Consider the following 53,202-nt stretch of genomic DNA (forward strand, 5'->3'; position numbering starts at 1 on the left):
TTGGTGACATTCTTGGCAGCTTTGATTGCAACGCCGTTTGCAATAGGAACAGCTGTTTTTATGACTGAGATTTCACCAAAACGTGGTGCTAAAATATTAGGACCAGTTACAGAATTATTGGTTGGAATTCCATCTGTTGTTTACGGATTTATTGGTTTGTCTGTTATTGTTCCGACGTTGCGTTTTCTATTTGGTGGCTCAGGATTTGGTATTTTAGCCGGAGCAATGGTGCTATTCGTTATGATTTTGCCAACGGTTACATCAATGACGGTTGATACCTTAAAATCAGTACCACGTCATTATCGTGAATCAGCGTTAGCATTAGGAGCTACACGTTGGCAGACAATTTACAAGGTAATCTTGCGTTCTGCAACACCAGGAATTTTAACGGCCGTTGTTTTTGGAATGGCTCGTGCCTTTGGTGAGGCTTTGGCTGTACAAATGGTAATTGGTAATGCATCGTTGATGCCGAAAGACTTAACGTCACCTGCTTCAACGTTGACATCAATTTTGACACAAGGTATTGGAAATACTGTTATGGGATCATTAGAAAACAACGTTCTTTGGAGCTTAGCTTTGATTTTGTTGTTGATGTCACTTGTCTTTAATATCATCATTAGAGCAATTGCAAAGAAGGGAGCGATTTAAAATGTTAAACCCAAAACAAAGTGATAAGTTAGCAAGTATTATGTTATATTCCATTGCTGGTTTTGTAATATTAGTACTGGCTGCTTTAGTGGGATATATTTTAGTTCAAGGTGTACCACACTTGTCATGGCACTTTTTAACATCGCCTTCATCAGCATTTACGGCAGGCGGTGGAATCGGTGTTCAATTATTTAACTCCTTTTATCTATTGATTATTACTATGATTATTTCGTTTCCGATTGCATTGGGAGCAGGAATTTATCTACATGAGTATGCTAATCAAAAGAACCAATTTATTCGTTTAACACGTACGGCAATTGAAATTTTGTCATCATTACCGTCAGTTGTTGTTGGATTGTTTGGTTTCTTGTTATTTGTTGTTCAGTTTAAATTAGGCTTTTCAATCCTATCAGGAGCGATTGCTCTAACTTTCTTTAACCTACCATTGTTGACACGTTCTGTTGAAGATTCATTACGTAGTATTCCGGATTTACAACGTGAAGCAGGGGCTGCTTTAGGATTGTCACGTTGGGAAACAGTTGGTCATATTATTTTACCAGCTGCTGTTCCTTCAATCGTAACGGGGGTTGTGTTGTCAGCGGGACGTGTGTTTGGTGAAGCGGCCGCTTTGATTTATACAGCTGGTCAATCAGCACCAGCATTAGATTTTGGTGATTGGAACCCATTTAATACAGCTAGTCCATTAAATATTATGCGTCCAGCCGAGACATTGGCTGTGCATATTTGGAAGGTTAATTCAGAAGGAATCATGCCCGATGCCGCTGCTGTTTCTGCAGGAGCTTCGGCAGTCTTAATTATCGCTGTTTTGTTGTTTAATTTCTTAGCACGCTTTTTGAGTAGCGTTTTGTATAAGCATCTAACGGCAACAAAATAGAAAAGAGGAGGGTCGTGATGACGGCTAATTTACAAGGGTCTTTAAATTTAACGGGTTCACAACCTGATCGTCATATTTATCAAATGGATAATGACAAGCATGAAATTGCATTGTATACCAAAGATTTACAAGTATCGTATGGTAATAATGTGGCTTTAAAGAATGCGGATTTATCATTTGAACGATTTAAAATAACATCATTAATTGGCGCATCGGGATCTGGTAAATCAACATTTTTACGTTCTTTGAATCGTATGAATGATGACGTAGCAACTGTCGACGGCCAGATTATGTATCGTGGTTTGGATATTAATTCGCATGATATTGATGTTTATGAAATGCGTAAACATATTGGGATGGTGTTTCAACGACCTAATCCATTTGCAAAGTCAATTAGTGATAATATAACGTTTGCGCTAAAACAACATGGTTTGCACGATAAGGCCAAATTAGCTGAAATTGTGGAAACTTCATTGAAACAAGCGGCTTTATGGGATGAGGTTAAAGATGATTTGAAAAAATCAGCCTTGTCACTATCAGGTGGTCAGCAACAACGTTTGGTTATTGCGCGTGCTATTGCTATGAAGCCGGATATTTTACTATTGGATGAGCCAGCTTCAGCATTGGATCCAATTTCATCCGCTAAGATTGAAGATACGTTGATGGAACTGAAGAAGCATTACACAATTATTATTGTTACGCATAACATGCAACAAGCAAGTCGTATTTCAGATTATACAGCCTTTTTCCATACGGGAGAGGTAGTCGAGTACGACTTGACAAGAAAGATATTCACGCGACCAAAGGTGCAATTAACGATTGATTATGTAAACGGAAACTTTGGTTAGAGGGGATCAACAGATGACAGAAAAAATTTTAGTTACTGAAAATGTTCATCTTTACTATGGTAAAAAGGAAGCCCTCCATGGTATTGATCTTTCATTTAACAAAAATGATATTACGGCTTTAATTGGGCCTTCAGGTTCGGGAAAGTCGACATATTTACGGGCATTAAATCGAATGCATGATTTAGCAGATAATGTCACGGTCAATGGAACCTTTATGTTCAATGGTCAAGATATTTATGCACCAAATACTGATACAGTTAATTTACGACAAAAAATCGGGATGGTGTTTCAACAACCTAATCCGTTTCCATTTTCAATTTATGATAATGTTGCTTTCGGATTGCGAACGGCCGGAAATAAAGATAAAGGCTTTTTGGATGAAACGGTTGAAAAATCATTGAAGCAAGCAGCCATTTGGGATGAAGTAAAAGATACATTGCATAAATCTGCTTTGTCATTGTCAGGTGGTCAGCAGCAACGTGTTTCAATTGCACGTGCCTTGGCAACTAGCCCTGAAATTTTATTGTTAGATGAGCCAACTGCGGCCCTAGACCCAATGTCAGCAAGTAAGGTAGAAGATACGATGATGCAGTTACGAAATCAGTTAACGATGATTATCGTGACCCACTCAATGGCTCAGGCGTCACGTATTTCAGATAAAACGGCATTCTTTATGGATGGCGATTTGGTCGAATTTGATAATACGAAAAAAATCTTTTTGGATCCAGCAAAACAAGAAACACAAGATTATATCTCTGGACGTTTTGGTTAAATTGATATTTAGGGTATGATAAAGAAAAACGGAAAGGAAATATTGAAATGCGACAATATTTTGATGATGAGCTAGCAGATTTGGATACATCTTTTAAAGAGATGGGGTTATTAGTATCAGAAACGTTGGATGAATCAGTGCAGGCATTTTTAGATCATAATCGTACTCTTGCTCAAGAGATTATTGATCGTGATAGCGCTATTAATCAACGTGAAATTGCAATCGAAAAGAAATCTTTTGAGATGATTGCATTGTACCAACCTGTGACAACTGATTTACGTGAAATTATGACAGTTTTAAAAGCAGTTTCTGTATTAGAGCGAATTGGTGATAATGCTCGTAATATTGCAATTTCAACTATTCACGTTAAAGGAAGTAAGCGTGTCGCTGCAATTGAAAAAACAATCGGCGAGACTGGTTCGAATGTTGCTAAGATGGTTTCACAAGTTTTGGATTACTATGTTAACGATGATGCCGTTGCTGCTGAAACAATTTCAGAAGTGGCTGCAAGTATTTCAGAAGTAACTCGTGATATCCGTGAAATGTCTATTGAAGCCATGGAAGCTGATCCAGAACAAGTTCCGGCAGCTACAGATTACTTAGTAGTTGCGGGTTATCTAAAACGTACCTCTGATTACGTGACGGATATTGCAGAATGGATTATTTATAAGCGAACGGGTAAAATTGTTGAATTAAATCCGGGAACGTCTTCATTCATTTAAAAACTTAATTGAACAGTGAATCCTTAATGAGGGTTCGCTGTTTTTTATTATTTCAGTTAAAATAAATAAAAGACTGAGTATGGATGGAGGAAAGTATGCCAACAGTAACGAAAGTAACACAACAACGCCGGGCAGGACGTTACAACATTTATTTAGACGATGAATATGCGTTTGCTGTTGATGAAAAAGTGTTGATTACGTATAACCTATTTAAAGGGACCGAGCTAGATGAAACTGAAATTGAGACAATTAAGGCAGCCGAATTTAGTCAAAAGGCATATACACAAGCGTTAGTGTATGCAACCGGTCAAATGCGTACCAGTAAACAAATCAGTCGTAAATTAAAAGAACGGGGCTATGAAACCAGTTTAATTAAAGAAGTTGTAAAGCGTTTGAATGACGATCACGTTATTGATGATGAAGCATATGCGCAAACATATGTTGATCAAGCTAAATCGGCAGGAAAATTAGGACCTAGAGGGGTACAGTTTAAGTTACAACAAGCAGGTATTGATCAATTCATTATTGAGGATGCGCTAGTTGCATATGAATTAGATGATCAAATAGCCGCTTTAACAACACGGGTTGCTAGCTTGTTAGAAAAAAATGCGCGCTACTCAAAATTTATGGCTGAACAAAAAACGCAACAAAAACTGTTACAGCAAGGTTTTGATTTAAATTTAATTAAACAGGCAATTCAGGACTATCGATTAAATGAGACAACGGATGAAACATTAGAATGGGATAATTTAGATCGCGATGCATCAATTGCTGCTAATCGTTACGCTGATTATAGTGGTTGGGAATTTAAGCAGAAGGTCAAATCAACATTATATCGTAAGGGGTATGATTTAAATTTAGTTGATAAATGGTTGCGACAACGTGATTAAGTTTGCAGTGTTTTTTGCCGGTTTGCGTGATACAATGTAATAGGAAAAATATTACTGGAAAATACAGAAAGCTCAAGATAATGAAAGATAGTCGACTACCTCGTGAAGGCGACTTTGTGACTATTAAGAGCTACAAGCATGATGGCAGTTTACATCGAACTTGGCGAGATACAATGGTGCTTAAGACGAGTGAAAATGCAATTATTGGGTTGAACGACCATACGTTAGTTACTGAAGATGATGGACGACGTTGGGTAACACGTGAACCGGCAATTGTTTATTTTCATCGTAAATATTGGTTCAATATTGTTGCAATGATTAGAGATAATGGTGTTTCATATTATTGTAACTTAGCGTCACCATTTGTTTTGGACAAGGAAGCGTTAAAATATGTTGATTACGATTTGGATGTGAAAGTCTTTCCAAATGGTGAGAAGCGTTTGTTGGATACAGACGAATACGAATTACATAAAGCGCACTGGCGTTATCCGGCAGATGTTGACTATATTGTGCGTGAACATGTTAAAATCCTTGTTGATTGGATTAATAACCAGCAAGGGCCATTTTCCGATGCATATATTGACTTGTGGTACCGACGTTATTTAGAAATAAAGCGGCGGAATAGTCGACAATAGTCGTCATAAAATAAGCAGAAAAGATTACTGGATAAGTAATCTTTTTTTGTTATTAATAACGTTTAAACCGCGGTTTAGGACTATTGAAACAATTGATAATATTAGTTATACTGAATTGTTAAGTTGTTTAAAATGAAATTAAAATAAAAAAGAAAATAAAAGGACGATAAATTATGGCTTCACTAAAAGAAGAAACGCAAACACGGCGTACATTTGCTATTATTTCTCATCCGGATGCTGGTAAGACGACGATTACAGAGCAACTATTAAAGCTTGGAGGAGTTGTTCGTGAAGCTGGTACAGTCAAGGGTCGCAAAGGAAATTTTGCAAAATCTGACTGGATGGAAATTGAACAAAAACGTGGTATTTCGGTTACATCATCAGTATTACAATTTGATTTTGATGGTAAGCGAATTAATATTTTGGATACCCCAGGACACGAGGATTTCTCGGAAGATACATACCGAACATTGATGGCCGTTGATTCAGTTATTATGGTGGTTGATTCTGCAAAGGGTATTGAACCACAAACTAAAAAGTTATTTGAGATTGTTAGTGAGCGCCACATTCCAATTTTTACGTTCTTTAATAAGCTTGATCGTGATGGTCGTGAACCGTTGGACTTAGTTGACGAATTGGAAAGTACATTAGGTATCAATGCATATCCGATGAACTGGCCAATTGGTTCAGGAAAGATTTTAGCTGGTTTATTTGATCGTTATCACAATAATGTTGAAGTTTACCGTCCAGCTAGCGAAGCAGAACGCTTTTTGCCACTTAATGAAGCCGGCGTTGACCTAGTTAACCCTAACCCAATTCAAGAAGATTCATTGTGGGATGAAACTCGAGATGAAATTGAGATGTTACAGGATGCAGGTAATGCATTTGATGAAGCTGCGGTGATGCGTGGTGAGCTAACACCAGTATTCTTCGGATCAGCCTTGCAGGGATTTGGTATTGAAACATTTTTGCAGACTTATATGCAATTTGCCCCAGCACCAGCTCCTAAGAAGACGATTTCGGGTGATACAGTAGTACCAACTGATGAGCAATTTAGTGGTTTTGTTTTTAAGATTCAAGCTAATATGAACCCTAATCATCGTGATCGCATTGCTTTTTTGCGTATTGTTTCAGGTGAATTTGAACGTGGTATGGATGTAACGTTACAACGTACTAAGAAGAAGATTCGTTTATCAAATGTAACCCAGTTTATGGCTGATACACGTGAAAATGTTGAAAAAGCTTATCCAGGTGATATTATTGGTATTTATGATACTGGTAACTTCCAAATTGGAGATACGATTTACGCTGGTAAACATGAAGTAACATTTGAAGAGTTGCCAACATTTACGCCTGAATTATTTATGCGTGTGCATGCTAAGAATGTTTTGAAGCAAAAGTCGTTCCATAAAGGAGTAACACAGTTAGTACAAGAAGGTACTATTCAGATGTATACTGCTTGGGATTCGGGTGATTATATCATTGGTGCAGTGGGTGCTTTGCAGTTCGAAGTTTTCCAGTTTAGAATGGAAAACGAGTATAATACTGAAGTAACGCTAGAACCAATGGGTTCAAAAATTGCGCGTTGGATTGATGCAGAACAACTTGATCCACGAATGGCATCATCACGTAACTTGTTAGTACGTGACCGTCATGAAAATCCAGTATTTTTGTTTGAGAACCAATTTGCTGAACGCTGGTTTGCTAATAAGTATCCAGATGTAAAATTGGAAGCGAAATTATAAGGTAAATATTGCTAGTCATTTATTTTGTAGCCCATATTATGAGACTAGTTACAACGCTTATGGTTATACCGACCAACAAGTCGGTGTAATTGTAAGTGTTTTTTTATGGAGAAATTACTCTTAACAGGTTAGTGGAGGAAGTGTATAATCGGTGAATTGTAGGCATGATTTGATTATGTTAAAATTAACTAACTATTATAAAGGAGTGTTTTTTGATGGACAAACAATCAATGGATCCACATGTCCAGGCAGGACTGTATGGGACACCCCAAGTTAATCCCGATGAGCAAAATCATTATTTGGGAAACTTTCGTGAACGTGTATACGCGTTACAGACGCGTGAACATGTTGGTGAAAGTCAATATATGCAAGCATGGGAAAAACAATTCTCAAAATATCCAGAAGCAACTTTATATTTAAATGGTCATTTAGATCGTGACACGCTTGATAAGTTTATTAAGTTGGCATCACGATATAAATTACGATTCACACTGAAAACAGACGAAGTCTATAATCATTCGGATGTTATGGTAGTGTTGGCTGCAAAATTTGCTGTACATCAAGATATAGTAGATATTAATGAATTGATTAGTCAACAAACACAGTCAACCCAAAAGCCAGAATCAGAGACAAAAAAGCCATGGTATAAAAAGTTGTTTTAAGTAATTGAAGGGAGGTCTTGCGAAATGCAGCAACCATTAGCTTATCGCATGCGTCCACGCACAATTTCAGAAGTTGTTGGTCAACAACATTTAGTCGGTGAAGGTAAGATTATTAATCGCATGGTAACAGCTAAAATGTTATCATCGATGATTTTATATGGACCACCTGGAACGGGTAAAACTAGTATCGCTAGTGCGATTGCCGGATCAACGAAGTATGCTTTTCGTATACTAAATGCAGCAACTGATAGTAAAAAAGATTTGCAGATGGTCGCTGATGAAGCGAAGATGTCAGGAACGGTCATTTTGTTATTAGATGAAATTCATCGCTTAGATAAAACAAAACAAGATTTTTTATTGCCACATTTGGAAAGCGGTAATATCGTTCTAATTGGTGCAACCACTGAAAATCCTTATTTATCAATATTACCCGCTATTCGTTCACGAACACAAATTTTTGAAGTTAAGCCATTATCAGAAGATGACATGCAAATTGCAATTGACCGAGCTCTAACAGATAAAGAGCGTGGTTTGGGTGATTTTAAAGTCACTTTGGATGATGATGCACGTAAACAGTTAGTATACGCAACGAATGGTGATTTACGTTCGGCGTTAAATGGTCTTGAACTAGCGGTTAGATCAACTAAGCCTAGTGATGATGGAGCTGTGCATATTACGCTAGCAATTGTTGAGGAAACTATCCAGCGTAAGGCAGTTACTGCTGATAAAGATGGTGATGGTCATTATAATGTCATTTCAGCCCTTCAAAAATCAATTCGTGGTAGCGATACAGATGCTGCATTACATTACTTAGCACGTTTAATTGAGGCGGGAGACCTGCCAATCATTGCGCGACGATTACAAGTTATCGCCTATGAAGATATTGGCTTAGCAAATCCAGCGGTGGTGCAGAGAGCTGTTATGGCTGTTCAAACTGCACAACAATTAGGTTTTCCGGAAGCGCGAATTCCGTTAGCCAACGCAGTCATTGAATTGGCGCTGTCACCAAAATCAAATTCTGCAATATCAGCGGTTGATGAGGCGATTGCGCGTGTAAGAAAGGGTGGTACTGGTGATGTACCGGATCATCTAAAAGATGCACACTATTCAGGTGCAAAGAAGTTAGGACACGGGGTTGATTATGTTTATCCACACGGTCATCCTGGTGATTGGGTACCACAGCAGTACTTACCTGATAAATTAGTTGGTGCTTCGTATTTTAAGCCAACTGGTAATTCGAAGGTTGAACAAGCATACAAAGAGCAATATGCTAAATTACGTCAAGCACAACAAAATGGTTTGAAAAAACGTTAAAAGGTATCCTAATATGTCAAGTCTTTAATTTTACTCATTTATTAGTATAATAAAAGAATAGATGGATTCCTTGGGCGTACGCGTAATTCTACATTTCTGTAGTTGCTTTACAACCAATTAGCTCGGGGATGTCGGGATGCCGCTATAACATGCTGTTTCACTCAGTAGTTGTAAAAGCGGACTTATTCACCCACTTACCTTTAATCGGAGCCAACTCAGTTGAATTTACTAACGGCGCCAAGCAAGTGTCCATTATTATTAATTATCGTTGTGATAATTAATAATGTTAGTCGTCCATGTTCGATATTCTATCGAGGGTGGGCGATTTTTTATAAATGCTAGAAAAAAGGAACTTAATTATGATTATCAGTTTATATCTTTTATTTGCTATTGTTATTGGTGGTTTAGGTGTCTATTTATTAATGCATAAAAAAGGATTTTTAGGGATACCGGCAAAGGCAGCGAAGCAACCTGCCCAGTGGTTTGGCTGGATATTTAGTATTGATGCCGTACTCTTAATTATTAGTGCTGTTATGACCAAAGGTGCCCCATTACCAGGTGGATTATTTGTTATTTTAGGTACTTTAATGACAACTGTATTGTCCATTGTGGTGGTTCGTCTTTTATTTAAATAAATTAATATATATTGTTTTTAAAGTTTTGCATGCAAATTTGTGAAAAAATATATAAAATACGTTATAATAAAGGTGTAGTAAAAAGTGCATATATCGTCGAATAGACAGGGGGAACTGTTATGGCTGATGTAAAAGTAAATTATAAGAACATTTTGGTACCAGTGGATGGATCGAAGGAGGCCGAGGCAGCACTAGAGCGTGCGATTAAGGTTACTCGTCAAAATGGTCCTGATGCAAAGTTGCAAATTCTACATGTTATTGACACACGTTCATTCCAAAGTGTGACTGATTTTAGGACAACTATGGTTGAACAAGTTGCTGACACTGCTAAGAAGACTTTGGAAAAGTATTTAGAGCAAGCTAAGTCAGCTGGAATTGAAAACGTTGATTACGCAATCGAATATGGTTCACCAAAGAGTGTCATTGCACAACAAGCACCAAGTAAGTATGGTAGTGACTTGATTATGATTGGGGCAACTGGTTTGAACGCAATTGAGCGTTTGTTGATTGGTTCTGTTACTGAGTATGTAACTCGTGTTTCTAAGGTCGACACTTTGATTGTTCGTTCATAAAAGATTTATAGATAAATTAAGCTGAAAGAGATTTGATATACTTATCAGGTCTCTTTTTTGGTAGACGTGTAATTATTTTAAGTTACTGTTATTTTCTGTTACAATAATCTTAATATCGACAGTTAAAGAATGGAGATTGCAATATGAGTGAGTCAAAACTAAATTTGGTAGCATCGACATTAGCAAATAGTTTGGGGACGACTGTAATTGGTCACGTGACCACAGCTGATGTTGTGATTACCATGAAGTATGCGAGTGGGAAATTTGAGACGGTTACTTCTGATGAATCAGGAAGTTTCTTAGCCAAGGTGCCAACAAATAATGGTGGTGAAGTAACTATTGAAGCCGAATCACCAGATCATACAAAAAAGGAATCATTAACATTAGTGATTGAACAACCAGCACCGGTTATCACCGCTGTTATTTCAACACAAAATGGACAACGTCTGTTGGAAGGTCAAGTTAACCAAGCTGACGTGTCTGTTTCAGTACATTTTGTTGGGGATGAACATGTGATTTCATTGCCAGTTGATAAAAACTTAGAGTTTGAATTGGTGTTACCTGATGAAATCGTGCCAAGCCAAATAGAAGTGCATGCCACTAGCAATGAGACGGGTAAGACAGGAAGAACAATTGTTGGTTTAGGTGTCACTTCAAAAACATTGGCTATGCCTGCTTTAACGGATGAAATGATTGCTGAGTATATCCGTAAAGAAGAAGTTAAGCAACCTGAACAACCGGCACAATTGAAGCGTACTAGTACTAATGAAACGAAGTTAAGTGAAACTAAGGAAATGACAACCACACCAGTTTTAGAAAATGAAACGGTTGTTGATACAGCTGCAGGTAACAGTCAGGCTGAGGCAGTAACGTCAGTAGATACTGACAAAGCTGATTTAGTAACTAAAGCAGATAAGACTGAAAGTGTTGATCCTGTACCAGAGCTGCCGGAATCACGCACAAAGCGTCGTAAGCGTAGTGGTATTCGCGGATTCTTCGCACGCCTCTTTGGCTGTAAAGGATAATGTTACAAAAATAGTAGCAGTTTTAACAAAACAGTAGTATTGTTAATCTAACTGTGACATGGTATCAAAAAAGTAGTAATAATTTGTGATAAAATATTATGGTTTAAGGAATGGAAAGGTAAATCATAATGCACAAACGACAAGTTACAATGATCATAGGAATTATGGTAGTTGCAGCAGTGGTTGCAATTTTTGCAATCGTTTTTAATAGTTCTTCACATCAAAATAAAGAGGCAGTAGCCGCTGCTTCTTCGGAACATGTGGAAAGTACTGTGAAAAAAGATAAGACGAATAAGTCTAATAAAAAAGCCGCTAAGTCAACGACAGATATGAACAAGATATCGAGCACTACCAAAGATGAGCAAGCTTTGGATATCAAGGCGTTATTGAAAAATCAAATTGACGCACCTAAGATTGCTTCTGTAAAACAAGATAATAAAACGATTCAGGTTGTTTTTGAAGACGATGGTACTAAAACACTTGATGAATTTATGGCAGCTTACGCTAAGGCGACGATTGCAATTGTTAAGGCAGCTGCTAAGAATGGTAGTGAGTCCGTTACAACCGCTCGTCAAGTAAAACTTGAAGATGGGTTAGAGTACGCAGTTGCTGCTAAATGGGACAAAGATCAATTAGCAAATGGGGCAAAACTTGCTGATGATGCAGCAATAAAAGATGTGCTGCTTAGTGCCGATCATTATGCTATCGGTGGTTCAGCTTGGGATGCTTTAACGCAACGCCAAAAGAATGATTATAAAAATCATCAACAAGGTGGACTAGGTAAAACTACTGATGATGCATTTAATAAGTGGGTACAATCCGGCATTGTTAAAAATTAACAATAAAAAGCAATAATTATCGATTATAAAAAGGGACCGTTAATCCAACCACTTACATGGTAGATTAACGGTCCCTTAGTTTTTGGAATGATTTTTATTGAAATAAATAATCAAATAAACAGCGTGTTATAAATTGATAGGTACATCAATGTTGCACCAAGAAGAACGAATAGATGCCAGTAAACATGATTTAATGGTAGCTTTGGCATGAGATACAACAGTGAACCAACGGTGTAAGTAATACCACCAGCCAGTAGTAGATAAAATGCTACTGGTGATAAAGTCGCATATAATGCTGGTAGTGCTAGGATAATAAACCAGCCCATTAAGACATAGATGATTACGGAAATCCAAGGCCAACGGCCAACGCAAAAGGTATCATAAATAAATCCCAAAATGGTGCATAATAGAATGGTACCCCAAATTGGCCAACCGATTTTTGGCTCTAAAAATAGCCAGGTATAAGGTGTATAGCTACCAAGAATGACAAGGTAGATACCATAGTGATCTAGGAATTGTAATATTTTACCGGCTTTGGTAAATATTAAAGCGTGAAATAGGGTTGAAGCTAGTAAAAAGCTAATAATTGATAACGCATAGATTGATAGAGCGATAATTGCGAAACTAGAAAAACCGTGCTTTATGCTATTGACAATTAAGATAGTGGCCCCGATAATGGCAGCGACAACGCCAAGACCATGGGTGACGGCGTTTAAAGTTTCGTACGTAATTAAATAGCGGCGATTTTCATTAGTTAGAGTAGGCATAGAAACCTCCTAAATGTTGATTTAAATAATAGTTTTAATAGGTTATGATTATAATAACTAATTAATCTAGTTTTGTAAACTAGATTAATTAGTTAAAGAAATAAAAAGAGGGTAATATGGTTTTAGGAACATTGATAAAGGGCATGATGATTGGCTTTGCCTTCGTCGCCCCAATTGGTATGCAAAATTTATATGTATTTAATAATGCATTAACGAATTCATTTAAACGTTCGTTAATTTACGTGCTGTTTGTGTGGATTGCTGATTCATTATTTTCATTAGCAGCTTTTTTTGGTATGGGTGCTATTATTAGTTCAGTGACTTGGTTAAGATTATTAGTTATGTTAGTTGGTGGAGGCTTGGTCATTTGGATCGGTTGGGGCATTTTGCGAAGTGCTAATAATGTACAATTAAATACAACCGGAAATAACTTACCAGTTAAACAAGCATTTATTACAGCTTTTATTGTCTCTTGGGCAAATCCACAAGCCTTAATTGATGGAAGTTTATTGCTAGGTGCATTACGAGGAACGTTAGAGCAGGTACAGGTCTGGCCATTTATTATTGGTGTGATTACGGCAACTTTTATTTGGTTTAATACCATTACAATTGTGATGAACATTTTGAAGGAACGCTTGCCTAAAAAGGTTTTGGTCTGGGTTAACATTTTGTCAGGAATCATCGTGTTGGGATATGGTACTTATCTCTTAATTCAAGCCATTATAGAATTGGTGCCATAACTGGTTGTATATGCAACTAAGTCTTGATTTTTAGCAATTAACATTGTAAAATTGCTTTCATAGCAATGTACTAGAGAGTACGAGTAGCATTATTATCAGCGACAAAATCATTTTGGTGGAAGATTTTGATTAAATCTACTTGGAAGGTAACTAGTGGGCTTTACCAGTGAAATTAAGTAGTTGGTAACGTTTTGGCGCGTTAAGTCAGAATGAGATAGAGAAATAAACTCTAATTCAGGTGGTACCGCGATAATGTCGCCCTGATCATACAGATAATTGTATGGTTGGGGCTTTTTTATTGTCTAAAAGCTGATAAAGAGTAGTAAAAAATAAGGAGTTAAGGTTATGCGAGAAATTGATATGCCTGGTAAGTACAACCCAACTGCCGTTGAAGCAGGTCGTTATGATAAATGGGTGCAAGAAAAGCGTTTTAAGCCATCAGAAAATAAAAAGGCACGTCCTTATTCAATCGTAATTCCACCACCAAACGTTACTGGTAAGTTACATTTGGGACACGCTTGGGATACGACTTTGCAAGATATGTTAATTCGTCAAAAGCGAATGCAAGGATTTGATACTTTGTGGTTGCCTGGTATGGACCATGCTGGTATTGCAACGCAAGCTAAGGTTGAACAACGTTTGGCAGAAGAAGGCGTTTCACGCTATGACCTAGGTCGTGAAAAGTTTGTTGATCAGGTCTGGGACTGGAAAAATGAATATGCTGCCACAATTAAAGCACAATGGGGTAAACTAGGACTTTCACTAGATTATGATCGTGAACGCTTTACATTGGATGACGGTTTGTCACAAGCAGTTCGTAAGGTTTTCGTGACTTTATATGAAAAAGGCTTGATTTACCGTGGTGAATACATCATTAATTGGGATCCTAAAGCACGTACAGCTTTGTCTGATATCGAGGTTATTCACCAAGATGATGAAGGAGCTTTCTATCACGTACAATACCCATTTGTAGATGATGATGTAACTTATGAAGGTAAGCACTATATTGAAATCGCAACGACACGTCCTGAAACGATGTTTGGGGATGTTGCTGTTGCTGTGCACCCTTCAGATGAGCGTTATAAAGCATTAGTTGGTAAAAAGGTTTTGGTACCATTGGTAAATCGTGAAGTACCAATTATTGCTGATGAATATGTTGATCCTGAATTTGGTTCTGGAATGGTTAAAATTACACCAGCCCATGATCCTAATGATTTTGGTGTCGGTAATCGTCATGACTTGGAACGTATCAATACGATGAATGAAGATGCATCGATGAATGAGCGTGCGGGCAAGTACGTGGGTATGGACCGTTTTGATGCACGTAAAGCAATCGTTGCTGATCTTGAAGCTGGTGGCTGGATGTTGTCGGTTGAACCAATTGTGCACGCCGTTGGTCACTCAGAACGTACAGGTGTACAGGTTGAGTCTCGCTTATCAACACAATGGTTCGTTAAGATGAAGCCATTGGCTGAACAAGCTCTTGATATGCAAAAGTCAGATGATCGTGTTGACTTTTACCCACCACGTTTTGAAGGTACTTTCACACGTTGGATGGATGATATTCATGATTGGGTTATTTCACGTCAATTATGGTGGGGACACCAAATTCCAGCATGGTATCACAAAGAAACGGGTGAAATGTATGTTGGTATGGAAGCACCTGAAGATATTGAAAACTGGACGCAAGATGAAGATGTGCTAGATACATGGTTCTCATCAGCTTTGTGGCCATTTTCAACGATGGGTTGGCCAGATACAGATGCAGAAGACTTTAAGCGTTACTTCCCAACTAATACGTTGGTAACAGGTTATGACATTATCTTCTTCTGGGTTGCACGTATGATGTTCCAATCTAAAGAATTTACGGGTCGTCGTCCATTTAAGAATGTCTTGATTCATGGTTTGATTCGTGACGAACAAGGACGTAAGATGTCAAAGTCATTGGGTAACGGTATTGACCCAATGGACGTTATTGAAAAGTATGGTGCAGATGCATTGCGCTGGTTCTTAGCAACTGGTTCAACACCTGGACAAGATGTGCGTTTCTCTTATACAAAGATGGATTCAGCATGGAATTTTATTAACAAAATTTGGAATGCATCACGTTACGTTTTGATGAATTTGGCAGATGATACTAAGGCTGAATTACCAGCAGATAAAGATAGTTTCTCATTAGCTGATAAGTGGATTTTGTCACGCTTGAATGAGACCATCGCTACTGTAACGAAGAACTTTGACAAGTTTGAATTTGGTGAAGCCGGTCGTGCACTTTATAATTTCATTTGGAATGATTTTGCTGACTGGTACATTGAGATGACTAAGGAAACTTTGAATGGTGATGATGAAGCTGCACAAAAAACAGTGCAAGCAATTTTGGCCTATGTATTAGATAACACACTACGCCTATTGCACCCAATCATGCCATTTGTGACTGAAGCTATTTGGCAAGAGATGCCACATGAAGGAGAGTCAATTGTTACAGCTGCTTATCCAACGGTTAATGCAGACTTGAATGATGAGCAAGCTGAAGTTGATTTCAACAGTCTAGTAGACTTGATTAAAGCAGTTCGAACTATTCGTACGGAAGCTAATGCACCAATGTCAACGACGATTGATGTTTTGATTAAGACAAGTGATGAGAACTTACAACGTATCTTTAAAGAAAATATTGATTACATTAACCGTTTTGTAAAGCCAAAGGATTTGCAAATTGCTGCTGATATTCAAGCGCCTGATTTGGCAATGACACAAATTATTTCTGGAGCTGAAATCTATGTGCCACTTGCTGAATTGATTGATTTGGATGATGAAATTGCGCGTTTGCAAGATGAAATTAAGAAATTCCAGGGTGAAGTAAAACGTGCTAATGGTAAATTAGGTAATGAAAAGTTTGTTAACAACGCACCTGAAGCAGTCGTTGCTGCAGAGCGTGAGAAGTTGGCAGATTGGGAAAACAAACTACAAGCAACTCAAAATCGTTTAGCACAATTACAGGATGCACAAGCATAGTAAAAAATCACTTGCGATAATGATTATTTACGTGTACAATTAAATGTATTGTGAATCACGAATTTAAGCTGTTCGTCGTTACAATTTAGTAAATTACACAAACAGGAGCGCCGTCTACTTTGTAGAAGGCGCTTTTGTTTTTTATAGGATAAAATGAGGGTAGACATGACAGAGATAACTACAGCAGCTCAAGCAATTGCGTATATTCATGGTCGTCATAAGTGGACAAAAACGCCAACTTTTAATCGTTTAAATAAAATTTTGGATTTATTAGGGCATCCAGAACAAAAATCAAAGTATGTTCACATTACTGGTACAAATGGTAAGGGTTCAACTAGTAAAATGGTGGCGCAATTGCTTAGAAAAAGTGGGTTACGCGTTGGTTTGTTTACATCACCCTATATTTTAAAATTTAATGAACGTATTCAAGATGATAATGGCAATATTTCAGATGCTGATTTGGTAGCGATAATGCAAGAGTTAGCACCTATCGTGGATAAATTAGATAACATCTTACCAAGTGGGTTAACTGAATTCGAAACGTTAACAGTGTTGATGTTTCTGTACTTTGCTAAGCATCCAGTTGATGTTGTTGTTTTGGAAGTTGGTGTTGGTGGTACTTGGGATTCAACTACCATTATTCCTGATAAAATTGTTTCAGTGATAACAACTGTGGGTCTTGATCATATGCAGGTGTTGGGGAATACGTTGGCGAAAATTGCCACACAGAAAGCTGGTATTATTCAAAAGCAACGACCAGTTGTAGTCGGACGTTTACCACAGTCGGCTAATGAAGTGATCGATGTTGTTGCAAATGCGATGGGATCATCTATTTATCGCTTAGGTGAGCAATTTGAAGTAACTTCTCTGCAGAATAACCATGCATGGGGTGAAATTTTCGCAGTGACTGGGTCGATTAATTATGCAAGTGTTTTTGTTGATTTAATGGGACAATATCAAATTGATAATGCAGCCGTTGCGCTACAAACTGCGCAAATTGTATGTGATTATTTTGGGATAACGTTAACCAACGATGCCGTTAACGCAGCATTAAAGACAGTTACCTGGCCTGTGCGTTTCGAAAAAGTTAGTGAACAACCATTGATTGTTTTAGATGGCGCACACAATGAACCTGGCGTGCAAGCATTAGTCGAAACGATTCGGGCGCATTTTAGTACGCGAACAGTTCATATCTTGTTTGGGGCGTTACAAGATAAAAATTATGCAAAAATGTTACAATTATTAGCGGACTTACCAAATGCTGATTTGCATGCTGTAGGTTTTCAAGGTCCCAATAATCGACAACCACTTAATCCCGCACAAGCTGCTCAACAAGTTAAAACACATGTTGTATCAGTTCATGAAGATTGGCAGAGCGGTTTGGCAGAAGTAAAATCACAAATGCAATCTAATGATTTAATTTTGCTAACTGGGTCATTATATTTTGTTTCTGAAGTGCGACAAAATTTGGTGTTATCAGATTAAAAGTGGGGGATTTGTTGTACTTTATAAAGTATATAAAAATAATAGTAATAAGACGGCTGAATAATTCAGTTAAAATGGAGTAATAAAAGATGATTATTTTGCAAGCAAGTAATGTTGCACGTCGTTTTAACGGTGTGACGTTCTTTGATAATATTTCAATGCAGATTCAAAGTAAGGCTCGTGTTGGTTTGGTGGGCCGTAATGGAGCGGGAAAATCAACGTTGTTGAAAATGTTGATTGGTGAGACGACACCGGATGAGGGTGAAGTTTCGATGAAAAAAGGCATTCGGATGGCTTATCTAGCTCAAAATTCCGGCTTGGATTCTGATTTATCAGTTTACAATGAGATGTTAACAGCGTTTGATGATGTTATTGCGTTGGAAAAGCGGTTACGCCAAATGGAAAACCAAATCGCAACTACGACTGACTATACGAGTGATGCATATACTGAATTATTGGCAGCTTATGACCAAGCACAGCATGATTTTGATGAAAAAAATGGTTATGGTTATGATGCGACAATTCGTTCAGTTTTGCATGGGTTTGGGTTTGATGAATCATTTTATGATCAAAAAATTGCGGCACTATCAGGTGGCCAACGTACGCGTTTGGCAATCGCAAAGCAGTTATTAGAGACACCAGATTTGTTAATCTTAGATGAGCCTACTAATCATTTGGATATGCAAACTTTGGCTTGGCTAGAACAATATTTGAAAAATTACCAGGGTGCGTTGTTAATTGTTTCCCACGATCGTTATTTCTTAGATCGTGTTGTGACGGAAGTATATGATATGCATTCAGGTCAGTTGGACCACTATAAGGGAAATTATAGTGAATTCATGAAACAAAAGGCTGCTAAAGTGATGCAAGAACAAAAAGCCTACGACAAGCAGCAAGAAGAGATTGCGAAATTAGAAGATTTCGTTAAAAGAAATATTGTGCGTGCATCAACAACAAAACGTGCGCAATCAAGACGTAAGCAATTAGAGCGCATGACACGTATTGAGGCACCAAAAAATGAATCAGGTGTAGCTAGAATTCAGTTTAAAGCTGATGAAGATTCCGGTAATGAAGTATTACGTGTTAATGATGTTAAATTAGGTTATGACGTGACCCATGTATTGGCTGAAAACGTTAATATTGATGTTGATAAACAACATGCGGTTGCTTTGGTTGGACCAAATGGAATTGGAAAGTCAACTTTGATAAAAACAATTTTAGGTAAACTACCACTGTTAGCTGGACAGGTGAAATTGGGTGCTAATGTGACGGTAGGTTACTATGATCAAGAGCAACAAACGTTAGATAATAAACGTTCTGTGATTGATACAATTTGGGATGAGCATCCGACAATGCCGGAAAAAGATGTTCGTTCAATTTTGGGGTCATTTATGTTTTCTGGTGAGGCTGTTGAAAAATTAGTTTCAGCACTCTCAGGTGGTGAACGCGCACGACTACTATTAACGAAGTTAGCATTAGAACATGCCAATTTTTTGATTTTGGATGAGCCTACTAATCACTTGGATATTGATTCGCGTGAAGTTTTGGAAACGGCCTTAAATGAATATAATGGTACGATTTTCTTTGTATCACATGATCGTTACTTTATTAATGAAGTGGCAACTGAGGTGGTTGAATTATCACCTAATGGCACACGCTTTTTTGATGGTGATTATGACTATTATCTTGAGAAAACAGCGGATGAAGTGGATGAACCAAAGACAAACATTGCAGAAACCACATCAGAGACGGTTAGCGCTAAGACATTATCAAGAGCTGAGCAAAAAGAATTGCAACGTGAACAACGCCGTTTAGAACGAGCTGTTGCTGCATTAGAAACACAAATGACAACGATTTCTGATGAACGTGATGAGGTTAATGAGGCATTGAATGATCCTCAGAATGGTACTGATTTACAAAAGTTAAATGAATTATCAGAAAAAGTTGCTGAGTTGGATAGTCAATTACAAGAAATTGAAGATCAATGGACTGAAGCTAGCATGGCGTTGGAAGAGTTTTTAGACGAAAATTAAATATTTGATTAAATAGTGTTAGTCAGTTATTGCGGAGAACTACCGTAATGACTGACTTTTTTATTTATCTAATTGAAATATATTAACTAAATAAATGTATTTAGAGGAGTTGCAAAAAAAGTAGAGTGTGTTATTATTAATAGTGTCGATTAGCACTTAAATATATAGAGTGCTAAAATAAATAAAAAATATAACCTGTGGAGGTCAGATAACATGTTGAAACCATTAGGAGATCGTGTTGTATTGCAAGTATCAGAAGCACCTGAGCAATCAGTTGGGGGAATTTTATTAGCTTCTAATGCACAAGAAAAGTCAGTTACAGGAAAAGTTGTTGCTGTTTCTACGCAAACGGTTGGTGATTTAACAGCACCCGTTGCAGTTAAAGAAGGTGATCAAGTCATCTTTGATAAGTATGCAGGCGCAGAAATTAGTATCGATGGGGTCGATTATTTAGTTGTTCACGAAAAAGATATCGTGGCGGTTTTGTAATTTAAATAATTAATACTTAATAGAATATAGAGGGTAACAAATTATGGCAAAAGATATTGAATTTTCAGAAGATGCACGTGCAAAAATGCAAGCAGGTGTTGATAAGCTTGCCGATACAGTAAAGACAACTATTGGTCCTAAGGGACGTAATGTTGTTATTGAGCAAAGTTACGGTGCACCAACTATTACAAATGACGGTGTAACCATTGCTAAGGCTGTTGAATTGTCAGATCATTTTGAAGATATGGGTGCTAAATTAGTTGCTGAAGTTGCTTCAAAGACTAATGACATCGCAGGTGATGGTACAACCACTGCGACTGTTCTAGCACAATCAATCATTAATGAAGGTATGAAGAACGTTACAGCTGGTGCAAATCCAGTTGGTGTTCGTCATGGAATTGAGTTGGCAACGGAAGCTGCTGTTAAGGCATTACATGATATGTCAAAGACAGTTTCTACCAAGGAAGAGATTACACAAATCGCTTCAATTTCAGCTGCTAATCCAGAAGTTGGTAAGTTGATTGCTGAAGCTATGGAAAAGGTCGGTAACGATGGTGTTATTACCATTGAAGAGTCAAAGGGTATCGAAACAACTTTGGATGTTGTTGAAGGAATGCAATTTGACCGTGGTTACATGTCACAATACATGGTAACCGATAATGATAAGATGGAAGCTTCATTGGATAATCCTTACATCTTAATTACGGATAAGAAGATTAGCAATATTCAAGAGATTCTACCTGTGCTACAAAGTGTTGTAGAACAAGGACGTGCCTTGTTGATTATTGCTGATGATATTACTGGTGAAGCCTTGCCAACACTTGTTTTGAACAAGATGCGTGGTACATTTAACGTTGTTGCTGTTAAGGCTCCTGGCTTTGGTGATCGTCGTAAGGCACAACTAGAAGACATCGCTGTTTTGACAGGTGGTACTGTTATTACTGACGAACTTGGTTTGAGTTTGAAGGATATGACAATTGATCAACTTGGACAGTCTGCTAAGGTTACTGTAACGAAGGATAACACAACAATTGTTGAAGGAAACGGCGACTCAGCAGCAATCAAGGAACGTGTTGACTTGATTAAGGGTCAAATTGCAGAGACAACGTCTGACTTTGATCGTGAAAAGTTACAAGAGCGTCTAGCTAAATTAGCTGGTGGTGTTGCTGTTATTAACGTTGGTGCTGCTACTGAAACTGAGCTAAAAGAGCGTAAGTACCGTATTGAAGATGCTTTGAACGCAACTCGTGCCGCTGTTGAAGAAGGATTTGTTTCAGGTGGTGGAACTGCCCTTGTTAACGTAATTCCAGCCGTTGCAGCATTGAGCGAAGAAGGCGATGTTCAAACTGGTATCAACATTGTTAAGCGCGCATTAGAAGAACCAGTACGCCAAATTGCAGAAAATGCTGGGGTTGAAGGTTCTGTTATCGTTAACCAATTAAAGAATGAAGAAGTTGGTGTCGGATATAATGCAGCTACTGGTGAATGGACTGATATGATTCAAGCTGGTATTGTGGATCCAACTAAGGTAACACGTTCAGCTTTGCAAAATGCAGCTTCCGTCTCAGCTTTGTTGTTGACAACTGAAGCAGTTATCGCTGATCAAAAGGATGATTCAGCTGCCCAAATGCCTGCCCAAGGTGGTATGCCTGGTATGATGTAGTCATCATGAAAAAGTAACAAAAAGTCGTTGTGACATCTTCTTTTGTCACAACGACTTTTTTGCGTGAACAGACTTTTTATTAATGTAACAAAAAAGAAAAATAAAAAGATAGACAATTGAGAAATTGAGCACTACAATGAGTCCTTGTATAAAGAGTAATATTAAAATAATTTATACAATTAACTTTATTTAGGAGCAGGAAGATGTGGCCTTTATTGAAGCGGTTTTTAATTGGTAAACCGTTAAAAACTTTGGATGAAGATGCCCGGCACCTTAGCCGGACAAAGGCGTTGGCTTTGTTATCATCAGATGCTTTGTCATCTGTTGCGTATGGAACAGAGCAAATTATCACAGTGTTAATGGTTGCAGGAGGTGCTGCCACTTTATGGTTACAGTTACCAATTGTTGGTTTGGTTTTAATTTTGTTGGCGGCAATTACGTTGTCGTATCGGCAAATTATTCACGAGTATCCTGCTGGTGGTGGTGCGTACCTTGTTACTTCCACAAATTGGGGTCGCAATGCTGGTTTAGTTGCAGGTGGATCCTTACTAGTTGACTATATGTTGACGGTTGCAGTATCTGTTGCTTCTGGAACAGAAGCTATCATTTCTGCCATACCGGCATTACATCCTTATAATGTTGCCATCGGCATTGTTATTATTTTAGCGTTAACAGGTCTTAATTTACGTGGTATACGTGAATCGGCAGGCGTTTTGATGGTGCCAGTTTATTTATTTATTTTGATAATGGTTATTATGATTGTTTGGGGATTTGTTAATATTTTGACAGGAAATGTCCAATATCAACCAACAACAAATAGTCATCTTGCAACTGGTAGTGTTTCATTGTTGTTGTTCTTAAAAGCTTTTTCTAGTGGATCATCGTCATTGACGGGTGTGGAGGCAATTTCAAATGCAGTGCCTAATTTTAAAGAACCTAAAGCAAAAAATGCAGCAACAACATTGTTAATAATGGCATTAATCTTAATGTTCTTACTAGTTGGTGTAACTGGGTTATCATTTGCTTATGGTATCAAACCTGCAGCTAACTTAACGGTATTGGCACAAATTGGTCAGCAAGTATTTGGTCATGGTATTTTGTTCTATGTCCTACAAATTGCAACCGCAGCAATTTTAGCCGTTGCAGCTAATACAGGATTTTCTGCATTCCCACAATTGGCTTTTAACTTAGCAAAAGATAAGTTTATGCCGCATAGCTATATGGATAAAGGTGACCGTTTGGGATTTTCTAAAGGTATTATCTCATTAGCGTTTGGCGCCATTGTATTGTTAGCTATTTTCCAAGGATCAACGGCAGCCTTGATTCCGTTATATGCGGTATGTGTGTTTGTACCGTTTACCTTATCGCAATCGGGGATGATTATTCATTGGTGGCGTGAACGTGGTAGCTTTTGGTATGGTAAGGCGATTATTAATTTAGTAGGTGCCTTATTATCAGCACTTTTGGTGGTTATCTTGTTTGTACTGCATTTTTCATCTGTATGGCCATATTTGATTATTATGCCAATCGTGTTACGTATGTTCTGGGTTATTAATCGTCATTATCGTTTAGTTGCTAAACAATTGAAAATATTGTCACAAGAACCAATCCGGCGGAGTCGTTATGATGGTGCTACGGTCATTGTACTTGTTTCTAATTTGACACGTGCTACTGCAGATGCCGTTGACTATGCGAAGTCAATTGGTGATAAGGTATTAGCAATGCACGTTTCGTTTGATTCAAATCCACAAAAAGAGCATCGTTTAGGTGTCGAATTTAAACGTGAATTCCCAGATGTTCGATATGTCGATATTCATTCTTCATATCGTTCTATCACGAAGCCGGCAGTGCGCTTTGTTGATGAAATTGCTAAGGCAACGACAGCTCGTAATCATTCTTTGACAATTTTAATTCCGCAGTTTGTGCCACATCATGGATGGCAAAATGCATTACACAATCAAAATAGTAATAAAATTAGAGTTGCATTGGCATCGCGTGATGTGACCGTTTCAACCTATTACTTCCATTTGAAAGAGTAGTATAGAGTAAATAGGTGTTAATAAAAAAATTATAAAATAAAGGCGTTTGCTGCTGATATAGCAGTAGACGCTTTTTTATTGTTCTGAAAAGATTTGAAATTAGTTAGCCTTTATAGTCATTAGTGTGTTTTTTATTTTTAACGGTTGTGGTAACCTAAATTAGACAATAATAAAGAAAGGCGTCAAAGAATGGAATATATGATTGACGATGTTCGTGAAGAATTAAAGAGTCTTCGTGATCAAGTCTATGATGGCAAATTATTAAATTCATTAGGTAGTCAAGTTGGTCGGTTGATTGATCAATTTGATTATGACGAGCCAACGAAGGTTATACAATTGCCTGATGAACAAGCGCAAGATATTAAACAGCGTATTTTAGAATGGCAACAAACGATGTACGCTGGTCAGTCTGTTAAAGTTAGCAATCAAGATGTTTTGGATTTGTTAAGCAGTTTGCGTCAAACTGATCCGACGTTACGTGATAAAGGCGCTTTCTTTTTTATTAGTGATGGTCTGCAAAATGGTGTTTTTGATACAAACCAATTATTTTTGATGGTGCGATGCTTATTACAAGATAATGTTTTATTTAGCCATATTGATGAATTAGACAATGATGGTGTATTTTACCGTTCGTTTGCAGTATTTGTACTGTCTATGTTACGGTACGCCAATCGTAAGGGTTCTAAGAAGTTTATCAGTGATGAAGTTAATCAAGATTTATTGCTTAACTTTGCGACATACATGGCGTTAGAACGTGATACACGTGGCTTTGTTGGTGATAAAGGATGGGCACATGCTTTCATGCACATTGGTAATTTAATGTCAGAATTTACGCATGATAATAATGTGCAGCGTGCTGATAAAATATTTTTGTTAACCATTTTGATTGAAAAATTAAAGCGCTTAGACACACCGCTGATTATGGGTGAAAATCGCCGTATAATTGGGGTCATTACGGATTTAGTTAATAAGAATGAATTATATGCAAAATACTTTTTACAACAATTAAAACAATGGCGGCAAGAGATGACACGTCAAATACAACCGGAGTCGGAAGGTGCTTGGCATCGTTTGTATAATCAGCAAAGATTTTTACAAGGATTAATGATGCGTGAAAACCTACCAAAGGAAATTTTGGATTATTTAAATGAGTCACGGAACTTTTTACTATAAAAGTCCCATAAATAGGAATTGTATGTTATACTTAGGTTTCTAGATAAAATCAGTTTGACAGTCAAGGGGAGAACCAATATGTCAGAAAAATTAAATATCGCAATGTTGTTTGGTGGAAACTCATCTGAGCACGACGTTTCAAAACGATCAGCACATAACATCTATGATGCTATGGACAAAGAGAAGTATGACGTTACTGTATTTTTGATTTCAAAAGACGGTATCATGATTAACTCAAAGGATTCATGGCGTGTCTTTGAAGGGGAAGATGAGGATACAATCGTTGCAGCAGCTAAGGAAAAGATGGATATGTCTAATCCGTTAGCACCAGTTGCGGCTTTGGGTGAAATGAGCAAGATTGATTTCTTCTACCCAGTTGTTCACGGTAATTTGGGTGAAGATGGTACTTTGCAAGCTTTGTTCCGTTTGTTAAAGAAGCCTTACTTGGGACCTGGTATCGCAGCATCAGCTATGTCATTTGATAAAGATTTGACGAAGCGTATTCTAAATCAAGCTGGTGTACGTAATACGGATTATGTTTTGGTAACTGATCAAAATTACAAGGACTACACTTTTGATGAATTAACAACTAAGCTAAATTCAGATGTTTTGTTTGTTAAGGCTGCTAGTCAAGGATCATCAGTTGGTGTTTCACGTGTTACAAATGCTGATGAATATGTAGCTGCATTGAAGGATTCATTCCAATATGATTATAAGATCTTAGTCGAAGGTGGTTTGGATAAGCCACGTGAGGTCTTTATTTCAATCTTAGGTAATGAAAATCCACGGGCCTCACGTTTGGGTGGAATTATTTTGCCAGAAGATGATGTCTGGTATGATTACAATAATAAATTCGTTGACGCATCAGGTATGGTCTTTGAATTACCTGCAAAAATTGATGATGCATTAGCTGAAGAAATTACCGATATGGCTTTGCGTGCTTACAAGGCATTGGGACTTGTTGGATTAACGCGTATGGACTTCATGATTGATAATAATGGTGTTCCTTATTTGGGTGAGCCAAATACCTTGCCTGGATTTACTAATATTTCATTGTACCCACAAATGTGGGAAGTTTCGGGAATTAGTTATACAAAATTGATTGATGAATTAATTCAATATGGTATGGCAGAATTTGACCGTCAAAACAAACTATCATATGATTTCGTATCACTTGGCGAAGAACATGTTGGTGAAAAGCAATACAATGCTGAAGTAGCAAAATAATAAAGTGAAATAAACCACGTCTCTATTGGAGATGTGGTTTATTTATTGTTATAAAGGTAAATTGTAAGCGCATAAGCTGAGAGGAGAGTTCTTTATAAAATAACAAATTTAGCGTATACTTTAGGATAAGATTAACAGTGGAAAAGGATAGAAAATGACGAACTCATTTACCCCAACGTGGATGATTGACGCAATTTATTGCGTGACCCCCGAACAATTGCAACAGCACAACATTAAGGCTGTTTTAACAGATTTAGATAATACTTTGGTAGCCTGGAATAATCCAGATGGTACTCGTGAATTACATGATTGGTTACTACAAATGAAACAAGCACAGATCCCCGTGTTGATTGTTTCAAATAATTCAGCAACCCGTATTGCACGAGTTGCAAACCCACTACAACTAGACTTTGTATCACGAGCTTTAAAGCCCATGACACGTGGACTAAAAGAGGCAGCAAAAACCTTACAACTTGACCCTAGTCAAATTGTAATGGTTGGTGATCAATTATTAACTGACGTATGGGCGGCGAATAACGCCGGTATGCGTAGTATTTTGGTGAAACCTTTAATTGAAACGGATCAATGGAATACCAAGATTAATCGTTTCTTTGAAAAAGGTGTTAAAAAGGATATGTTAAAAAACAATCCACAATTACAATGGAGGAAGCAACTTGATTAGTGAAGAGACAGTACGTCAATATATTGATGAAGGATTACGTTGTATTGGCTGTGGTGCTTTAATTCAAACTGAAAATAAAAATGAGATTGGTTATACGCCGATGTCAGCACTTTTAAAAAGTTTTGAAAATGATGAGGTCTTTTGTCAACGGTGCTTCCGTTTACGCCACTATAATGAAATTCAACCAGTTAACTTGACTGATGATGATTTTCGTCATTTGCTAGAGCAGATTGCGGATACAGATTCATTGGTTGTTTATGTTATGGATGTATTTGATTTTTCAGGGTCATTGATTCCTGGTTTACACCGATTCGTTGGTAATAATGATGTACTATTGGTTGGTAATAAGGTGGATGTGTTACCACGTTCATTAAAGCGCAGCAAGATTAAAGATTGGATGCGTCAACAAGCTAATATTGCAGGACTACGACCAGTAGATGTTGCACTAACTTCAGGTAAAAATGGTGAAGATATTGAAAAGATGCTTGATTTAATTGCAAAGTATCGTAAGAACCGTTCTGTCTATGTTGTAGGTGTAACAAACGTTGGTAAGTCAACCTTAATCAATCAAATTATTAAGGCTGTAACTGGTGACCGTAAGGATGTTATCACGACGTCACGTTTCCCAGGTACAACATTGGATCGTATTGAAATTCCTTTGGATGATAACAGTAACATTATTGATACTCCCGGTATCATTCATCAAGACCAAATGGCGCATTATTTAAGTGCCAAGGACTTGAAATATGTTTCACCACAAAAAGAAATTAAGCCTAAGACGTTCCAGTTGAATGAAGGTCAAACTTTATTTATGGGTGCTTTAGCGCGCTTTGATTATATTCAAGGTCCACGTACAGGAATCACAGCATACTTTGAAAATAATTTGTTGATTCATCGTACAAAATTAGCAAATGCTGATGCTTTTTATGAGAAGCATGCGGGTGATTTATTAGCACCACCAGCAGCAGAAAACTTGGACATGTTGCCACCATTGCAACGTTATGAGTTTAAAACAACAGAAAAAACGGATATTGTGATTGATGGGTTGGGATGGTTAACTGTGCCAGCAAATACTATCGTCGCAGGCTGGGCACCAAAGGGTGTTTCAGTATTAACAAGAAGGGCAATGATTTAAACTATGATATCACTACGAGGAAAACAAAAACGCTATTTACGAGCATCAGCACACGATATGCGACCATTATTTAGTGTTGGTAAGCAAGGATTAACACAAAATTGGTTAGATCAATTAAATGATGCAATCAATAAGCGTGAGTTGTTTAAGGTTAATATTTTAGCTAATTCAGATGTTGATACAGATGAATTAAAAGCATTTATTGAGGAAAATTCAGATATTCAAGTTGTACAAACAATTGGACATACTTTAGTATTATTTGGCGAGTCTGATGAAAAAGAAAATCGTCATTATTCAGTAACAGTACAAAAGATTTAAAGAATAAGCAATGGGAGATGGCTTATGGTAGCAACATTTCAACAATTTGTTACGCAGCTTCAGTTAGAACCGGAAACTGCTGAAAAAAAGCAAAAAATAGGAATTATTGGTGGTACATTTAATCCACCGCATATTGGTCATCTCATCATCGCTGAACAAGTTGCCGATAAATTAGGCCTTGATAAGGTATTTTTTATGCCTAACGCAAAACCACCACATGTTGATGTCAAAGAGGCGATTGACCCAATTGATCGTGCCCGGATGGTTCAGGCAGCGATTATGGGTAACAGTCGGTTTGATGTTGAGCTACTAGAGGTTCAACGTGGTGGTAAAAGTTATACTTATAACACGATGTTGCAGTTGAAACTTGAACACCCTAACTATGAATATTATTTTATAATTGGTGGGGATGAAGTTGCCTACCTAAAGACATGGTATCGGATTAATGACTTACTAAATTTGGTTAAATTTGTTGGCGTTAATCGACCTGGTCAACCAAAGGCATCAGCATATCCAGTAATTTGGGTTGATGTACCTGATTTGATGATTAGTTCGACTGATATTCGTAAACGAATCAGTCACCATCAAAGTGTTCGATACCTAGTCCCCGATTTGGTGGCAGCATATATTGTAGAAAACGGGTTATATTTAAATGAAAAATAAACTAATTTATACAGAAAATATTTTTGATGGTTCTCGTGAAGATTTAATTAATAAAGTCTCACAGGCTCTATCACAAAAACGCTTTGAGCACGTTTTACGTGTTGAAGACATGGCGTTGCAATTAGCCGATAAATGGCATGTTGATGCAGAATTGGCATCGATCGCAGCTTTAACACACGATTATGCTAAAGAACGGTCTGATAAAGATTTTTTGCGTAAAATTGAAGAAAAACAATTAGATTCCGATTTGATTAATTGGGGTAATAATATTTGGCATGGTGTTGTAGGTGCTGAAATGGTAAAGGATGAATTGGGAATCATGCATGAAGATATTTTAAATGCTATTCGTCAACATACCACAGGTGCTACGACAATGACCAAACTTAGTCAGATATTATATATGGCTGATTATATTGAAGCTGGACGTGATTTCCCTGGGGTAGAAGAAGTGCGAGCTTTGGCTTTTGAAGATTTAGCAGCTAGTGTGGGTTGGCAAACGGCTCATACACTGTCATTCTTATTATCTAAAGAAGTTCGTGTCTATCCAGGAACACTATTAACTTATAATACATGGAGTGTTGATAAATAATGACTAATGTTAATGATATGTTGGAAGTAGCAGTAAAGGCTGCCGATGGTAAGCGAGCTGAAGATTTAGTAGCTTTAGATATTCATGAAATGAGTATTATTACAGATAGCTACTTAATTTTGAGTGCACCAACTGAACGTCAAGTTGTGGCGATTACTGATGAAATTATTGATAAGATGGCTGAGGCAGGCTTCCAACTAGTTCGCCAAGAAGGACGTAGTGAAGGACAATGGGTTTTGTTGGACTTTGGTGATTTGATTGTACACGTATTTAAAACAGAAACACGTGACTTTTATCGTCTTGAGAAGAACTGGCAAGCTGCACCAGAAATAGCAATTGATCAATGGACTATTAAGGAAGATTTCTAATGAATTATCAAACATTTGCAAAGCTATATGATGATTTATTTGATGAGGAAGCTTATCAAGATTGGTTATCTTATGCACAAAAAAATATAACCGATAAAGACGGTAAATTATTGGAACTAGCAGGTGGCGCTGGACGTTTGGCCATTTTACTTAAGCAAAATGGTTTTAAAGACGTGACAGTTTTTGATTTATCTCCAGAAATGTTAACACTTGCTGCACAACATGCCGAAGAGGCTAATCTTGAATTACCTTTAATTGAAGGTGATATGCGTGAATGGTCTGATTTAAAGCAAAAATATGCAACAATCACATCATTTGCAGATTCGTTTAACTATTTAGCAAATACTAGAGAAATGTTGGATGCTTTTAAACAAGTCGCTAAACATTTAGAAACGAATGGTCAATTCTTATTTGATGTTATTTCACCATGGCAAACAGATGTTTATTATCCAGGTTATATGTTTAATTGGCACGATGATGAGACGGCATTTATGTGGTCATCATATGGTGTTGAAGGTATGACGCATACTGTTGAACATGAGTTAACTTTCTTTGTTTACAATGAAGAAATCGATGGTTATCAACAATTGCAAGAAATCCATACTGAGCGTACTTATGATTTAGAGACCTATACGCGTTTGTTACAAAAAGCAGGGTTTAAAGATATTAAGGTATCAGCTGATTTTGGTCGTAGTGAAGTAACGCCAGAAACTGATCGCTGGTTCTTTAGTGCAACTAAAGCTTAAGAGGGAAGATAGCTATGAGAGCAGTTGGGATTGTCGCTGAGTATAATCCATTTCATAATGGACATGCTTATCAAATTGCACAAGCAAAAAAAATTACTAATGCTGATGCAGCAGTTGTTGTGATGTCAGGAAACTTTGTGCAACGTGGTTTACCAGCTGTTTTTGATAAGTGGCAACGAACTCGATTAGCATTAGTCGGTGGCGCCGATTTAGTATATGAATTACCATTTGCGTTTGCTGTTCAACCTGCTCATTTATTTGCACGTGGTGCTGTTGAATTATTGGTTTCAGCTGGTGTGACGAATATTGCTTTTGGTGCAGAACATGCGCAACTTGATTTTTTAGCGTTAGCCAGAACGGCACGGCAAACATTAAATCGAAATGAAGCATTTAAAAATGATTATACACAGACATATGCAACCGTTTTTAACGATGTTTTAGCTGATGTAACTGGAAAAAGATTATCAACACCAAATGATTTATTAGGCTTTGCATATGCAATGGCCGTATTAGATTTAGGCTATGATGACAAAGTGCGGCTATTTCCTATCCAACGTAAAGGGGCTAGTTATCATCAAACGGGTATTACAGATACACATATTGCGAGTGCAACGGCATTACGTGTATTAATGGAAAAAAAGGCTACATTAAGTGAATTTGCAAACTACGTGTCAGAACCGGCTGCACAATTGTTAACGGCGGGTGATCAAACTAAAAGTTGGGATGAAGCCTGGTATCCGTTTTTGCAGTATAAAGTATTAACGACACCAGTATCACAGTTAGAACAAATCTATCAATTAAATGATGGTTTAGCTTATCGTTTGAATGAGCAGATTACACGGTATACGCGTGTTGATTATGAAACCTTTATGACGATGTTTAAAAGTAAACGGTATACATGGGCTCGTTTACAACGGACAAATTTATATACGCTACTAAATGTTAGACATGATGAGATGATGCAAGCGTTACAGCATCCTTATTTACGGGTATTGGGTGCAACTAGACAAGGCAGACTTTTCATTAAACAAACTCGTGATCAGGTAGAATTACCTGTTATTAATCGGGTAACACATGATATGGTAACAGATATCTTAAAGTTAGATTATCGTGCAGGAAAGTTATATGAATTGATGGCAAAGCAACCAATGCAACAAGCGATGGATACGGGACGGATACCAGTATTTTATGAATAAGGAAGGATTAGATATGAAGTGGCAATTTTCAGAATTACAGACTTATAAAGATGAACCATTACAATTTAGTGAAACGGTAACTCTTGACGATAAGTTATTGAGCCAATTTAGTGATGTTATTAAAGAAATCACACCAATCAAAGTTGTAGGATTTGCACAGGCTGATGATGATGATATCTTAGTTCATGCACATGTAACTGGCGAGTTAGTAACACCTTCAACAAGATCATTACAACCAGTTACGTTGCCAATTGATTTGGATATTGATGAAATATATATCAAGGATAAGCAACATGAAGAACGTTATAGTGATGAACAATCTGTGATTTTGATTGAGGATGGCACAATTAATTTTGATGAAGCTTTGTTAGAGTACATTGTTTTGTCAGTTCCTTTACAAGTGTTAACTGACGATGAGGCAACAAATGATACGATGCCTGCTGGAAAAGATTGGTCTGTTATTTCTGAGGAAACATACGAAAATCTAAAACAGGAAAATGAGCAACAAAACACACCATTAGCAGGACTAGCTGATTTATTTAAAGACTAGAGTAGTTGAGTTGGCCATGATTTGTTGGTAAGTATATTGATAGAAACAAGACCAGAGCAAATCACGTTCTGGTCTTGTTTATTAAAGAAAGGAATATTGAAATGGCTAAACCCAAAACGACGCCGATGATGGCACAATACAATGAAATTAAAGCGCACTACCCTGATGCATTTTTATTTTATCGTCTGGGTGATTTTTATGAGTTGTTTAATGATGATGCAGTTGTGGGTTCACAATTATTGGAATTAACGTTAACGCAGCGTAATAAAAATTCAGCCAACCCAATTCCAATGGCAGGTGTACCACATCATGCTGCGCAAAATTATATTGATATCCTTGTCGATAAGGGTTATAAGGTTGCGGTAGTTGAGCAAGTGGAAAACCCAGCAGAAGCTGAAGGTATGGTCAAACGTGAGGTTGTTCAGTTGGTAACGCCTGGGACACGAATGAAAACATCAGCTGATGCGGCTAAGGAAAATAATTATTTGGTTGGCTTAGCGGTAGCACCACTGGATTGTTACGGATTAGCATATACTGATTTGTCTACTGGTGAAATTAAAGCAACTAGTTTGCACGGATTAAATAGTGTTTTAAATGAGATTAGTCGTTTGGAGACTAAAGAAGTTGTTACTAGTGATGAACTACCGAATGATTTACAAGCTAGTTTAACGAACTTAGGTATTCTAGTTTCAATTGCAGAGAAACAAAGCGAATCACATGCCGAAATTACATATCTGTCTCAACAAATACATGATGAGGCACCAAAAAGTGCTGTTGATACGTTGTTGAATTATTTATTTGATACGCAAAAGCGTTCGCTAGATCATTTACAACAAGCGACAGCATATGAAGTAGCACAATACTTAAAGATGGATCGTCATTCACGCGCTAACTTGGAGTTGACTGTTAATTTACGTACGCAACAACGTTCTGGAACGTTGCTTTGGTTGTTAGATGAAACTAAAACTGCCATGGGTGGACGTATGTTAAAGCAATGGCTTGAGCAACCATTGTTAGATGCTGATATTTTAAACCAGCGCTATGATAAGATTGGTGAATTGGTTAAGGAATTTTTTGGGCGTTCAGCACTGCAAGAATCATTGCAATCTGTTTATGATTTGGAACGTTTAGCTGGTCGAATTGCCTATGGGACAGCTAATGGACGTGATTTATTACAATTGCGCCGGTCATTACAACAAGTGCCTGAAATTTTAAGTATTTTAGATGATCTTGATCCAGCTATATTTGGTGATTTAAGAACTAATTTAGATCCTGTTTCAGATATTGAAACATTAATTGGTGAGGCAATTACAGACGAGCCACCAATTTCTGTGACGGATGGTGGCGTTATTCGAACTGGTTATGATGAACAATTAGATCAGTACCGTGATATTATGACGAATGGAAAAACATGGTTAGCTGAATTGGAAGCACATGAACGTGAAGTCACCGGTATTAATTCATTAAAAATTGGTTTTAATAAGGTATTTGGCTACTATATTGAAGTTACTAAGGCTAATATTCCTAAATTAGATGCCGACCGTTATACACGTAAGCAAACTTTGGTGAATGCTGAACGTTTTATTACACCTGAGTTAAAGGAACGTGAACAAATGATTTTGGAAGCTGAGAGCAAATCAAGTGAGCTAGAGTATCAATTATTTGCAACAGTTCGACAAACGATTAAAGAAAATATTCAGCGTATTCAAACTTTAGCAGCCCATTTGGCACAACTGGATGTTTTACAAGCATTGGCAACGGTTTCTGAACGATATCATTTTGTGCGGCCAACACTAACTGATAAAGCTGTGATTGATATTCAAGATGGTCGTCATCCAGTTGTGGAAAAGGTATTGGGACATCAAGAATATGTTGCTAACAATGTTGTTATGCAACCAGAAGATACCATCTTGTTAATTACTGGACCAAATATGTCTGGTAAGTCAACATATATGCGACAGTTAGCTTTGATAGTTGTGATGGCACAAATCGGTTCATTTGTACCGGCAACGGCTGCAACATTACCAATTTTTGATCAAATCTTTACGCGAATTGGTGCTGCTGATGATTTGATTTCTGGAAATTCAACGTTCATGGTTGAAATGGCAGAAGCAAATACGGCCTTACAAAATGCTACCAAGCACTCATTAATTTTGTTTGATGAGTTAGGACGTGGGACTGCGACGTATGATGGAATGGCACTAGCACAGGCTATTATTGAGTATGTGCATGAACATACTCATGCGAAGACGCTATTTTCAACACACTATCATGAATTAACGGCCTTGGCTGATGAGCTACCTGAATTGCAAAATGTGCATGTAGGTGCTAACGAACAAAATGGCGAACTTATTTTTTCACATAAAGTTTTGCCAGGACCGGCTGATCAAAGTTATGGAATCAATGTTGCTAAGTTAGCTGGTTTGCCAGAGACTTTAATTGAGCGTGCAACGCATATTTTAAACAACTTGGAAGCACAGGATGTATCATTGAAGACAGCACCAATGACAGAAACAATTTTGGCTGATCAGCCAAAACCATTGCCATCCGATGAAGAAACAAAAGAAGAAGTAGTAAAACCAATTGCGCATAAAGCGCCTGCTGAAGATGTAAAACCAGAAGATGATGGACAATTAGATTTGTTTGCCTTACCAGAAGCACTTGATTCACAAACCCAACAGGTTGTTGAAGAAATGAAACATCTTAATGTTGCAACAATGACCCCATTAGAGGCTTTAATGAAATTGAATGAGTGGCAACAGAATATGCAATAAGAGAGGGACGTAGATGACTGAAATTCATGAATTATCAGATATTTTAGCGAACCAGATTGCAGCTGGTGAAGTAATTGAACGACCAGGCTCAGTTGTTAAAGAGCTAGTTGAAAATGCGCTAGATGCACAAGCAACACAAATTGATATTTTGGTAGAAGAAGCGGGAATTAAATCGATTCGCGTTATTGATGATGGTGTCGGTATTGATGCTGACCAAGTGAAACGTGCTTTCTTACGACATGCAACGTCAAAAATTAGTTCGCGACAGGATTTGTTTCGGGTTCATTCACTAGGATTTCGTGGTGAGGCGTTGCCATCGATTGCCTCAGTTGCGGATGTTGTCTTACAAACGGCTGTTGCTAATGCTAAAGAAGGATCAAAAATTCATTATCGTGGTGGTGAATTAATTACTGAAACTGGCACGAACGCGCGTCAGGGAACTGACATTTTAGTGACAGATTTATTTTTTAATACACCAGCACGCTTAAAATATTTAAAGTCACAAGCAACTGAATTATCACAAATTGTTGATGTAATAAATCGTTTGGCCATGAGTTATACAAACGTTGCTTTTCATTTAGTACATAATGGTAAGGAATTGCTACAAACAGTTGGTAATGGTAATTTACAGCAAGTAATGGCTAGCGTTTACGGTTTACAACAGGCAAAAAAGATGTTGGCAGTTAATGCTAGTGACAATGATTTTACGATAGATGGCTATATTTCGTTACCAGAGCTAACGCGTTCAAATCGTTCATACATTTCAATTTTAATTAATGGACGCTTTGTTAAAAACTATAATTTAAGTAAAGCAATCGTTAAAGGTTATGGTTCGAAATTAATGGTTGGCCGTTTTCCAATTGCTGTTTTGCAAATTAAAATGGATCCACTATTAGTCGATGTTAATGTACATCCCCAAAAACATGAAGTTCGTCTGTCAAAAGAAAGTCAGTTAATGACCTTGATTGAAGAAATGATTGTTAAACGCTTTACAAATCAAAATTTGATTCCTGATGCGTATGATAATTATATGCAAGGTAAAATGGGACAAACTGAACCTGAAGATGACGATGCACAATTTATGGCGCAACTACAAGAAATATCGCAGACTACTAATAAATCTGTGAGTGAAGTATCTGAGGATGATGATGCAGGTACGACGACAATTGATAAAACAACGTCTGAACCTTTGGCAATGCAAACAACGCAGTCAAGTCAGCATCAAAATACAATTCAACCAGTTGTTATTACGGATGTTGCCGATTTACAAACGAAACCCGTGCAAGATTTTGTTACGAAGTATCGCTTGGAAGATCCAGTCATGCCATTTACGGAATTAGCATCGCCAGTAGCAGCAGATGAAATTCAGTTAGATTGGCGTGATGAATCTGACATAACGACAGAGTCCGAACAACAAGGCTTTCCAGAGTTACAATATATTGGTCAAATGCATGGTACATTTTTATTTGCACAAGCAGAAGATGGTTTTTATATCGTTGACCAACATGCGGCTCAAGAAAAAATAAAATATGAATATTACCGTGAAGAAATCGGTAAGGTGGGGTTAGCAGGGCAACGTTTGTTAGTCCCAATTGTACTAACTTATCCTAAGGTAGATATTTTAAAGATTCAGGCGCATGAAGAAGAGTTAGAAAATGTTGGTTTACATTTGGAGCCTTTTGGTGATGATGCAGTAATTGTACGTGAGCACCCTGCTTGGTTTGAAAAGGGGCAGGAAGAGTCAACGATTCGTGAGATGGTCGATTGGTTACTGCGTGATGGTAGTATAACAACGAAGGCATTTCGTGAAAAAACAGCCATTATGATGTCATGTAAACGTTCAATTAAAGCAAATTGGTCATTAAATGACTATGAGGCACGGGGATTGTTAACGCAGCTATCACAAGCAGCAAATCCTTATAATTGTCCACACGGTCGGCCGGTATTGGTGTCATTTACCAATACAGATATGGAAAAAATGTTTAAACGAATCCAGGATTCACATGAATCTTGGGTTGAGTATGATAACCATCCATTTTAATAAATAAGGGGAAATAAGAGTATGCAAGCCAGAGTATTTTTTGCGACAATTACTGGTAATAATGAAGATGTAGCCGATGTTATTGTGGCTGCGTTCAAGGCAGCTAATGTCGATGTTATTAAAGAAGATATACAGTTGATTGATCCGCAGGATATTAATAAAGATGAAACCGATATTGTCGTTGTTGTACCATATACATTCGATAATGGTTCATTGCCAGATGAAGCGCTAGATTTTTATGAGGATCTAGCAGATACTGATTTAAGCGGCATGGTGTATGGTGTATCAGGGTCTGGTGATGATTTTTATGGTGATGATTTTGCAGTTGCCATTGATAAGTTTGAACAGCAATTTGAAAAGACAGGTGCAATTAAAGGGGCATCAGGTGTTAAAGTTAACTTAAGTCCTGATCAAGCTGCAACGAAAGCACTACAAGATTTTACACAATCATTGATTGAGACGGCAAAGAGTCAAGACAAATAAAAAGTTTTTAATTTTAAAGTTTTCAGGTATAATAATAGACGAATATAAAAACGTTGAAGAAAACACGTCGTTTAATAAATTATGTTTACAGAGAGTCAGCGGTGATGGAAGTTGGCAGCATGAATTAAACGGTACTATTTCGGAGTGTGCTGCGATTTAAGTGGCAACGTTTCCCGCGTTAAGGGACTTTGAGTGTAACAGATAATGTTATAAATTCGGGTGGTACCGCGTTCAAGCGCCCCGTTATCGGCTAAGTGTCGATAACGGGGCGCTTTTTGTTTTAAGGCGCGTTAACAAGCAACAAGTAAAAAAGGAGTAATAATTATGGCAGATGTACAACTAACATTACCAGATGGTGCCCAAAAGAATTACCCAATGGGTACGACACCAATGGAAGTTGCTAAAGGTATTGCAACTTCTTTGGCTAAAAAGTCTGTTTCAGGTAAATTAAACGGACATTATGTTGGTATGAATGATGCGATTAATGAAAGTGGTCAATTTGAGCTAATCACTAAGGATGATGAAGAAGGATTACGTTTGCTACGTCATTCTGTCTCACATTTGTTGGCTCAAGCATTGAACCGTTTGTATCCTGATCAAATTCATTATGGAGTTGGTCCAGCTATCGATAATGGTTTCTATTACGATACTGATAAGGTTGAAGGAAATCAAATTTCAGTTGACCAATTCCCTGAAATTGAAAAAATGATGAAGCGCATTGTTAAGGAAAACTTGCCAATCGTTTCACGTGAAATTACGCGTGATGAAGCGCTAGATATGTTTAAGGATGATCCTTATAAAATTGAATTGATTAATGATTTGCCAGATGACGAACCAATTTCAATTGCTGTTCAAGGTGAGCATATTGAATTGGATCGTGGTGGTTTAGTACCTGCAACTGGCTGGATTAAGCACTTTAAGTTGACTTCAGTTGCTGGTGCATATTGGCGTGGTAAGTCATCTAACCCAATGTTGCAACGTATTTACGGAACAGCATTTTGGAATGCAGAAGACTTGGATGCTGAGATGACACGTCGTGCAGAGGCTAAGGAACGTGACCACCGTAAGATTGGTGCTGACCAAGATCTATTCTTTACGTCACAAGAGGTTGGAGCCGGATTAGCTGTTTGGATGCCAAATGGTGCTGCAATTCGTCGTACACTAGAACGTTACATTGTTGATCGTGAAGTGCAAGACGGTTACCAACACGTTTATACACCAGTTTTGTCAAACTTAAACTTGTATAAGCAATCTGGTCACTGGGATCATTATCGTGATGATATGTTCCCACCAATGGACATGGGGGATGGCGAATTCCTAGAATTGCGTCCAATGAATTGTCCTTCACATATTATGGTCTTTAAGCACCATCAACGTTCATACCGTGATCTACCATTCCGTATTGCAGAACTAGGTATGATGCACCGTTATGAAAAGTCAGGTGCCTTAACAGGTTTGTCACGTGTGCGTGAAATGACATTAAATGACGGTCACACATTCGTTATGCTTGATCAAATTGAAGATGAGTTCAAGAAAATCTTGCAGTTGATGGTTGATGTTTATAAAGACTTTGATATTACTGATTACCGTTTCCGTTTGTCATATCGTGATCCACAAAATACTGAAAAGTACTTTGATGATGATGAAATGTGGGAAAAGGCTCAAAGCATGTTGAAGACAGCTATGGATGACATGGGCTTGGAGTACTTTGAGGCCGAAGGTGAAGCAGCCTTCTATGGTCCAAAGCTTGATGTACAAATCAAGACAGCCTTGGGTGGTGAAGAAACACTATCAACTATCCAATTGGACTTCTTGTTGCCAGAACGCTTTGACGTAAATTATGTTGGTTCTGATGGTGAACTACACCGCCCTGTTATGATTCACCGTGGTATTATTTCTACTATGGAGCGCTTTACAGCTTACCTAACTGAAATGTACAAGGGTGCTTTCCCAACATGGTTGGCACCACATCAAGTACGTATTATTCCAGTTAACCGTGAAGCCCATGGTGAATTTGCCCAAGCTTTGGCTGACCGTTTGGTTAAGCAAGGTGTTCGTGCTGAATACGATGGTCGTAACGAGAAACTTGGTTACTTAATCCGTAATGCACAATCTTTGAAGATTCCATACACATTGGTAATTGGAGACGAAGAAGTATCAAATGATACTGTTACAATTCGTCGTTTCGGTTCACGTGATACTGCAACTGAGTCAGTTGATCAATTTGAAAAGGATTTGCTGGCTGATATTGCAAACCATTCGCGTGCTTTAGATACACTAGAAAAAGCCGTTAAAGGTGAATAGTTAAATTAATGAAGAGAGCGAGACAAAAGTCGTTTTGAAGCCGGTGTGTAACGTGATTGCCGCAATTTTTGGCCGTAGCAACGCGAAGGACAAGGATTGCGGCAATTGCGTTACATTGAGGCTTCAGACTTTTGGAACGCGTTTATGTTATAAAACTTACAGGCTTATAATTAATGCATTTTGAGATAAAAGGTTGGAACAATTTTTTGTTCCAACTTTTTTTATTGCAAAAAAGAAAGGGGTGGTATATAATTGGTCTATACCAAAAACGAATAAAGGGGATACAGTCATGAAGATTATTGAAGTGCAAGATGAACAAGCAGGTGGAAAAGTAGGATTTGATATCTTTAAAGAAGCGTTGGCAAATGATGCCCAGGTATTTGGCTTAGCAACTGGGTCTACACCAATATCAATCTATAATGAATTGACTGCAAGTGATCTTGATTTTTCAGATAAGATTTCAATTAATCTTGATGAATACCAAGGATTAGCTGGAACACATGATCAAAGTTATCGTTACTTTATGGATGAGCATTTATTTAATCAAAAGCCATTTAAAGAATCATATGTTCCTAATGGTTTGGCCGAAGATATGGATGCTGAAACAACTCGTTATGATCGCTTAATTGCTGATCACCCACTTGACTTACAATTACTTGGTTTGGGTCAAAATGGACATATTGGTTTTAATGAACCGGGTACACCATTTGATATTCAAACGCATGTCGTTGATTTAACGCCTTCAACGATTGCTGCTAATGCTCGTTTTTTTGCTAGCGAGGATGATGTACCACGTCGTGCAATTTCAATGGGAATTGGTAGCATTATGAAGTCAAAGAAGATTTTGTTAGTTGCCTATGGTGAAAATAAGGCACAAGCAATTGCAGCTATGGTTGAGGGTCCTGTAACAACTGACGTACCTGCTAGTGTGCTACAAAACCATGATGACGTTACTATCATTGTTGATCGCAGTGCTGCATCTAAAATTAAAAATCGTGATCTTATTACAACGATTGCCTAAATAAATAAAAAACAACTGACAAATTTTATTGTTAGTTGTTTTTTTGTTATCGATGTTATCTAGTGTAAACTATGTTTGGTGTGCTAAACTTATATATAAAGTTAAAGAAGAGGGGATAACCCATGGACATGACAGGAAATGATTTCATTGAGATTTTAACCAATGAAACCTATAAAACAAAAACTTTTGAAGCAGCTGATCAAGCAACAATCAATTTAGATGAATTGTTTACAGATGTAGAAAAAGAAGCAGCGGCTAGTGAAGTTTTTAGTGACGCTTTGGTAATTAATGAAGAAGAACCAATTATCTTTCGTATTGAAGCAAGCTTAATTAATTTGCCATTACGCTATACAAATGCAATTCGTAAAATTGTGGTAAATGATGAAGCAAAAGAAATGTCACTTTATATGATTGTTGAACATCCATTAGTTACAAAATCACATTTACTAATTAAAAAGGCGTCTTCAGTACAGTCATTTTTAGATGATCCAACTTCCGTTGAAGAAAAAATAACATCATTTTTTAATGAACAGTTGGCACAAATTAATGCTAATAAAATTGCAGCTGCTGAAGAAGAACGAGCAGCTGCAGAGCAAGCCGCAACAACAGAAAATCAATAATTGTTGTTATAAAGGGGTGAGGTTATGAAACATAATGTTATCGCAGCACATAAGGTGATTGGGACAATTATTGGTATTATTGTTTTTATTGTCCTATTTAAATATTTGGCAATTCAAATTGGGGATACATCGGATAATGTAACATTGGCCCATGCGTGGTTATCATTAATAACGGCGATTTTTGGACCTATTTCAGGTGCTATAACTGCGTTCGTCGGTCATGCAACGAGTGATACCTTGACTAATAATGGTACTGCTTGGTGGACTTGGGTAATTGCTGATGGCCTATTTGGTTTGTTTATTGGTTTAGTAACCAAGCGTTTGGGAATCTTTATTGGTAAACTGACAACTAGAAAATTAGTTTTATTCAATGTTTGGCAACTAATTGCAAATATTGTTGTTTGGCTAATCGTTGCGCCATTAGGTGATTATTGGGTATATAACTTATCACTAGGTACGGCGTTTAAGGAAGGCTTGATATTAGTAATCGTTAACTTCTTAATGATTGCGATTGTTGGCACAATTTTGATGAAACTTTATCAGCATTTTTTTGTTGAATAGCATTTGTATTTATGCAATGCTTGATAAAAGTAAAATGCTAATTATAAAAAGCGGATGAATCGTTTAGTTAAAGCGATTTATTCGCTTTTTGTATACTAATGGACATGGTGAAGAACACTATTTTATGTTAAAATTTATGCAATAAGAATGAATAAAAGCGAGGTTAAAATGGCCAAAATTATTGATGGTAAAGCAATTGCTAAAAAATTGCGTGCAGTTGTTGCGACACAAGCTGCAGTGTTAAAAGAACAGGATGTTATACCGGGACTAGCGGTTATTTTAGTAGGTGATGATCCGGCTAGTGAGATTTATGTACGTAATAAAGAACGTGCTGCTGCTAAGGTTGGTGTGAATGCTAAGACATTTAAGTATCCCAATGATGCGACTGAAGCAGAAGTCTTAGCACAGGTTGAAGCGTTGAATCAAGATGAAACAATTGATGCGATTCTTGTTCAAAGTCCTGTACCATCACAAATTAACGAACAAAAAGTACAAGAAGCTATTTTACCAGCTAAGGATGTTGATGGTTTTCATCCGGAAAATAGTGGTCGTTTATTTGCGGGTCAAAAAGGATACTATCCAATTGCCAACACACCACGTGGTATTATGACGATGTTACGCCATGAAGAAATTGATTTAGTTGGTAAGCATGTTGTTGTGCTGGGTCGTTCAATCTTAGTTGGTCGTCCCATGTTTGCCTTATTGCAAGCAGCCAATGCTAGTGTCACACTCTTGCACCGTTACACGCCGGCTGATTTACGACGTCAATTGTTGGCGACCGCAGACGTAGTGGTGGTTGCAACGGGTGTACCTAATTTGATTATGGGTGCTGATTTAAAGCCAGGTGCAACAGTGATTGATGTGGGAATGAATCGTTTACCAGGTAATAAGTTAGTTGGTGATGTTAATTTTGAAACTGCTACCAAAGTTGCTGGTGCAATTACACCAGTACCTGGTGGAGTTGGACCAATGACAATTGCCACGTTATTAGAGACCACCGTGGAATTAGCAGCAAACCATCATCAAATAGAATTGGAGCAAGGATGGCAGAATATTTAACAGTTTCAGCATTAACAGCCTATTTAAAGCGAAAATTTGTTGCGGATCCATATTTAAAAAAAGTTTATGTGACAGGGGAAATTTCTAATTTTCGGCAACGTCCTGGACACCAATACTTCAAAATTAAGGATGATCAAGCTGTTTTATCAGTGACTATGTTTAAATCAGCATTTAGCCGATTAAAGTTTAACTTGGAACCGGGGATGAAGGTTAATATTGTCGGCCATATTGATTTGTATGCACCAAATGGGTCATATAGTTTAATCATTGAATCATTAGAACCAGATGGTGTTGGTGCACTATATCAAGCTTATGAACAATTGAAAAATAAGTTAGAAAAAGAAGGCCTATTTAATGTTCGTCAGGCACCTATTCCACGATTTCCTAAGAAAATTGCCGTCATTACATCACCTAGTGGGGCCGTTATTCAGGATATTATGACAACAGTTAAGCGTCGTTATCCGATTGCACAAATTGTTTTGTATCCGGCAGTTGTGCAAGGAAGTGGTGCAGTACCATCTTTAAGTAAACAAATTGATGCAGTTAATCAAGCAGACGATTATGATGTATTGATTATTGGTCGTGGTGGTGGTTCGATTGAAGATTTGTGGGCTTTTAATGATGAAGAGCTAGTACGCCAGTTATTAACTGTTAAAATTCCGATTATTAGTTCGGTAGGTCATGAAACAGATACGACGATTGCAGATTTTGTGGCTGATAAGCGAGCCGCAACGCCGACTGCAGCAGCAGAATTAGCAACGCCTGTGCCATTAGCTGATCTTTGGTTATCGATTCAACAAGATCAGCAAAAGTTGGTAATGATTTTGCAACGTGAAATTGCACAAAGAAAAACTTATTTGGATCGGTTACAGAAAAGTTATGTTTTAACAAATCCAGAACGTTTGTACGAAGGTTATTTACAACGCTTAGATGTTGCACAGGATAAGTTAGTTCGCGCAATGAAATTAAAAATTGAACGGCCTAATCAACAGTTACAAAATTTAGTACCACGTTTAAATCAGAGTATGAATTATGAAATGACACAAGCAAAACAACATTTTCAGCATGTAATTGCTAGTTTACAGTTGGTAAGTCCATTAGCAATCTTAAGTCGTGGTTACAGTGTGACGAGAAAGGATGCTACAGTCATTCATCAGTTAGATCAGGTAGCTGTTAAAGATGAAATTACGGTGCAATTATCTGACGGTGAGATTGTTGCCCAGGTAACAGGAAAGAAAGAGAAATAACATGGCAGATAAAACATTTGAAGAAAATCTTGCAACACTAGAAACCATTGTTAATCAATTAGAAAAAGGTGATGTCCCACTAGAAGAGGCATTAAAACAATTTGAAACAGGTGTTAAGATTAGTCAAGAATTACAAAAGACCTTGCAAGATGCAGAAACCAGTCTGGCTAAAATTGTTAATGCTGACGGCAGCATGAGTGATTTTAGTAAAGGAGAATAAGACAAATGCATTGGCGAGAATATTCAAAAATAATGGTGCCACAAATTGAGCAAACCCTTGCAACAGAATTAGCAAATAGCTCGTTTGTACCACAATTGCGAGATGCAATGACTTACGCAGTAATGGCTGGTGGTAAACGCTTGCGACCAATGTTAACTTTGGCTGTTTTGACAACGTATCAATTACCTACTGATCAGTATCTTAAACCAGCTAGTGCTTTAGAGTTAATTCATACGTACAGTTTAATTCATGACGACTTGCCCGCGATGGATGATGATGATTTACGTCGTGGCAAGCCAACTACTCATAAGGCTTTTGGTGAAGATATTGCCATTTTGGCTGGGGATGGGTTACAGCCGTTAGCGTTTGAGTGGTTAACGGATGATAATGATATTATGTCAGCGACTCAAAAAGTACAGTTAGTTACAGCTCTAGCAAAAGCTTCTGGTGCAGTAGGTATGGTGGCTGGCCAGGTACTTGATATTGCTGGTATGCATAGTGAATCTGTTACGTTAAACGAAACGCAAACAATTCATTATCATAAAACGGGGGCTTTAATTGCCTACGCTTTGCAAGCAGGCGCTATTATGGCTGGTGCTACCAAGGTGGTACAAGAGAGCTTATACGATTTCGGTATGGCATATGGATTAGCTTTCCAAATTAAAGATGATTTAGATGATTATGTTGCTGGTAAAGTTGAAGCACAAGCATATCCAACTATTTTGGGCGTAACAGCTACAAAGGATATGCTACAAAAACAAGTTAACATTGCTCAAGAATCTTTGGATAAGTTTCATGAATTAACACAATTAGATACAAAATTATTGGCCTCATTTTTAGACTATTTTACAGATAAAACGGAGTAAATATGGCAGTAGAGAAAGAACGAGTTGATGTTTTAGCTGTCCAACAAGGACTATTTACATCACGAGAACAAGCTAAGCGTGCTATTATGGCAGGCGAAATTTTAGGTGCTAACGAAGAACGGATGGATAAAGCAGGTGAAAAGATTCCTGTCACAACTGAATTACATTTGAAAGGCGCACCGATGCCATACGTATCACGTGGTGGGTTTAAATTGGAAAAGGCCTTACAAGTATTTAATATTGATGTTGAGAATAAGACAATTTTAGACATTGGTTCATCAACGGGTGGTTTTACAGATGTGTCACTTCAAAACGGTGCTAAATTAGTTTATGCACTCGATGTTGGTACTAACCAATTAGTTTGGTCATTACGTTCAGATGATCGAGTGGTTGTCATGGAAAATACTAATTTCCGTTATTCACAGCCAGAAGACTTTCAAGATGGTCAACCACAAGTTGCAACGATTGATGTGTCATTTATTTCGCTTAATTTAATTTTGCCACCATTATCAAAGATTTTAACGCCAGGTGGATCAGTAGCAACATTGATTAAGCCGCAGTTTGAGGCGGGACGTGAAGCTGTGGGAAAGCACGGCATTGTTAAAGATGCGGCAACCCATAGCCAGGTAATCAATAAAGTGGCTGATTATGCACACGATGCAGGTTTTAGTATGGTCGGATTAGATTATTCACCAATCAAGGGTGGTTCAGGAAATATTGAATTCTTGGCTCATTTGGTCTTAGATGGTGGTGATAGTACGATGACTTTGGCTGAACGTGAAGCAGTGGTAGCGTCAGCACATGATCAATTAAATGCTCATCGTGAAGGTAAAGAAGATGAGAAGAACTAAAAAGGAACGCCAATTAGCGATTCGAGAATTAATAACTAAGCAAACCCTGCAACGTCAAGAAGATGTTGTTAATGAATTAAATAAAATAGGGTGGAATGTTACGCAAGCAACCATTTCACGTGATATTGCTGAGATGCAGTTGGTTAAGGTACCGTTGGAAACAGGAGGCTTTGCGTATGCAGTAGTAGCACAAGCTGATGCATTAGCTCACATTAAACGAATTATCCAAGAGCCAACTACTAATATTCGTACACAAGATAATTTTGTGATGATCTCAGTGGCGCCAGGTACTGGTCCAGCGTTAAAGTTAGCTTTGCAAGAGGCAAGCTTTGATGAATTATTTGGGATGCTTGGGGATGATGCGGATGTTTTAATGATTTTAAAAAAGGAATTGAATGCCCGGGACTTTGTAGCACAAAAATTCCAATAAGTTGGTTCTATTTTAGGAGGCGACATGTTACAAGAATTATCAATTCAAAATTTTGCAATTATTTCAAAATTAAATATTAGCTTTGAACCTGGTATGACTGTTCTCACTGGAGAGACGGGTGCTGGTAAATCAATCATTATTGATGCGGTTGGATTATTAACAGGTGGCCGTGGATCGCAAGATTATATCCGTGAGGGGGCTGATAAAGCAGTTTTGCAGGGGTTGATCGATGTTGAACCCAATGACGCTTTGAAAGAAGTATTGGATACGCTGGGAATACCACTTGAAGACAACCAACTATTAATCCATCGTGAATTACATCGTAATGGACGTAATGTTATTCGTGTCAATAATATATTGGTGAATGCAACGGCGTTAAAATCTCTTGGGCGCCATCTGGTCGATATTCATGGGCAAAATGAACATCAAGCGTTGATGCAACCAGAACAACATTTGCGATTGCTAGATGAATTTGCACAAACAAAGTTACAACCAGTATTAGCAGAATATCAAATGGCTTTTAAAAAGTATCAGCAGTTGAATGAAGCTTATCATAAACGTCAAGCAGATGAACAAGCTTGGGCACAGCGTTTAGATATGTTGACTTTTCAGAGTAATGAACTAAATGAAGCTAACTTGGTTGCTGGTGAAGAAGAAGAACTGGAAACAGAATATCAAGAATTATCAAATTTTCAAGATGTTTTAACAGCATTGTCAAAAGCATATGAAGCACTAGAAGGTGAATGGGCCAATAATGGCTTAGAGACCGTGGGGATGGCAGTTAGTGAATTAGAAGATATTGAGGAATTAGCACCACGATATACGAAATTGACTGAAGCCGTGCGTGGAGCTTATTACGAATTACAAGAAGCAGCATCAGAAATTTTAAATGTTCGTGATAATTTGGCGTTTGATGAAGAACGGCTACGATACGTCGATGATCGTTTGAATTTAATTCGATCGTTAGAGAAAAAGTATGGTGCTACAGTTAATGACGTATTAAAACATCAGCAACAAGTTGATAGTGAACTATTACAAATGGGTGGTGGTGAAGAAAATGCGGCTGCTCTAGCTGATCAGTTGCAAGACGCGAAGCAAGTTGCCCATACATTAGCAGAGCAATTACATACTATTCGTACCAATGCAGCCACTGATTTAACTGAACAAATTCATGAGCAGTTAAAAGATTTATATATGGATAAGGCCGTCTTCTCTGTTAAATTTATTGAACAGAAACTAGGCCCTACTGGTGAAGATAATATTGAATTTTATATTCAAACTAATCTGGGCGAGAGTGCAAAGCCCTTGGCTAAGATTGCCTCGGGTGGTGAATTATCACGAATGATGTTAGCGATGAAAACAATATTCTCACGTGAGCAAGGTATCACATCAATTATTTTTGATGAGGTAGATACAGGTGTTTCTGGTCGTGTTGCGCAAGCAATTGCTGAAAAAATCGCAGTCATTGGGCGTTATTCACAGGTTTTGACGATTACTCATTTGCCGCAAGTTGCTGCGATTGCTGATCATCATTTCTTTATTGAAAAACAAGTGGTTGGTAAACGAACGGAAACTTCAGTTCGTCAATTAGATGATTCACAGCGAATTGATGAACTGGCACGTATGCTATCAGGAAATGAATTGACAGCGGCAGCTAAAGAAAATGCCCGTGATTTATTAAAAAGAGCACATATAAGTAAAAATTCAAGTGAATAAAGTTGTTTAGATGATAAAAAGCGAGTAAAATAGTTACTTAAACAACTAGATGAAAAAGTTAGGAGTATGTGTACCATGAAGCGTGGCGTATTAATCGTACTGTCTGGGCCTTCCGGAGTAGGTAAAGGAACAGTACGAAAAGCCTTATTTGAGGAACCAGATATTGATTTTCAATATTCTATTTCAATGACAACTAGACAACCTAGAAGTGGTGAAGTAAACGGTGAAGATTACTTTTTTGTTACTCGTGATGAATTTGAAACAGAGATTGCAAATGGTGATATGCTGGAATATGCTGAGTATGTAGGAAATTACTATGGTACTCCTAAAAAGTTTATCGACCAGACATTAGCTGCCGGACGTGATGTTCTGTTAGAAATTGATGTTCAAGGTGCATTGCAGGTTAAGGAAAAGATGCCTGAAGGAGCATACATCTTTTTGACGCCACCGGATTTAGCGGCATTAAAAGAACGGTTAATTGGCCGTGGTACTGAAGCAATGGATGTCATTGATCGTCGTGTATCAGCAGCAACTGCTGAAATTCGAATGATGGCCAATTATGATTATGCGGTCGTAAACGATGAAGTAGCATTAGCAGTTAACCGGATAAAAGATATTATTAAAGTTGAGCGACTACGTGTTAATCGCGTGTTGCCTGAGTATATTAAGATGATTGAGGAGTTGGAAGCATGATTTTATACCCATCTGTTGACAAGTTGTTAGAAAAAGTTGATTCACGTTACAAATTAATTGCCTTGGGCGCAAAGCGTGCTCATGAATTAGAACAAGGTGAGTTACCTACTTTGGAGAAGTTTGATTCAGTAAAGCCTATTGGTCAAGCTTTTGAAGAAATTGAAGCTGGTAACGTTGTTATCGATCAAACGAAATAAACATTATACAAAAAGAGGATGGTTTTAAACCATCCTCTTTTTGTTTTTATTTATCCATTTGTTTTTGTTTCTTGTTAATCATCATCTGACGAAGAGCACTAATAATCGCTGGTAAAGCAGATACCAATAAGATACCAATTAATACTAGCGAGAAGTGTTCACTAACGAATTCATTACCACCAAAGTAAAAGCCTGCTTCAACTGCAATAACGACCCACAATGTTACGGCAATCATTTCCAAAGCAACGAAATTTCGGTAGCGAAAGCCGGAAACGGCAGCTGTAAATGGTACTAAGGTACGAATGATAGGTAAAAACCGACCTAATATAACAGCCATTTTACCGTGTTTAACGAAAAAATCGTTTGCTTCTTGAAGATGCTTCTCTTTAATAAATCGACCTAATATTGGATGACGAACTAATTTTAATCCAACTGTACGACCTAAGAAGAAGTTAAGTGAATCACCAGAAACAGCAGCAATCCAAAATAACAGCATCAATACCCAATGGTTAAGAGAGTTACCTGATAACGCAGCGATTGAACCAGCGGCGAATAGTAATGAATCTCCTGGTAAAAATGGTAGAACGACGGCACCTGTTTCAATGAAAATAACTGCAAATAAAGCGGCGTATGACCAACCACCCCAGGCATTAACTAAATTGTTTAAATGAACATCTAGGTGGAGAAATATGTCGATGATTTGAATCATTATATGTTTAAACTCCTGTAACTACTTGATTAATTAAATTGACTTAAGTACAAGTTTATCACTTTTTTAAGTCACTGTATGTTATATGTTATAATAACCACAGTGTATTTAATAGAACTTAAGAGGTAGAAAATGATGACATATCCACAACTAAATATTAATGAAGTAACTGGACCAGTTGCTACGTTAGAAACAACAATGGGTGATATTAAGGTGCAATTGTTTCCAGAGCAAGCACCCAAAACAGTTGAAAACTTCGTTGGTCTTATAAAGCAAGGTTATTATGATGGTATTATTTTCCATCGTGTGATTAGTGAGTTTATGATTCAAGGGGGCGATCCAACTGGTACTGGTATGGGTGGAGAGTCAATCTGGGGTAAGCCATTTGCTGATGAGTTTTCAGATGAAGTATTTAATCTACGTGGTGCCCTATCAATGGCTAACGCTGGTCCTAATACAAACGGTTCACAATTCTTTATTGTACAGGCTCATAAAGTGCCTGCACGTATGTTGCATTCATTAGCTGGTATGGTTCCTGATGAAATTGTTTCTGCATATGGTGAAAATGGTGGAACACCTTGGTTGGATAAACATCACACTGTTTTCGGTCAAGTTATTGAAGGAATGGATGTCGTTGATAAGATGGCTATTCAAAAGGTTGATTATGCGGATAAGCCTGAAACAGAAATTAAGATTTTAAAAGCAATGGTTAGTGAATAAGTAATTAACTAAGCTGTTTTAAACCGAGAATTGTTCTCGGATACATATTAACTACTATATAGGAGATGAAATAATGGTGTTTCACATCGGGGATGTTGTTGAGGGGATGGTAACAGGTGTTCAACCATATGGTGCTTTTGTACAGCTAGATGATCATCATCAAGGATTGATTCATATATCTGAATGTCGTTCTGCGTTTATACGCGAAATTGGTAACGAGTTGGTTGTGGGTCAAAAAGTAACGGTAATGATTTTAGATATCGATATCTATAGTGGAAAAATCTCATTATCAAGAAGAACGGTATTAGATGGCTATGATGAGCCTGCAATAGATAAAGATAAGTTGAATCAGGATTATAAATTTACACAGCATCACTATTGGACCAATCAACATTTAGCTATTGGCTTTGACACAATTGCTAAATCTGGACCCAAAATGATTGATGAAGCATTAAAAAGATTGCATCAATAAAGGAATGAGGAGAGAATAATGTCACTAATTGCGGGTACAATTATATTTACACGAGATGACCAATCATACTTTTTAGTTACCGATGAACTACCTACACCTAAGTTTTATACTGTAAAGATGCACAAGCATGATGGTGATACTGCGTTGGGCTCAATAGTCAATGGTATGAAAGATGAGCTAGGTATTGAATTTGAAAACTTGAAATTTGGTGAACTAGCCGCCTGGCATTTACAAGGATTGGAAACAAGTGAAGATCTTGTTTCTTTGTATACATTTGAACCCATTGATTCAAGTTTGTTGAATTTGGAACGCTTAAGCCTATTAGGACTACAGTTTATTAATGCACGTGATATGCAAGGATTGCTAAAGAATGTCGATATGACAGGCGTTATTCAATTAGATTAATGTTTTTTTCAAAAAAAGCTTGCATTTACTTTGTAAATTCGGTATTATTAAAAAGTTGAGTTTTCAGGAAAGATTACATTCTTCATTTAAATTCAATAATAATCAATTCAAAATAAATGTTGACAATCATCATTTAGTGAGATATGATTATTAAGTTGCGTTAAGGACTAACAAGTTTTGAAATTTGGTTGAGGAATAAAATTCCTTGACAAATTAAAATGAACATGTTACAATTTAAAGGCAAATGTTGGGCATGTGCTTAACGAGATAGTTCTTTGAAAACTGAATATCGTTTCGATAGAACAAATGTGTAGGGTCTTCAAGCATTAAGCTTGAAACAAAAACATTTGCGAAGTCAATTCGCTAATAAATTCGTTTAACTTCCGTTAAACAATTAAAGTAACAAAAATTGAGTTATACTCAAACTTTTAAAATGAGAGTTTGATCCTGGCTCAGGATGAACGCTGGCGGCGTGCCTAATACATGCAAGTCGAACGCTTTGTGCTTAATTGAGATGACGAGCTTGCTCTGATTTGATTTTTTGATTTCAAAGAGTGGCGAACGGGTGAGTAACACGTGGGTAACCTACCTCTTAGCAGGGGATAACATTTGGAAACAAGTGCTAATACCGTATAACATCAACAACCGCATGGTTGTTGATTGAAAGATGGTTCTGCTATCACTAAGAGATGGACCCGCGGTGCATTAGCTAGTTGGTAAGGTAATGGCTTACCAA

General features: G+C 37.5%; 53 protein-coding genes, 1 rRNA gene and 2 other annotated features (1 of these 56 cut by a window edge). Of the genes, 52 read left to right on the forward strand and 2 right to left on the reverse strand.

Features of this window, described 5'->3' with window-relative positions; translation table 11 throughout:
- The 14 genes from pstC to GA0061074_RS05330 all read left to right on the forward strand — a co-directional run.
- A protein-coding gene (gene pstC, locus GA0061074_RS05265) for a phosphate ABC transporter permease subunit PstC (protein ID WP_092462563.1) crosses the window boundary here: on the forward strand, nt 1-648 show its 3' portion. The gene continues 270 nt to the left of window position 1, outside the view; 648 of the gene's 918 nt are visible here — the last part of the coding sequence; the start codon falls outside the window, past its left edge; it ends in the stop codon at nt 646-648.
- Nucleotide 649: 1 nt separating this feature from the next.
- Nucleotides 650-1,543 carry a phosphate ABC transporter permease PstA gene (gene pstA / locus GA0061074_RS05270; protein WP_092462565.1) on the forward strand — a complete coding sequence of 298 codons (894 nt, stop codon included), beginning with the start codon at nt 650-652 and terminating at the stop codon, nt 1,541-1,543.
- A gap of 83 nt (nt 1,544-1,626) precedes the next feature.
- The gene (gene pstB, locus GA0061074_RS05275; RefSeq protein ID WP_371851054.1) at nt 1,627-2,391 is read left to right on the forward strand and encodes a phosphate ABC transporter ATP-binding protein PstB; all 765 of its coding nucleotides are present in this window, start codon (nt 1,627-1,629) and stop codon (nt 2,389-2,391) included.
- A 13-nt stretch (nt 2,392-2,404) separates the two neighbouring features.
- Nucleotides 2,405-3,163 carry a phosphate ABC transporter ATP-binding protein PstB gene (gene pstB, locus GA0061074_RS05280; RefSeq protein ID WP_092462569.1) on the forward strand — a complete coding sequence of 253 codons (759 nt, stop codon included), beginning with the start codon at nt 2,405-2,407 and terminating at the stop codon, nt 3,161-3,163.
- A 47-nt stretch (nt 3,164-3,210) separates the two neighbouring features.
- Nucleotides 3,211-3,885 (forward strand): phosphate signaling complex protein PhoU, encoded by a 675-nt coding sequence (gene phoU / locus GA0061074_RS05285; protein ID WP_092462572.1) that lies wholly within the window; start codon nt 3,211-3,213, stop codon nt 3,883-3,885.
- Between the two features lie 95 nt (nt 3,886-3,980).
- On the forward strand, nt 3,981-4,775 hold the full coding sequence (locus tag GA0061074_RS05290) for a RecX family transcriptional regulator (protein WP_240005867.1): 795 nt from the start codon (nt 3,981-3,983) through the stop codon (nt 4,773-4,775).
- A gap of 80 nt (nt 4,776-4,855) precedes the next feature.
- Nucleotides 4,856-5,410 carry a nucleoside tri-diphosphate phosphatase gene (gene ntdP, locus GA0061074_RS05295; RefSeq protein ID WP_092462577.1) on the forward strand — a complete coding sequence of 185 codons (555 nt, stop codon included), beginning with the start codon at nt 4,856-4,858 and terminating at the stop codon, nt 5,408-5,410.
- A 173-nt stretch (nt 5,411-5,583) separates the two neighbouring features.
- Nucleotides 5,584-7,155, forward strand: coding sequence for a peptide chain release factor 3 (locus GA0061074_RS05300; protein WP_092462580.1), 1,572 nt, complete (start codon nt 5,584-5,586; stop codon nt 7,153-7,155).
- A gap of 215 nt (nt 7,156-7,370) precedes the next feature.
- On the forward strand, nt 7,371-7,817 hold the full coding sequence (locus tag GA0061074_RS05305; RefSeq protein ID WP_240005866.1) for a YueI family protein: 447 nt from the start codon (nt 7,371-7,373) through the stop codon (nt 7,815-7,817).
- Nucleotides 7,818-7,841: 24 nt separating this feature from the next.
- On the forward strand, nt 7,842-9,131 hold the full coding sequence (locus GA0061074_RS05310; RefSeq protein WP_092462582.1) for a replication-associated recombination protein A: 1,290 nt from the start codon (nt 7,842-7,844) through the stop codon (nt 9,129-9,131).
- A gap of 359 nt (nt 9,132-9,490) precedes the next feature.
- The gene (locus GA0061074_RS05315) at nt 9,491-9,766 is read left to right on the forward strand and encodes a hypothetical protein (RefSeq protein ID WP_092462584.1); all 276 of its coding nucleotides are present in this window, start codon (nt 9,491-9,493) and stop codon (nt 9,764-9,766) included.
- Nucleotides 9,767-9,885: 119 nt separating this feature from the next.
- Nucleotides 9,886-10,338 (forward strand): universal stress protein, encoded by a 453-nt coding sequence (locus GA0061074_RS05320; RefSeq protein WP_092462586.1) that lies wholly within the window; start codon nt 9,886-9,888, stop codon nt 10,336-10,338.
- Between the two features lie 143 nt (nt 10,339-10,481).
- Nucleotides 10,482-11,363, forward strand: coding sequence for a hypothetical protein (locus tag GA0061074_RS05325; RefSeq protein WP_092462588.1), 882 nt, complete (start codon nt 10,482-10,484; stop codon nt 11,361-11,363).
- 128 nt (nt 11,364-11,491) lie between these two features.
- A complete protein-coding gene (locus GA0061074_RS05330) occupies nt 11,492-12,202 on the forward strand; it encodes a hypothetical protein (protein WP_092462590.1) in 711 nt (236 codons plus the stop codon).
- Nucleotides 12,203-12,312: 110 nt separating this feature from the next.
- On the opposite strand, the gene trhA is transcribed toward GA0061074_RS05330, so the two are convergent.
- Nucleotides 12,313-12,969, reverse strand: coding sequence for a PAQR family membrane homeostasis protein TrhA (gene trhA, locus GA0061074_RS05335; RefSeq protein ID WP_092462592.1), 657 nt, complete (start codon nt 12,967-12,969; stop codon nt 12,313-12,315).
- Between the two features lie 116 nt (nt 12,970-13,085).
- Between trhA and GA0061074_RS05340 the strand changes: the two genes are divergently transcribed.
- The 34 genes from GA0061074_RS05340 to rpoZ all read left to right on the forward strand — a co-directional run bounded on the left by GA0061074_RS05340 (nt 13,086) and on the right by rpoZ (nt 50,160).
- Complete coding sequence (locus GA0061074_RS05340) at nt 13,086-13,709, forward strand: LysE/ArgO family amino acid transporter (protein WP_092462594.1); 624 nt, start codon at nt 13,086-13,088, stop codon at nt 13,707-13,709.
- Between the two features lie 56 nt (nt 13,710-13,765).
- Nucleotides 13,766-13,975: a binding site (T-box leader), on the forward strand.
- 79 nt (nt 13,976-14,054) lie between these two features.
- The gene (locus tag GA0061074_RS05345; RefSeq protein WP_092462596.1) at nt 14,055-16,721 is read left to right on the forward strand and encodes a valine--tRNA ligase; all 2,667 of its coding nucleotides are present in this window, start codon (nt 14,055-14,057) and stop codon (nt 16,719-16,721) included.
- A 165-nt stretch (nt 16,722-16,886) separates the two neighbouring features.
- A complete protein-coding gene (locus GA0061074_RS05350; RefSeq protein WP_092462598.1) occupies nt 16,887-18,206 on the forward strand; it encodes a bifunctional folylpolyglutamate synthase/dihydrofolate synthase in 1,320 nt (439 codons plus the stop codon).
- 89 nt (nt 18,207-18,295) lie between these two features.
- On the forward strand, nt 18,296-20,239 hold the full coding sequence (locus GA0061074_RS05355; protein ID WP_092462600.1) for an ABC-F family ATP-binding cassette domain-containing protein: 1,944 nt from the start codon (nt 18,296-18,298) through the stop codon (nt 20,237-20,239).
- A gap of 213 nt (nt 20,240-20,452) precedes the next feature.
- Nucleotides 20,453-20,728, forward strand: coding sequence for a co-chaperone GroES (locus GA0061074_RS05360; RefSeq protein ID WP_042491596.1), 276 nt, complete (start codon nt 20,453-20,455; stop codon nt 20,726-20,728).
- 43 nt (nt 20,729-20,771) lie between these two features.
- Nucleotides 20,772-22,391: a chaperonin GroEL gene (groL, locus tag GA0061074_RS05365; RefSeq protein WP_092462602.1), complete on the forward strand. Its 1,620-nt coding sequence runs from the start codon at nt 20,772-20,774 to the stop codon at nt 22,389-22,391.
- Between the two features lie 203 nt (nt 22,392-22,594).
- Nucleotides 22,595-24,430, forward strand: a complete 1,836-nt coding sequence (locus GA0061074_RS05370) for an APC family permease (RefSeq protein ID WP_092462604.1) — start codon at nt 22,595-22,597, stop codon at nt 24,428-24,430.
- Nucleotides 24,431-24,619: 189 nt separating this feature from the next.
- Nucleotides 24,620-25,603: a DUF2785 domain-containing protein gene (locus GA0061074_RS05375; protein ID WP_092462606.1), complete on the forward strand. Its 984-nt coding sequence runs from the start codon at nt 24,620-24,622 to the stop codon at nt 25,601-25,603.
- Nucleotides 25,604-25,681: 78 nt separating this feature from the next.
- Nucleotides 25,682-26,830 carry a D-alanine--D-alanine ligase family protein gene (locus GA0061074_RS05380; protein WP_092462608.1) on the forward strand — a complete coding sequence of 383 codons (1,149 nt, stop codon included), beginning with the start codon at nt 25,682-25,684 and terminating at the stop codon, nt 26,828-26,830.
- 154 nt (nt 26,831-26,984) lie between these two features.
- Nucleotides 26,985-27,512 (forward strand): YqeG family HAD IIIA-type phosphatase, encoded by a 528-nt coding sequence (locus tag GA0061074_RS05385; protein ID WP_092462610.1) that lies wholly within the window; start codon nt 26,985-26,987, stop codon nt 27,510-27,512.
- On the forward strand, nt 27,505-28,647 hold the full coding sequence (gene yqeH, locus GA0061074_RS05390) for a ribosome biogenesis GTPase YqeH (RefSeq protein ID WP_092462612.1): 1,143 nt from the start codon (nt 27,505-27,507) through the stop codon (nt 28,645-28,647). Before GA0061074_RS05385 ends, yqeH begins: the two co-directional genes overlap by 8 nt.
- A 3-nt stretch (nt 28,648-28,650) precedes the next feature.
- Nucleotides 28,651-28,965 (forward strand): ribosome assembly RNA-binding protein YhbY, encoded by a 315-nt coding sequence (gene yhbY / locus GA0061074_RS05395; protein WP_092462614.1) that lies wholly within the window; start codon nt 28,651-28,653, stop codon nt 28,963-28,965.
- A gap of 24 nt (nt 28,966-28,989) precedes the next feature.
- The gene (locus GA0061074_RS05400) at nt 28,990-29,628 is read left to right on the forward strand and encodes a nicotinate-nucleotide adenylyltransferase (RefSeq protein ID WP_092462616.1); all 639 of its coding nucleotides are present in this window, start codon (nt 28,990-28,992) and stop codon (nt 29,626-29,628) included.
- Nucleotides 29,618-30,217, forward strand: a complete 600-nt coding sequence (gene yqeK, locus GA0061074_RS05405) for a bis(5'-nucleosyl)-tetraphosphatase (symmetrical) YqeK (RefSeq protein ID WP_092462618.1) — start codon at nt 29,618-29,620, stop codon at nt 30,215-30,217. Before GA0061074_RS05400 ends, yqeK begins: the two co-directional genes overlap by 11 nt.
- Nucleotides 30,217-30,585 carry a ribosome silencing factor gene (gene rsfS, locus GA0061074_RS05410; protein WP_092462620.1) on the forward strand — a complete coding sequence of 123 codons (369 nt, stop codon included), beginning with the start codon at nt 30,217-30,219 and terminating at the stop codon, nt 30,583-30,585. Before yqeK ends, rsfS begins: the two co-directional genes overlap by 1 nt.
- Nucleotides 30,585-31,331 carry a class I SAM-dependent DNA methyltransferase gene (locus GA0061074_RS05415; RefSeq protein WP_092462622.1) on the forward strand — a complete coding sequence of 249 codons (747 nt, stop codon included), beginning with the start codon at nt 30,585-30,587 and terminating at the stop codon, nt 31,329-31,331. The genes rsfS and GA0061074_RS05415 overlap by 1 nt, the downstream gene beginning before the upstream one ends.
- A 14-nt stretch (nt 31,332-31,345) precedes the next feature.
- The gene (locus GA0061074_RS05420; protein WP_092462624.1) at nt 31,346-32,527 is read left to right on the forward strand and encodes a nucleotidyltransferase; all 1,182 of its coding nucleotides are present in this window, start codon (nt 31,346-31,348) and stop codon (nt 32,525-32,527) included.
- A gap of 13 nt (nt 32,528-32,540) precedes the next feature.
- Nucleotides 32,541-33,077 carry a YceD family protein gene (locus GA0061074_RS05425; RefSeq protein WP_092462626.1) on the forward strand — a complete coding sequence of 179 codons (537 nt, stop codon included), beginning with the start codon at nt 32,541-32,543 and terminating at the stop codon, nt 33,075-33,077.
- Between the two features lie 101 nt (nt 33,078-33,178).
- A complete protein-coding gene (gene mutS / locus GA0061074_RS05430) occupies nt 33,179-35,851 on the forward strand; it encodes a DNA mismatch repair protein MutS (protein ID WP_092462628.1) in 2,673 nt (890 codons plus the stop codon).
- Nucleotides 35,852-35,864: 13 nt separating this feature from the next.
- Complete coding sequence (gene mutL, locus GA0061074_RS05435; protein ID WP_092462630.1) at nt 35,865-37,892, forward strand: DNA mismatch repair endonuclease MutL; 2,028 nt, start codon at nt 35,865-35,867, stop codon at nt 37,890-37,892.
- Between the two features lie 21 nt (nt 37,893-37,913).
- Nucleotides 37,914-38,375 carry a flavodoxin domain-containing protein gene (locus GA0061074_RS05440; RefSeq protein WP_092462632.1) on the forward strand — a complete coding sequence of 154 codons (462 nt, stop codon included), beginning with the start codon at nt 37,914-37,916 and terminating at the stop codon, nt 38,373-38,375.
- 44 nt (nt 38,376-38,419) lie between these two features.
- Nucleotides 38,420-38,621, forward strand: a binding site (T-box leader).
- A gap of 78 nt (nt 38,622-38,699) precedes the next feature.
- Nucleotides 38,700-40,679 (forward strand): threonine--tRNA ligase, encoded by a 1,980-nt coding sequence (gene thrS, locus GA0061074_RS05445; protein WP_092462635.1) that lies wholly within the window; start codon nt 38,700-38,702, stop codon nt 40,677-40,679.
- A gap of 289 nt (nt 40,680-40,968) precedes the next feature.
- Nucleotides 40,969-41,700, forward strand: coding sequence for a glucosamine-6-phosphate deaminase (locus tag GA0061074_RS05450; RefSeq protein ID WP_092462637.1), 732 nt, complete (start codon nt 40,969-40,971; stop codon nt 41,698-41,700).
- A gap of 122 nt (nt 41,701-41,822) precedes the next feature.
- Nucleotides 41,823-42,320, forward strand: coding sequence for a hypothetical protein (locus GA0061074_RS05455; RefSeq protein ID WP_092462639.1), 498 nt, complete (start codon nt 41,823-41,825; stop codon nt 42,318-42,320).
- Nucleotides 42,321-42,344: 24 nt separating this feature from the next.
- Nucleotides 42,345-42,881, forward strand: a complete 537-nt coding sequence (locus GA0061074_RS05460) for an ECF-type riboflavin transporter substrate-binding protein (RefSeq protein ID WP_092462641.1) — start codon at nt 42,345-42,347, stop codon at nt 42,879-42,881.
- A gap of 168 nt (nt 42,882-43,049) precedes the next feature.
- Nucleotides 43,050-43,940 (forward strand): bifunctional 5,10-methylenetetrahydrofolate dehydrogenase/5,10-methenyltetrahydrofolate cyclohydrolase, encoded by an 891-nt coding sequence (locus GA0061074_RS05465; protein ID WP_092462643.1) that lies wholly within the window; start codon nt 43,050-43,052, stop codon nt 43,938-43,940.
- Nucleotides 43,925-45,187: an exodeoxyribonuclease VII large subunit gene (gene xseA, locus GA0061074_RS05470; protein ID WP_092462645.1), complete on the forward strand. Its 1,263-nt coding sequence runs from the start codon at nt 43,925-43,927 to the stop codon at nt 45,185-45,187. Before GA0061074_RS05465 ends, xseA begins: the two co-directional genes overlap by 16 nt.
- A 1-nt stretch (nt 45,188) precedes the next feature.
- A complete protein-coding gene (locus GA0061074_RS05475; RefSeq protein ID WP_092462647.1) occupies nt 45,189-45,407 on the forward strand; it encodes an exodeoxyribonuclease VII small subunit in 219 nt (72 codons plus the stop codon).
- 5 nt (nt 45,408-45,412) lie between these two features.
- A complete protein-coding gene (locus GA0061074_RS05480) occupies nt 45,413-46,273 on the forward strand; it encodes a polyprenyl synthetase family protein (protein ID WP_092462649.1) in 861 nt (286 codons plus the stop codon).
- Nucleotides 46,274-46,275: 2 nt separating this feature from the next.
- Nucleotides 46,276-47,124 carry a TlyA family RNA methyltransferase gene (locus GA0061074_RS05485; protein WP_092462651.1) on the forward strand — a complete coding sequence of 283 codons (849 nt, stop codon included), beginning with the start codon at nt 46,276-46,278 and terminating at the stop codon, nt 47,122-47,124.
- Entirely contained in the window at nt 47,111-47,554 is a 444-nt protein-coding gene (locus GA0061074_RS05490; RefSeq protein ID WP_092462653.1) for an arginine repressor, read from the forward strand. The genes GA0061074_RS05485 and GA0061074_RS05490 overlap by 14 nt, the downstream gene beginning before the upstream one ends.
- Before the next feature lie 24 nt (nt 47,555-47,578).
- Nucleotides 47,579-49,270: a DNA repair protein RecN gene (recN, locus tag GA0061074_RS05495; RefSeq protein ID WP_092462655.1), complete on the forward strand. Its 1,692-nt coding sequence runs from the start codon at nt 47,579-47,581 to the stop codon at nt 49,268-49,270.
- A gap of 75 nt (nt 49,271-49,345) precedes the next feature.
- Nucleotides 49,346-49,963: a guanylate kinase gene (gene gmk / locus GA0061074_RS05500; RefSeq protein ID WP_092462657.1), complete on the forward strand. Its 618-nt coding sequence runs from the start codon at nt 49,346-49,348 to the stop codon at nt 49,961-49,963.
- Complete coding sequence (gene rpoZ / locus GA0061074_RS05505; protein WP_092462659.1) at nt 49,960-50,160, forward strand: DNA-directed RNA polymerase subunit omega; 201 nt, start codon at nt 49,960-49,962, stop codon at nt 50,158-50,160. The genes gmk and rpoZ overlap by 4 nt, the downstream gene beginning before the upstream one ends.
- Nucleotides 50,161-50,206: 46 nt before the next feature.
- On the opposite strand, the gene GA0061074_RS05510 is transcribed toward rpoZ, so the two are convergent.
- Entirely contained in the window at nt 50,207-50,869 is a 663-nt protein-coding gene (locus GA0061074_RS05510; protein ID WP_092462661.1) for a VTT domain-containing protein, read from the reverse strand.
- Between the two features lie 135 nt (nt 50,870-51,004).
- On the opposite strand from GA0061074_RS05510, the gene GA0061074_RS05515 reads away from it, so the two are divergent.
- The 4 genes from GA0061074_RS05515 to GA0061074_RS05530 form a co-directional block, all read left to right on the forward strand.
- Nucleotides 51,005-51,589, forward strand: coding sequence for a peptidylprolyl isomerase (locus GA0061074_RS05515; protein WP_092462677.1), 585 nt, complete (start codon nt 51,005-51,007; stop codon nt 51,587-51,589).
- Nucleotides 51,590-51,662: 73 nt separating this feature from the next.
- Complete coding sequence (locus GA0061074_RS05520) at nt 51,663-52,061, forward strand: CvfD/Ygs/GSP13 family RNA-binding post-transcriptional regulator (protein WP_092462663.1); 399 nt, start codon at nt 51,663-51,665, stop codon at nt 52,059-52,061.
- A gap of 18 nt (nt 52,062-52,079) precedes the next feature.
- Nucleotides 52,080-52,466: a hypothetical protein gene (locus GA0061074_RS05525; protein WP_092462665.1), complete on the forward strand. Its 387-nt coding sequence runs from the start codon at nt 52,080-52,082 to the stop codon at nt 52,464-52,466.
- Between the two features lie 429 nt (nt 52,467-52,895).
- Nucleotides 52,896-53,202, forward strand: a 16S ribosomal RNA gene (locus GA0061074_RS05530); the annotation flags it as partial.

Source organism: Weissella bombi (genome assembly GCF_900094835.1).
In the GTDB taxonomy this organism is placed as follows: Bacteria; Bacillota; Bacilli; order Lactobacillales; family Lactobacillaceae; genus Weissella; species Weissella bombi.

Bases quoted from the DNA above. Each gene is read 5' to 3' on its own strand.
- pstA (WP_092462565.1), top strand. From the start codon at position 650: ATGTTAAACCCAAAACAAAGTGATAAGTTAGCAAGTATTATGTTATAT.
- pstB (WP_371851054.1), top strand. From the start codon at position 1,627: ATGGATAATGACAAGCATGAAATTGCATTGTATACCAAAGATTTACAA.
- pstB (WP_092462569.1), top strand. From the start codon at position 2,405: ATGACAGAAAAAATTTTAGTTACTGAAAATGTTCATCTTTACTATGGT.
- phoU (WP_092462572.1), top strand. From the start codon at position 3,211: ATGCGACAATATTTTGATGATGAGCTAGCAGATTTGGATACATCTTTT.
- GA0061074_RS05290 (WP_240005867.1), top strand. From the start codon at position 3,981: ATGCCAACAGTAACGAAAGTAACACAACAACGCCGGGCAGGACGTTAC.
- ntdP (WP_092462577.1), top strand. From the start codon at position 4,856: ATGAAAGATAGTCGACTACCTCGTGAAGGCGACTTTGTGACTATTAAG.
- GA0061074_RS05300 (WP_092462580.1), top strand. From the start codon at position 5,584: ATGGCTTCACTAAAAGAAGAAACGCAAACACGGCGTACATTTGCTATT.
- GA0061074_RS05305 (WP_240005866.1), top strand. From the start codon at position 7,371: ATGGACAAACAATCAATGGATCCACATGTCCAGGCAGGACTGTATGGG.
- GA0061074_RS05310 (WP_092462582.1), top strand. From the start codon at position 7,842: ATGCAGCAACCATTAGCTTATCGCATGCGTCCACGCACAATTTCAGAA.
- GA0061074_RS05315 (WP_092462584.1), top strand. From the start codon at position 9,491: ATGATTATCAGTTTATATCTTTTATTTGCTATTGTTATTGGTGGTTTA.
- GA0061074_RS05320 (WP_092462586.1), top strand. From the start codon at position 9,886: ATGGCTGATGTAAAAGTAAATTATAAGAACATTTTGGTACCAGTGGAT.
- GA0061074_RS05325 (WP_092462588.1), top strand. From the start codon at position 10,482: ATGAGTGAGTCAAAACTAAATTTGGTAGCATCGACATTAGCAAATAGT.
- GA0061074_RS05330 (WP_092462590.1), top strand. From the start codon at position 11,492: ATGCACAAACGACAAGTTACAATGATCATAGGAATTATGGTAGTTGCA.
- trhA (WP_092462592.1), bottom strand. From the start codon at position 12,969: ATGCCTACTCTAACTAATGAAAATCGCCGCTATTTAATTACGTACGAA.
- GA0061074_RS05340 (WP_092462594.1), top strand. From the start codon at position 13,086: ATGGTTTTAGGAACATTGATAAAGGGCATGATGATTGGCTTTGCCTTC.
- GA0061074_RS05345 (WP_092462596.1), top strand. From the start codon at position 14,055: ATGCGAGAAATTGATATGCCTGGTAAGTACAACCCAACTGCCGTTGAA.
- GA0061074_RS05350 (WP_092462598.1), top strand. From the start codon at position 16,887: ATGACAGAGATAACTACAGCAGCTCAAGCAATTGCGTATATTCATGGT.
- GA0061074_RS05355 (WP_092462600.1), top strand. From the start codon at position 18,296: ATGATTATTTTGCAAGCAAGTAATGTTGCACGTCGTTTTAACGGTGTG.
- GA0061074_RS05360 (WP_042491596.1), top strand. From the start codon at position 20,453: ATGTTGAAACCATTAGGAGATCGTGTTGTATTGCAAGTATCAGAAGCA.
- groL (WP_092462602.1), top strand. From the start codon at position 20,772: ATGGCAAAAGATATTGAATTTTCAGAAGATGCACGTGCAAAAATGCAA.
- GA0061074_RS05370 (WP_092462604.1), top strand. From the start codon at position 22,595: ATGTGGCCTTTATTGAAGCGGTTTTTAATTGGTAAACCGTTAAAAACT.
- GA0061074_RS05375 (WP_092462606.1), top strand. From the start codon at position 24,620: ATGGAATATATGATTGACGATGTTCGTGAAGAATTAAAGAGTCTTCGT.
- GA0061074_RS05380 (WP_092462608.1), top strand. From the start codon at position 25,682: ATGTCAGAAAAATTAAATATCGCAATGTTGTTTGGTGGAAACTCATCT.
- GA0061074_RS05385 (WP_092462610.1), top strand. From the start codon at position 26,985: ATGACGAACTCATTTACCCCAACGTGGATGATTGACGCAATTTATTGC.
- yhbY (WP_092462614.1), top strand. From the start codon at position 28,651: ATGATATCACTACGAGGAAAACAAAAACGCTATTTACGAGCATCAGCA.
- GA0061074_RS05400 (WP_092462616.1), top strand. From the start codon at position 28,990: ATGGTAGCAACATTTCAACAATTTGTTACGCAGCTTCAGTTAGAACCG.
- yqeK (WP_092462618.1), top strand. From the start codon at position 29,618: ATGAAAAATAAACTAATTTATACAGAAAATATTTTTGATGGTTCTCGT.
- rsfS (WP_092462620.1), top strand. From the start codon at position 30,217: ATGACTAATGTTAATGATATGTTGGAAGTAGCAGTAAAGGCTGCCGAT.
- GA0061074_RS05415 (WP_092462622.1), top strand. From the start codon at position 30,585: ATGAATTATCAAACATTTGCAAAGCTATATGATGATTTATTTGATGAG.
- GA0061074_RS05420 (WP_092462624.1), top strand. From the start codon at position 31,346: ATGAGAGCAGTTGGGATTGTCGCTGAGTATAATCCATTTCATAATGGA.
- GA0061074_RS05425 (WP_092462626.1), top strand. From the start codon at position 32,541: ATGAAGTGGCAATTTTCAGAATTACAGACTTATAAAGATGAACCATTA.
- mutS (WP_092462628.1), top strand. From the start codon at position 33,179: ATGGCTAAACCCAAAACGACGCCGATGATGGCACAATACAATGAAATT.
- mutL (WP_092462630.1), top strand. From the start codon at position 35,865: ATGACTGAAATTCATGAATTATCAGATATTTTAGCGAACCAGATTGCA.
- GA0061074_RS05440 (WP_092462632.1), top strand. From the start codon at position 37,914: ATGCAAGCCAGAGTATTTTTTGCGACAATTACTGGTAATAATGAAGAT.
- thrS (WP_092462635.1), top strand. From the start codon at position 38,700: ATGGCAGATGTACAACTAACATTACCAGATGGTGCCCAAAAGAATTAC.
- GA0061074_RS05450 (WP_092462637.1), top strand. From the start codon at position 40,969: ATGAAGATTATTGAAGTGCAAGATGAACAAGCAGGTGGAAAAGTAGGA.
- GA0061074_RS05455 (WP_092462639.1), top strand. From the start codon at position 41,823: ATGGACATGACAGGAAATGATTTCATTGAGATTTTAACCAATGAAACC.
- GA0061074_RS05460 (WP_092462641.1), top strand. From the start codon at position 42,345: ATGAAACATAATGTTATCGCAGCACATAAGGTGATTGGGACAATTATT.
- GA0061074_RS05465 (WP_092462643.1), top strand. From the start codon at position 43,050: ATGGCCAAAATTATTGATGGTAAAGCAATTGCTAAAAAATTGCGTGCA.
- xseA (WP_092462645.1), top strand. From the start codon at position 43,925: ATGGCAGAATATTTAACAGTTTCAGCATTAACAGCCTATTTAAAGCGA.
- GA0061074_RS05475 (WP_092462647.1), top strand. From the start codon at position 45,189: ATGGCAGATAAAACATTTGAAGAAAATCTTGCAACACTAGAAACCATT.
- GA0061074_RS05480 (WP_092462649.1), top strand. From the start codon at position 45,413: ATGCATTGGCGAGAATATTCAAAAATAATGGTGCCACAAATTGAGCAA.
- GA0061074_RS05485 (WP_092462651.1), top strand. From the start codon at position 46,276: ATGGCAGTAGAGAAAGAACGAGTTGATGTTTTAGCTGTCCAACAAGGA.
- GA0061074_RS05490 (WP_092462653.1), top strand. From the start codon at position 47,111: ATGAGAAGAACTAAAAAGGAACGCCAATTAGCGATTCGAGAATTAATA.
- recN (WP_092462655.1), top strand. From the start codon at position 47,579: ATGTTACAAGAATTATCAATTCAAAATTTTGCAATTATTTCAAAATTA.
- gmk (WP_092462657.1), top strand. From the start codon at position 49,346: ATGAAGCGTGGCGTATTAATCGTACTGTCTGGGCCTTCCGGAGTAGGT.
- rpoZ (WP_092462659.1), top strand. From the start codon at position 49,960: ATGATTTTATACCCATCTGTTGACAAGTTGTTAGAAAAAGTTGATTCA.
- GA0061074_RS05510 (WP_092462661.1), bottom strand. From the start codon at position 50,869: ATGATTCAAATCATCGACATATTTCTCCACCTAGATGTTCATTTAAAC.
- GA0061074_RS05515 (WP_092462677.1), top strand. From the start codon at position 51,005: ATGACATATCCACAACTAAATATTAATGAAGTAACTGGACCAGTTGCT.
- GA0061074_RS05520 (WP_092462663.1), top strand. From the start codon at position 51,663: ATGGTGTTTCACATCGGGGATGTTGTTGAGGGGATGGTAACAGGTGTT.
- GA0061074_RS05525 (WP_092462665.1), top strand. From the start codon at position 52,080: ATGTCACTAATTGCGGGTACAATTATATTTACACGAGATGACCAATCA.